Consider the following 57,671-nt stretch of genomic DNA (forward strand, 5'->3'; position numbering starts at 1 on the left):
TCAGCACCCGTATGCAAGCTACGAGTGCCACCTTGGCGCACTTGCCACGTGCCCGAAGTGCTTCGTAGCGTGCTTTAAATTCTGTGTTGTGACGGATGATGATCCAGCTCGACATGTACAGCACTCGCCTTACATGGGCCCGACCACCCCATATCTGGCGGTGCCCTCGATGGCTACCACTATCGTTGTTGTAAGGCGCTACGCCCACCAGAGCAGCGATCTGACGGCGGTCCAACTGCCCCAGTTCAGGCAGTGAGGCGAGCAGATTTGCGGCGGTTACTCGACCGATTCCGGTCACTGCCAATAACTGACGCGCCCTGGTATCGTCCAGTTGCACCATCGCCTGATCAATTTCTTCGTCGAGGCGTTTGATCAGCACTTTCAGCTGCTCTATATGCTCATCGAAGTGGGCCATCACTGTTGCCGAGCGACATTGCTGGCGACGCCGCTTGTCGTCATCACGGCTCTGCACAAATTGGGCGCGCTGCTTCACCAACTCGCGCAGCTCTTCGCGTTCCGGGCTGATCGGTTGGCTTTGAGGAACGCTGAGGTGTGCAGCGAAGTCCGCAAGGACTTCGGCGTCGATCTTGTCGGTTTTGGCTTTTTTACCCATGGCATCGGCGAATTTCCGGGCACGGGCTGGGTTGATGCAGATGGTTTCCAGTCCTGCTGAGGCCAGGGCGATCAACACATCTTTCTCGTAGCCGCCTGTCGCTTCGATCAGCACTCGGCTGATATTGAAGTCCTTCAGACGCTCAAGCAACGCCTCGAAGCCTGCGGAGTTGTTGGCCACTTCGAAGCGGATTTTCTGAGGTTTGATGCAGATTTCCAAAGTGGCTTTGGCAGTGTCGATTCCAACAGAAGACAACATGGCTGAACCCTCTTACACTCAGTTGTGAGAGCGCTCTGGCTTGGCCCACGCTTGTGATTCGAGAGGCGCTCAATCAACTGTTCGGGCTCGGGCCAGAGTGGAGAGGTGAATGGCAGCTTTGCTCCCACACGTGCTTTAAGCACTACCGGCGTACAGCTTGCCATTCACCGCTCTCACTTCTGATTCTATTCCTTCCTCAAGACACAAGCCGGCGTTGCCGGCGATGGGCTCAGGCCTTCGCCCGCCGCGCCTTGAAGAACTCGGACAGAATCGTCCCGCACTCCTCTGCCAGCACGCCCCCCTCGAATAGCACCCGGTGATTCAGAAAGCCCTGGCTAAAGAACTGCCCCTGGCTCTGCACCACGCCCGCCTTGGGCTCCAGCGCGCCGTACACCACCCGGTTGATCCGCGAATGAACGATCAGCCCGGCGCACATGCTGCACGGCTCCAGCGTCACGTACAGGGTACTGCCCGGCAGCCGGTAGTTGCTCGCTGCCTGGGCGGCGGCACGGATGGCGACCATCTCGGCATGGGCGCTGGGATCGCTGCCGCTGATCGGACAGTTGAAGCCACGGCCAATCACCTGGCCATGCTGGACCAGCACCGCGCCGACCGGCACTTCGCCCATGGCCGCGCCTTGCGCCGCCAGCTCAAGCGCCAGGCGCATGAATTCCTGATCGCGGCTGCGATCGATGATTTGCGGTTGGCGCATCACGCCACCTCGATCGCGGCCATCAGGCCGGTTTCCATATGGTCGATCACGTGGCAGTGGAACATCCAGGTCCCCGGGTTATCGGCCACCAGCGCCACCCGCGCGCGCTCGTTCTTGCCCAGCAGGTAGGTGTCGGTGAAATAGGGCTCGACCTTGCGCTTGTTCGAGCCGATCACCTTGAAACTCATGCCGTGCAGGTGAATCGGGTGCTGATACTGGGTCATGTTCTTCAGCTCAAAGATGTAGCTCTTGCCCTTTTGCAGCGTGGCGATCGGCCGGTCGGCGCAGGTCTTGTCGGTGATGTCCCAGGCCTTGCCGTTGATCTGCCAGAGACTCGGTGGCTTGCCGTTGTCGGTGTTGACCGAGACCGAACCGACCCACTCGAAATTGAAGTTGAGCTTCTCGGCGTTGGCCAGGTCCGGTTCGGCAATCGGGTTGGCCGGCAGCGCCGGTGGCCAGTCGCCCGGAGCTTCGCTGCTGGCCACCGAACGCAGGGTGCCCAGGCGCACCGGGCCATCGCGCAGCGACAACTCTTCACCGGCCGGCGGCATCTTGATCGCCAGGCAGATACGCATGCCCGGGCCCAACCAGTAGTCCTTGCCCAGCGGGCGCGGAGTGATGGGATTGCCGTCCAGCGCATAAACCCGGGCCTCGAAGTTGCCTTTGAGGTTGATACGGTAGGTCAGGGTGTTGTCGAGGTTGAGCAGGCGCACCCGCACGATCTGCCCGGCAGGCATGTCGACCACGGCATTGGCCTGGCCATTGATGGTGATCAGCCGGCCAGCGGTGCCACCTCGGGCAGCCTCGCGCGGGATGCTGAAGGGCAGGTAAGTGCCCTGCTCGTCCACATGCCAGTTCTTCAGGCTCAGGGTGCGCTCGTGCTTGAAGCCGGTGGGTTCACGTTCCTCGACGATCAGCGGACCGACCAGGCCGCGGCCGAGCTCTTCGGAACTGTTGACGTGCGGGTGGTACCAGTAGCTGCCGGCATCCGGCACGCGGAACTTGTAGTCGAAGTACTCCCCCGGCAACACCGGCAGCTGCGAGACATAGGGTACGCCGTCCATCTCCAGCGGCAGACGGATGCCATGCCAGTGAATGGTGGTGGCCACCGGCAGGTGGTTGATGAAGCGTACCCGCAGCCATTCGCCCTGGCGCACCCGCAGCTCGGTGCCCGGCGCCGACGGGCCGAAGGCCCAGGCCTCGGTCTTGAATCCGGAGACCAGCTCGACATCCAGCGGCGCGGCGATCAGTTCGTAGTCATGCCCGGCGTTCGGATCGGTACGCCCCAGCCAGTACCGGGACGCGCCACCGGCGCCCAGGCCAATCGCCACCAGGCCGGTCAGGCCACCGAGTATTTGTCGCCGGGTAAAGGACATGCAGCAGGTACCTCGTAATGCCAGGAACAACATGCCGGTACCGGGCTGAAAAGCGCCAAGGGACCGGCGATGAAGGGCGAATACGATACACCTGCAATTGAGAAAGATTAAGTGAAGAGTTGCCGCAGGGCCTAGCTTCCAGGCCTTATCACGCCTGGCGGGGCAGTAATGGCGTCACGAAACGCAACGGGCTGATCCTGCGTCTGCAGTGCCAGGCGCAAGTCCCCCTGTACGATACCGTCGGGGTTGCCCATGCTCGGCAAATAGTATTCACCTGCATCCAGGGTGATACCGGTCGCCTGTCCCGGCCCGGCATCGACCAGACGCAAGCCCGGCACCCCTTGCAGCTCCGCCAGACCCGGCACGCGCTTGTAAAAATTGCTGTGGGTGTTGCCGACCAAGGCCACCCATTTGCCTGCGCCAGTCTCGGCTTGCCCGGCGGAAACAATTCGGCTGGCATAGTAGTTCATGACCTTCTGCCGTAACGGATTGCCCGGGTGCTCGACCTCAAGGCCCTCCAGTTGATAGCTCGCGACACAATCCACAGCCTGTACCCTGATATCGTTGGCCCGGGCTTTTCTAACCAGTTCCAGGAAGCTGTACCGCCCGGTGGTATCGGTGCGCTGCCCGACATCCAGCCGCTCCAGATAGCGCCGCAATTGCGCACTCATGCGCCCGCTGCGATGGAACAGGTCCAGGTCCGCTTGGTGCAGATCCGTCATCAGGTGCTCGAGATAAAGCGTGCGTACGCCTTTGGCATACATCGGCGTGAGGTTTTCCAGCAGCCAACGCTTGCTGGCGATCGAGTCGTGCGATTCGCCAATGACCACGCCGGCGTGCTCGTCGAACAATTCGATGAATGCCCGCTGCGGGCTGATCGAGGCCGCTGGCGGGTGAATCCTGAACCTGGGCAGGGTTATCCGGGTGAAGAAAGTCTCGGCATCGGTGCGCAATTGCTGCCGAATCTGCTCCAGGCTATCGCGCACTTCCATCAGCGGCGACTCCGGGTCGTAGTAATCACCGCCGATCGCCCGCCGATTACTTGCACTGACCAGTTCCAGCACCGCAGGCCGGGCCGGTTCGGGGACTTCATAGCGCCCTGGTACAGCCTCGAAGGGCGAATAATCCACCATTGCGGCCGCCGGCTCGGGCGTCAGCCCTCCCAGGCACTGGCCGCCCCCGCGCAAACAGGCGGACTCGAGCACGATCCACTGCCCCTGCTCGTCCAGGCGCACGGGTATTACGCCATTGAAGGCAAACGGATTGTCTTCAGGAACAATCAACCAGGTACGCAAGGCCTGGTCATAGCGAACCCGGTAGGGTACGCCCTTGAGCTCGATGTACTGGGCACCATCAGCCAAAGTACTGACACCTTGCACAAGGCCGCTGGTAGCTGCTGGTTCATCGATGATCTCATTGCCTTCAAGCTGACCCAGCTCTTGCGCCGCACCACGCCCCAGCGGCAACAGAAACGGCAGGTTGAGCAGCAGGTCGACCCCGGCAAGGATGGCCCCGAGCAAGCCCGCCCGACGTTCTTCGGGGTTGTCGCCATCGACCGCCTGCTCGACGTTCAATGCAAGGCTCGCAGTACCTACAGCCACCGCCAGCAGTGCCAACGGCCAGCCGGCAGGCGCCACGGCACCGAGCAGGCGCGAGGCCACGCCCAGGTAGCCCACCCACAACTGCGCACGCAGCTCGGCATTGGTGCGCAAGGCGGCATCGGTTTCAGCCTCCATGTGCCGCTTGGCGTTGTCGCGCATCCAGGTGAAAACCTCCCCTGTGATCGGCGCACGCTGAACCTGGCGGGCAAATGCCTGGAGGCTACCCTTCGCCCAACTGTCGAATTGATCGCGCTGCCTTTGCTGCGGATCACCGGAGAAATGCACCAACAGCTGTTCGCTGCTGGCAGGCGCCTGCAGCCAGCCGAACAACCACCCGGCCACCTCTTGCTGGCGGCTGAACCCTTGAAAGGACGGCGTCGCACCGGGCAAATAGAGCACATGCTGACCGCCCGCCCCCTGCAACCAGATCACATCAGTTGACAGCTGCCCGGCCAGGCTCAGTGTCGCGATATGAATCCCGGCGGCGGGCGGCTTCGCCTGGTCAAAATGCCGCAATTGCGGCATGACACTGCTGTCGAAACCGACGGCATCGAACACCAGTTGCAACTGCTGTTCGTTCAGTTGCCCGCTCAAGCCCGCCTGCAGGGCTTCGGACAGGTAGTTGAGCTTGCTCAGTGTGCGAACGTCAGCGCCGTGATCGCTCCAGAATGCCGTCCTGCGTCGCAGGAAAGCCGCGCCGAAGTCCAGTTGCCACAGGGCATTGAGCACCTTCTGTGGATCCAGGCGTACTTCGTTGGTTTCATCGAACCGTCGTGCTCCGGGTCCCTCGGTGTAGAAACCGCCGTACAGGAGCAGTAGATCGGCGTTGTCCTGATCACTGACGCGAAAGCGGCGCATCACCAGCTCAGTCAGGGTCATGGATTGAACGGGCGTGCCGTAATGCTCCCAACCTGTAAAGGTTCTGCTGCTACTGGCCGCTCCAGAGAAACGGTGCCAGTAGATGCGATCCGGATCTGCGATCAGGTTACCCTCGGTGCGCAGCAAGCTATTTGCAGCCTCACGAGCCTCGTTGTGCAGATCGGGAAAGGCTTGCACAACCCGCAGGGCAATGGCTGACAGGTCGTTGTGCAATAACACGGACAACGGTGTTTCATTCATGACGCTAGCCTCCGGTACAAGGGAGACCCACTGTGCGAGACAGCGTTGAACCGCGGCATTAGATAGTTATCGCGACAAAAAAAGCGCCATGCCCCGAGGGGACATGGCGCTTTCTCAAGCAACCGGCGGGATCATTCCCACTCGATGGTCGCTGGCGGCTTGCTCGACACGTCGTAGGTGACGCGGGAGATGCCTTCGATCTCGTTGATGATCCGGCCGCTGACGGTTTCCAGCAGCTCGTAAGGCAGGTGTGCCCAACGCGCGGTCATGAAGTCGATGGTCTCTACCGCACGCAGGGCCACGACCCAGGCGTAACGACGGCCGTCACCAACCACGCCCACCGATTTCACCGGCTGGAACACCACGAAGGCCTGGCTGACCTTGTGGTACCAGTCGGCCTTGCGCAGTTCTTCGATGAAGATGTGGTCGGCGCGACGCAGCAGGTCGGCGTATTCCTTCTTCACTTCACCCAAGATGCGCACACCCAGGCCCGGGCCCGGGAACGGGTGACGGTAGACCATGTCGTACGGCAGGCCCAGCTCCAGGCCAAGACGACGAACCTCATCCTTGAACAGCTCACGCAGCGGCTCGACCAGCTTGAGGTTCATCTCTTCCGGCAGGCCACCAACGTTGTGGTGCGACTTGATCACGTGGGCCTTGCCGCTCTTGGCGCCAGCCGACTCGATCACGTCCGGGTAGATGGTGCCCTGGGCCAGGTACTTGATGTTGTGCAGCTTGGTGGACTCGGCATCGAATACGTCGATGAAGGTGCGACCGATGATCTTGCGCTTCTTCTCAGGGTCAGCTTCGCCGGCCAGGTTGCTCAGGAACTGCTCTTCGGCATTGGCGCGGATTACCTTGACGCCCATGTTCTCGGCGAACATGGCCATCACTTGCTCGCCTTCGTGCAGGCGCAGCAGGCCGTTGTCGACGAACACGCAGGTCAGCTGGTCGCCGATGGCCTTGTGCAGCAGCGCAGCTACTACCGAGGAGTCAACGCCGCCGGACAGGCCGAGCAGGACGTTGTCGCTGCCAACCTGGGCGCGAATCTGGGCGATGGCGTCTTCAGCGATGTGCGACGGGGTCCACAGCGCTTCGCAGCCGCAGATGTCGAGGATGAAGCGCGAGAGGATGCGACCGCCCTGCTTGGTGTGGGTCACTTCCGGGTGGAACTGCACGCCGTAGTAGCCGCGGGTGTCGTCGGCCATGCCGGCGATCGGGCAGCTCGGGGTGCTGGCCAGGATATGGAATTCTTCCGGGATGCGGGTGACCTTGTCACCGTGGCTCATCCACACGTCCAGGCCGAGGACGCCGTCGGCATCGACGTGGTCTTCGATGCCGTCGAGCAGGCGGCTCTTGCCGACTACGTCGACGCGGGCGTAACCGAACTCACGCAGCTCGGAGCCTTCAACCTTGCCGCCCAGCTGTTCGGCCATGGTCTGCATGCCGTAGCAGATACCGAATACCGGTACGCCCAGGTCCCAGACGGCCTGTGGCGCGCGCGGGCTGTCGGCTTCGTGCACGGACTCGGGACCGCCGGCGAGGATGATGCCGCGCGGGGCGAATTCGCGAATCGCTTCATCGTCCATGTCGAACGGGTGCAGTTCGCAATACACGCCGATTTCGCGCACACGGCGGGCGATCAGCTGGGTGTACTGGGAACCGAAGTCGAGGATCAGGATGCGGTGAGCGTGAATGTCGAGGGCCATGACTCAATCTCGTCAGTGGAAATCGGAAACGACGCGGGGCTGTCGATAACAGCCCCGCTAGCAAGTGTTGCCTGAAGCATCAACCTACGCGGTAGTTTGGCGCTTCTTTGGTGATTTGAACGTCATGCACGTGGGACTCGGCCATGCCGGCACCGGTGATGCGCACGAATTCAGGCTTGGTGCGCATCTCTTCGATGTTGGCGCTGCCGGTGTAACCCATCGAGGAACGCAGGCCGCCCATCAGCTGGTGGATGATCGCGGTCAGGGTGCCCTTGTACGGCACGCGGCCTTCGATACCTTCCGGTACCAGCTTCTCGGCACCGGCCGAGGAGTCCTGGAAGTAACGGTCCGAAGAACCCTGGGCCTGGGACATGGCGCCCAGCGAGCCCATGCCGCGGTAAGCCTTGTAGGAACGACCCTGGAACAGCTCGATCTCGCCCGGGGCCTCTTCGGTACCGGCGAACATCGAACCCATCATCACCGCAGAAGCACCAGCAACGATGGCCTTGGACAGGTCACCGGAGAAGCGGATGCCGCCGTCGGCGATCAGCGGGATGCCCGTGCCTTCGAGGGCGGCGGCGACGTTGGCGATGGCGCTGATCTGCGGCACACCGACACCGGCGACGATACGGGTGGTGCAGATCGAGCCTGGGCCGATACCGACCTTGACCGCGTCAGCGCCGGCTTCGGCCAGGGCCTTGGCGGCAGCGCCGGTGGCGATGTTGCCGCCGATGACCTGAACCTGCGGGAAGTGCTCTTTGACCCAGCGAACGCGATCGATCACGCCCTTGGAGTGACCGTGAGCAGTGTCGACCACCACCACGTCAACGCCCGCGGCAACCAGCGCCGCAACGCGGTCACCGGTGTCTTTGCCGGTACCGACCGCAGCACCGACACGCAGGCGACCCTGGTCGTCCTTGCTGGCCAGCGGGTAGGCCTTGGCTTTTTCGATGTCGTTGACGGTCATCATACCCTTGAGGGCGAATTTTTCGTCGACGATCAGCACGCGCTCGATGCGGTGCTTGTGCAGCAGCTCGCGGGCTTCGTTCTTGTCGGCGCCTTCGCTGACAGTGACCAGACGCTCTTTGGGCGTCATCACTTCACGTACGGTGGCATCCAGACGGTTTTCGAAGCGCACATCGCGGGAGGTGACGATACCGACCAGGTCGCCATCGTGGAGCACCGGTACACCGGAGATGTTGTGCAGGCGGGTCAGCTCGAACAGGTCACGTACCGTGGCGTCAGCCTCGATGGTGATCGGGTCCTTGACCACGCCAGCCTCGAACTTCTTGACCTTGCGCACTTCGGCAGCTTGCTGCTCGATGGTCATGTTCTTGTGGATGATGCCGATGCCGCCTTCCTGGGCCATGGCAATGGCCAGACGGGCTTCGGTCACGGTATCCATGGCGGCGGAAACCAACGGAATGTTCAGCTCGATGCCACGGGTCAAACGGGTCTTGAGACTGACTTCATTGGGTAGCACCTCTGAATAACCAGGCACTAGGAGAATGTCGTCGAAGGTCAGGGCTTCTTGGCTGATACGCAGCATCGCGGGGGCTCCCGGGCGGGAAAAATGGAAGCGCGCCATTATACTCATCCCGTGCCCTTCGCTCAATGCCAAGATGGGCCTTCGGTCAGTTACCTTCGCGGGTTACCTGCACGACGGCCACCGGTTGGTCCAGCCAATCGGCGAAGTTATCCAGAAAAGCCTGCGTGAACCCCGCCGCACTCCAGTTATTGAAGATGAAGCCGAGGTTGGAAAACGCGCAGGGCTGGAGGAACAGAAAACCGTTGATGTCATCTTCATGGCCGCACAACGGGCAAACGAAGTTTTCTGTGCGCCCGGGCATCCAGTCCTCCAGGCTTTCGAATAGCGCCACGCCGACTTCCTTGCGGCATTCAGCGCAGCCGGCTTCTTCAAGAAAGCCCTCGGTCGGGGTATAGATACAGCGCTTGGTAATGACCTCAAGGCCATTGACCGGCAGGTCGTACGGCAGCAGTTCCGGCCGTTCGACCACCTTGCGCGCGCCTTCGGCGATGGCATAGGCCATGCGGTTGCCGGTGCTGCCACAGGTGCTCAGTTGCTCCTCGATGACCTTCTCGCGCACCAGCCAGCGCAGGATTGCCCGGGCACGGGGCTCATGCACGGGGACGGTGGAAATCTTCGGGACAATAATGCTCTGGGTCGTCATGACAGCGGCCAAACAGGTTCAAAGGTGCCAGTTTACCTCACTCAGGTAGCGGCCGATCAGGGCAATGCCGCTGGCCAGCACCAACCAGGTGACCAGGCGTACGAAGGTGTCGCGTGACATGTTCAGGGTCAGGCGCCGGCCCAGGTACAGCCCGACGGCCATCATCGGCAACAAGCACAGCGCCAGCAGCAACAGCGGCAGGTCGGCATACACGCCGGCGATCAGGAACAGGCTCAGGCGCACCACGGTGCTGCAGCTGATCAACGCGCTCTGGGTGGCCCGCGCCTGCTCCTTGGAGGGCAGGCGGGCATTGAGGTAGAGGGCATATAGAAAGCCGCCGCTGCCGAACAAGGCACCGAACAGGCCGCCCACCGTTCCCATCGGCACCGACCAGGCAGCCGACAGCTGCGCCGGCTTGACCTTCACCGCCAGGCTGTACAGGGCATAAGCGCTGATAAACAACCCCATCAACAACAGCAACAGGTCGGACTTGAGGTTGAGCAAAAACACCACGCCCAGGGTACAACCCAGCGCCATGCACGGCAGCAGGCGCATCAGCTCCGGGCGCGCCACCGCTTTGCGCGCAGGCAGCCAGTTGCCGAAGGCGGCGACAAAATCCAGCAACACCAGCAAGGGGATGATCCGCGACAGCGGCATGAAGTTGATCAGCACGGGGCCGGCCACCAGTGCGGTGCCGAAGCCGGCGATGCCGAAGACGATATAGGCGGCGCCGATGCCCAGCAGGATCGGCAGCCAGTCGAGGGTGGTAAAAGGCAATTGGGCAAGCAGGGTCGAGAACATGGCGGTCTTCACCAGTGGATGTAGGGAAACTTTAGTCAGCAGCAAGCCATGCCGACTAATATGCAATTACCTTATTAGCCATCTTGAAACGGCATAGCACCGATGATTTCCACCCGTCAGTTGCGTTACTTCGTCGAAATTGCCGAAAGCGGCAGCTTCAGTGCGGCCGCCGAACGCCTGTTCATCGCCCAGTCGGCCCTGAGCCGGCAGGTCAAGGAGCTGGAGTCACACCTCGACACCCTGCTGTTCGAGCGCACTGCACGCCAGCCGCGACTTACCGCAGCGGGCCAGGCATTTTTGCCGCGAGCGCGGACCTTGCTGGTGGACCTGGAAAAAGCCGAACGCCTGGCCCGTGAGGTTGGCCAGGGCGTGCGTGGCAGCCTGCGCCTCAGTCATTCCAGCACGGTGCCGCTGACCGGCCAATTGCTGGCGCGCCTCAGCGGCTATCTGAATGACAACCCGGGCGTATCCATGGAAATCGCCCAGCAGTCGTCCGAGGCGCAGCTTGAAGAACTGACCGCGGGTCGCCTGGAGCTCGGCCTGCTGCGCTTGCCGGTGCTGCGTCAGCATGAAGGGCTTTGTGTCCGGCCATTGTTCGAAGAACCCCTGTTGCTGGCGGTCGCCGAGGGTCATCCATTGGCTGAAGAAAGCAGCGTTTGCCTGGCGCAGCTGCGTGACGAGCCTTTTATCTCCATCCCCCATCGCCAGCGTGGCGGCCTGAGCTACCTGTCTGCCGAATTGTGCATGGGTGCAGGGTTCTTTCCGCAATCGGCGCGCGTGGTGTCGCGCAAGACCACTCAGCTGCAGTTGATCCAGGCAGGTTTTGGGGTGGCGTTGTTGCCGCAATGCATGGAGGAGATTGCCCCGGCTTCGCTGCGCTTCATTGCCCTGGCCGATGAGGGTTGCCGCAGTACGGTGGCGCTGGCCTATCGGCGCGATGCCGGGGCTTTGGTTGAGCAGTTCATCCTGCATATGGGGGCTGCTGCGCAGCCCATCGCCGGCAACAATGGGCCGGAATACACAGCTCCTGTGGGAGCTGGCCTTGCCAGCGATGAAGACACCGCCGAGCCACTGCCACCCCGGCTCCACAATCCTTTATGATGCAGCCCATGATCAAAGACCCCTTCGAAAGACTCGGCCTGGACCGCGAAGTCCTGACCGTCAGCCAACTCAACGGCCGCGCCCGGGTGCTGCTGGAAGACGTGTTCCGCAATGTCTGGGTCGAAGGCGAGATCTCCAACCTCGCCCGCCCGGCCTCCGGCCATGTCTACTTCACCCTCAAGGACAGCGGCGCCCAGGTGCGCTGCGCGCTGTTCCGCCAGAACGCCGCGCGGGTCCGCCAGGCCCTGCGCGATGGCCTGGCGGTCAAGGTGCGCGGCAAGGTCTCGCTGTTCGAGGGCCGTGGCGACTATCAATTGATCCTCGACACCGTCGAGCCGGCCGGCGACGGTGCCCTGCGCCTGGCCTTCGAAGCGCTGAAGGAAAAGCTCGGCGCAGAAGGCCTGTTCAGTACTGAAGCCAAGCTCGCCCTGCCCGCTCACCCGCAGCGCATCGGCATCGTCAGCTCGCCCACCGGCGCGGTGATTCGCGACATCATCAGCGTGTTCCGCCGCCGAGCACCGCAGGTCGAGCTGACCCTGATCCCCACCGCCGTACAAGGCCGCGAAGCCATCAAGCAGATCGTCCGCGCCCTGCAACTGGCCGACAGCCGCGGCTTCGACGCGCTGATCCTGGCCCGGGGCGGCGGCTCGCTGGAAGACCTCTGGTGCTTCAACGAAGAAGCCGTGGCCCGCGCCATCGCCGCCTGCAAGACGCCGATCGTCAGCGCCGTCGGCCATGAAACCGATGTCTCGATCAGTGACTTCGTCGCTGACGTGCGCGCCCCGACGCCGTCTGCCGCCGCCGAGCTGCTGGCCCCGGACAGCAGCGACCTGCAACGGCGTATCGACAGCCTCAAGCGCCGCCTGTTGCTGCGCATTCAAAGCCGCCTGATGCACGACCGCCTGCGCCTGGACAGCCTGACCCGGCGCCTGCGCCACCCGGGCGAACGCCTGCGCCAACAGGCCCAGCGCCTGGACGATCTGGACATGCGCCTGCGCCGCGCCTTCGAGCAGCGTCTGAACCAGCGCCGCGAACGCCTCGCGCGCCTGGACACGCGCTTGGCCGCGCAACACCCCGGACGCACCCTGGCCCTGCTCAAGCAACGCCTGGACAGCCTCGCCGAACGCCTGCCGCGGGCCATGCGCGACACGCTCAAGGACCGCCGCCAGCGCCTGCAAGCCCAGGTCCAGACCCTGCACGTGGTCAGCCCCCTGGCGACCCTGGGCCGTGGCTACAGCATCCTCCTCGACGAGCGCGGCCAGGCCATCCGCAATGCCGCCCAGACCCACAACGGCCAACGCCTGACTGCCCGCCTGGGCGAAGGCGAACTGCAGGTACGGGTCGAAGACAATCACCTGACTCCGGTCACGCTTTCTTTACTGGATTGAATCATGCCCCGTCTGTTTGCCCCGCTGTTGCTGCTGTGCCTGATGTTCGCCAGCAGTGCCCAGGCCAGCTACATCACCCGCCAACTGAACAAGCCGGTGCCCGGCGGTGTGGCGGTCATCGACCTTGGCCCGGCCGCCGCGGCACCGAGCGCGCGCTTTGATGGCAAGCCGGTGCTGGTGGTCAAGGAGCAGGACCGCTGGCTGGCCATCGTTGGCCTGCCGCTGACGCAAAAGCCCGGTACCGCACAGCTCACCGAGGGCACGCGCACCCTGAACTTTACCGTCGGCAGCAAAAAGTACCCGGAGCAGCGCATCACCCTGAAGAACAAGCGCCAGGTCAACCCCGACCCGGCCGACCTCAAGCGCATCGATGCCGAGCTTGCCGAGCAGATCAAGGCCTACCGCAGCTTCAGTCCCAACCTGCCGAGCAACCTGATCCTCGACAAGCCGGTCAGCGGCCCGCTGTCGAGCAAGTTCGGCGTGCGCCGTTTCTTCAATGGCGAAGAACGCAATCCGCACGCAGGCCTGGATTTTGCGGTACCCGCCGGCACGCCAATCAAGACCCCGGCCAACGGCAAGGTCATCCTTGTCGGCAACTACTTCTTCAATGGCAACACGGTGTTCGTCGACCATGGCCAGGGCTTTATCAGCATGTTCTGCCACATGTCGAAGATCGACGTAAAACCCGGCCAGCAGCTTAGCCGCGGCGCCGTGGTTGGCCGGGTAGGTTCGACCGGCCGTGCCACAGGCCCGCACATGCACTGGAACGTCAGCCTCAATGATGCGCGGGTCGATCCGGCCATTTTCATCGGTGCCTTCCAGCCCTGAGGGCTGAGTTGCGCTATTAAAAAAGACCGCGCAACTGGCGCGGTCTTTTCATTCATGAAGCGCCATAAAATCTCGACAATTATCGTTTTTTAAGCATTTATCTCAATTTTTTCGCAAGGCTTGCCATCTTTAACCCCACTGGTTAGGGTTGAAGCCATGAAAACCTTTCAGACCCTCATCCTGCTTCGTCAACATCGCAGCCTCTGCCTGGTCAGTGCACGACTACCAAGCTGAATCGCGTCGCCTCGCCTTTTCATCTCGTTTTCGTTCGGCGGGCCCCTTTCAAGGCCGCACATTCAAGGATTGCTTTCATGACCATGCTCAAAGACCCTTCGAAAAAATACAGCGCCTTCGCGACCGTCAACTTGCCTGACCGCACCTGGCCTTCGAAGACCATCACCGAAGCGCCGATCTGGTGCAGTTCGGACCTGCGCGATGGCAACCAGTCGTTGATCGAGCCAATGGATGCGGCGAAGAAGCTGCGCTTCTGGAAGACCCTGGTCAGCGTTGGCGTGAAAGAAATCGAAGCCTCGTTCCCGTCCGCTTCGCAAACCGACTTCGACTTCGTCCGTACCCTGATCGAAGACGGCCATATTCCGGACGACACCACCATCCAGGTGCTGACCCAGGCCCGTGAAGATTTGATCGCTCGTACGTTCGAATCCCTGCGCGGCGCGAAAAAGGCCATCGTCCACCTGTACAACGCCACCAGCCCGTCGTTCCGCCGCATTGTCTTCAACCAGGACAAGCAAGGCGTGAAAGACATCGCGGTGAACGCGGCGAAATTGTTCGTCAAATACGCCGCCCAGCAGCCGCAAACCCAGTGGACCTTCCAATACTCGCCAGAGACCTTCAGCGCCACCGAACTGGAATTCGCCAAGGAAGTCTGCGATGCGGTGATCGAGGTGTGGAACCCTAGCCCTGAGCACAAGATCATCCTCAACCTGCCGGCTACCGTCGAAGTCTCGACGCCGAACATCTACGCCGACCAGATCGAGTGGTTCGGCCGTAACGTCAACCGCCGCGACAGCGTGATCATCAGCCTGCACACCCACAACGACCGCGGCACTGGCGTAGCCGCTACCGAACTGGGCCTGATGGCCGGCGCCGACCGTGTCGAAGGCTGCCTGTTCGGCAACGGCGAGCGTACCGGCAACGTCGACCTGGTGACCCTGGCGTTGAACCTTTACACCCAGGGCATCGACCCTGAGCTGGATTTCTCCGACATCGACGGCGTGCGCAAGGTGGTCGAGGAGTGCAACCAGATTCCGGTGCACCCGCGTCATCCGTACGTTGGCGACCTGGTTCACACCGCGTTCTCCGGCTCGCACCAGGACGCCATCCGCAAAGGCTTCACCCAGCAGAAGGATGACGCCAAGTGGGAAGTGCCGTACCTGCCGATCGACCCGGCCGACATCGGCCGCAGCTACGAGGCGGTGATCCGCGTCAACAGCCAGTCGGGCAAGGGTGGCATCACCTACCTGCTCGAACAGGAATACGGCATCAGCCTGCCACGGCGCATGCAGATCGAGTTCAGCCAGGTGGTACAGGGTGAAACCGACCGCCTGGGCCTGGAGATGACTGCCCAGCAGATCCACTCGCTGTTGCACCGCGAGTACCTGCAGGCCAACTCGCCGTACGCGATGGTCAGCCATCGCCTGCAGGAAGAGAACGGCCACAGTGCGGTGGAAGTGGAAGTCGCCGGTGAAGGCGAGACCACCCTGCATTGGCGCGGCAAGGGCAACGGTGCCCTCGAGGCCCTGGTGGCCGGCTTGCCGATCGCCGTGGAAATCATGGACTACAACGAGCACGCCATCGGCGCGGGTACCAACGCCAAGGCTGCGGCCTACATCGAACTGCGTGTCGCCGGTGGTCGTCCGGTGCATGGCGTGGGTATCGATGAGAACTTCACCACTGCCAGCTTCAAGGCATTGTTCAGCGCCCTGAACCGTTCGTTGAGCCAGCAGGCTGCCAAGGCGGCCTGAGCCATACGCTGAGCTGCAACCGAGTGCCCGCCTCCATCCGGAGGCGGGCACTTTCGTTTGCGCCCGAGAAAAATCGTCGGTCAGCTTGACGGCAACCCCCGGTATACTCCCTTCCTCGCTTTACCCTGCGCTGCGCGCACATCATGAAAGGACACTCGATGAGCAACTACCTCGAGCGGGCACTGAGCGGCCTGCGCACCATCGGCATCAACCTCCTGCGCCCTGTCCAGGACGCCCCCGTGCTGATGCTGCTCGACCGCGTGGCGCAGTACGACAGCAGCAAGGTCACCTCGATCGCTGCGGTCCTGCAGCAATCCACCGCTTTCAACAGCATGGTCCGCGAGCAGATCGAGGGCATGGACATCTCCACCCGCTTCATGGACATCACCCAGAGCTTCACCTCGATCCGCGAAGACGCCGCGGCCATGGCCGGCTGGATGGACGACGGGCGCCTGGACAGCATGGAAAAACTCAAGCTGGCCTGGATGAACGTGCGCCGTGGCTCGATCCCCAGCCGCTTCAACGACATTCGCGACAACTACCTGCAGGTGTGTAAGTCGGCCAACGACCAGATCAGTCGCGAGACGGTGATCCTTGAGTCCTACATGGACTTTCGCATGGCCATGAAGGCTGCAGAGGTCGAAGCCCAGCAGGTGCTGGCCATTGCCGGCCAGGCCCTGGAACAGCGCACGGCCGAACTGAATGAGGCAAACCAGCAAGTCGCCGCCGCCGAATCGGCCGAGCCGGCCGAACGTGCCGCGCTGGAACTGCGCCGCGACGAAGCCGTGCGTGCCCTGCAGGACGAAGACAAGCGCTACCAGATCGTCAAGGACATCGCCGATGACCTCAAGGTCGGCTACAACACTGCCGAGATGGTCTTCGCCCGCATCAACCAGGTACACGTGATCAAGGAGCGCCAGTACCAGCGCATGGTCTCGTTCTTCTCGACCAACGAAGTGGTGCTTACCGGCCTTGCCGTGTCATTCACCGCCAACAGCGGCCTGGCCGAGGCGACCCATACCCTCAATGCCACCACCGATGGCATCAGCAAGGGCCTCGAAGCTCTCGGCAGTACCGGCAACCAGCAGCTCGAAGCTGCGGTCAAGGCCAGCTACGGCTCGACCATCAAGGTCGATTCGGTACGCGCGCTGGCCGACGCCACGCTGTCGTTCCAGACCGACATGAACAGCCTCACCGAAACCTACCGGGCCGAGTCGAGCAACGCTTCGCGCGACATCGCTGCCGCGGTCGAGGATGCCAAGCGTAAATTCGCCGCGCTGCTCAGCAAGGCGGCCTGATGACCAGCATCCCACTCTCCGAACAGCTCGGAGCGATGGCGTTCGTCGACGAATTGCGCCACCAGCAGATGCAGCTCCAGGAACACCTGAACCTGCCCAAGCGCCGCGCCGAAGTCGCGGCGCGTATTCGTGACTACTACCAGAGCCACAACATCGCCTTCGACGAGGCGCTGATCGACCAGGGCGTGCGCGAGTTCTTCGCCCGCCGGCTGATGTTCGAAGCCCCGCCGCTGAGCTGGCGGGAAAAGCTGCTGAGCAAGGCATCGATGGCGCGCGGCCAGCTCTACAAGCTGTTCCTGGCAATCATTGCCGCGGCGCTGATCACCCAGTGCACACGCATTGCCCACGACAGCGGCATTACGGTCGAGATCGAAAACAGTGCCCGTGACCTGCGCTGGCATGATGAAGACGTGCGCACCGAGATCCAGCTCAATCACAAGCAGCTCGAGCAGTGGCAGCAAAAGGCTTTGGCCCAGCCCGATGTCGCCGTCAGCCGCATTCTCGATCAGGTCCGGCAAACATTGCCGCCGCTGGATCAGACCTTTGCCAGCGATGTGCCGCAGTTCGTGCGCAAGACCAACCGCGACAGCGTCAAGACCCTGGTCACGCAGCGTGAGGCGCAGATCAAACTGGCCCGCCAGGCCATCTCCTCGGCCCGCTCTGGCTTCGCCACGGTAGAAGGTATCTACCAGCAGCGCGATAAACTGGCCAGGCTCCTGGCGATGCCGGCCTATACCGAAGGCCTCAAGCCGTTCCCCAATCTCAAGGAACTTGCCAGTTCGGCTGACCAGCAACTGCTGCAAGTCAAGGATACTGACACGCTCAAAGCGGCCGGCTTCCAGGTCGGCAAACTGGATTATGAGATCGATCGAGTCTCCTATTGGCTCGAACAGATCACCCTGCGCGATCAGTTGCAGCAGCGCCTGCAGGCGATGCCGCTGGCCGCCGGTGACCGAGCGCAACTACAAGCGCTGCTCGCCCAAGCCAACAACAGCCTGCACAACGAGGACGTCAGCCAGACCGGCGATCAGCTCAAACACCTCAAGCGGATGCTCGACTTCGCCGCCGTGCCGCTGACCCTGCAGATCGTCGACCGCACCGGGATCAAGTCCGGGGTCGAGCGTTGCTACGACCCCGCCGGCTGCAACCGCGGCGAGGACACCGACAAGGGCAAGAGCTGGTTCCTGGTGGTCGAGGCCACTGACGCCGGCGGCATCAGCGCTGAAGTACCGGTCACCAGCTCCGAAACCGGCAAACAACGCTGGAGCCGCCTGTTCGCCGTGCGCGTCAGCCAGGCCGAATACCTCAAGGTCAAAGTGGACAAGCTCGATGATGGCCATATCGATGACCGCATGATGGGCAGCAAGGCTGCCAACTCGCTGACCCTGCGCTTCAACCAGCGCACCACGGGCAACCCTGACATGATCATGGACTGGTGAACACATGACCCCTTCTACCCTCACCGGCACCGTGGCGCAGAACGCCCGCAGCAGCGAGGCCTTGCTGCGCAGCGCCGAGCAACTGCTGTCGGCCCTGAGCGATCAGGAAGCGCGCCTGGAACAGGACATCCTCACCCGGCTGAGCAACATCGCCACGCTAAAGCTCGAACATCGACCGGCCCTGGACCAGGACACCCTGCTGCAACTGCAGGCACGCCAGGATGCCGAAGCGCAACTGCGCGCCGAACTTGCCCGGGTCGAAACCGATATTGCCGTGTCGCTGGCCGACCAGCACGCCGTGCGCAGTCGCATTGAGAGCATCGACCGCCAGGTCAAGGATCAACTGGTGCTTGAGCCTGACTGGTGCGAGCTGGGCGAGCAGTTGCGGGCCGCGCAAGAGGCCAACGGCGAAGCGCTTACCGGCTATCAGGAGATCCGCCAGGAGTGCGTCGACAAGCTGCCTTCGTACAGCGCCAACCCGATCTACTACCACTTGCTCAAGCGCGATTACGGCACTGACCAGTACCGCTACAACTTCCTGCACCGCTGGCTCGACAACAAGCTGGCCAAGCGCGTCAACTTTGTCGGTAACCGCAACAACGAGCTGATGCTGCGGGCCATGCAGACCCGCAACGAAGAGCTGCAAGGCGAACGCCTGAGCCTGATTGCCGGGCTGCAGGACGCTATCGACCAGCGTCTGGCCCAGGCGCGTACAGCGGCAGGGATGGACCCGCTGACCCGCGAAGACGTCACCCTGAACAAGCACATCGTCGCCGCCAAGGCCCGGGCCAACGAGCAACACCAGCAATTGGCCAATTTTGCCGGTAAACAGGACCCGCATTACCTGCGGATCCGTCAGAACATCACCGAACGCCTGCAGGCACAGACCATCGAACAACTGCTGGTCGAAGTACAAAAGACCCCGGACAACAACGACGACAAGATCGCCGCCCAGCTCAAGGAGCTGTACCCGCGCCTGCGTGACGTACAGGACCGCCTGCCCGAGCTGCGCGACCAGCATGACCGTGCCCTGCGCGACTATGAGCGGGCCAAGGAGCTGGAGCGGGCGCTGCGCACCGACTATTACCGTGACAGCGACTACAACTACTACACCACCTTGAGCATCGAGCGCCTGCTGGCCGACTACATGACCCGCGACCTCAGCCTGCACGCGCTGGAAACCGTGCTACAAAGTGGCCGACGCCTGGTGCCGCGCAGTTCTTCGTCCAGCAGCTCTTCGTCGTTCAGCTGGTCGAGCTCCGGTTCCAGTAGTTCAAGCTCAAGTTCGAGTTCCAGCGATTTCTCCACCTCCAGCAGCAGCGGTGGTGGCAGCTTCAGCACTTCGGACAGTTTCTGAGCAGGCAAAAAAAAAGGTGCGCCGACCAAGCGCACCTCAAAGCCGTGTAGCACACAACGAATTCGGTTTCAGTCCAGCAGTGCCAGGGCCTCGGCACTGCAGGCCTGGATACGGGCCCAGTCGCGGCTCTTGATCCAGCTGCTGTCGAGCATCCAGGTACCGCCCACACACATCACATTGGCAAGGGCCATGTAGTCCTTCACATTGCCCGGGTTGACCCCGCCGGTGGGGCAGAAGCGCACGTCGCCGAACGGGCCGCCATAGGCCTTGATCGCCGCCACGCCGCCGCTGATCTCAGCCGGAAACAGCTTGAAGCGCCGGTAGCCCAGGGCATAGCCCATCATGATTTCCGACGGTGTGCTGATACCTGGCAGCAGCGGGATGTCGCTGTCGACGCCGGCCTCAAGCAAGTCCTGGGTAATGCCCGGGGTGACCACGAACTGCGCGCCAGCCGCCTGCACGGCAGCAAACATGTTGCGGTCGAGTACGGTGCCAGCCCCGATGCACAGCTCCGGGCGCTGCTCGCGCAGCACCTGGATGGCCTTGAGGCCGTGGGACGAGCGCAAGGTCACTTCCAGGGTCTTGATACCACCGGCTGCCAGGGCATCGGCCAGAGGCAGGATGTCTTCTTCGCGGGCGATGGTGATCACCGGCAGAATGCGCGCCTGGGTGCAGATCTGATCGATCCGGGCAATCTTGTCGGCCATGGAAGCTCCCGGCTGTTTCAGTTCATGCGTGGTCATAACGGCGGATCCTTGGCTCATGGGCACCAGTAAATATCCAGAGGGTCTTGTAAGAAGGCACGAATCGGCATCTCGGCCTGGTCATCGCCGGCCAGCGCGGCGCGCAGGGTAGCGAGTTTGCCCGGGCCTTGCACCGACAAGGCGGTAAATCCGGCGCGGGCCAGCAGCGCCCGGGTCATGCTCAGCCGTTGATGCGGCACGCTCGGCGCCAGCATCGGCAGGCAGCGACGGGGGCTGTTCGGGTCGAGACCTTCGGCAAGGTTCGGGCTGTTGGGGAACAGCGAGGCGGTATGGCCGTCATCGCCCATGCCCAGTACCAGTACGTCGATACCCGGCAGTTCGGCCAGGGCCTGATCGGCTTCCTGCGCAGCGGCCTCAAGACTGCCTGCGGCGCGATAGAGGCAGAGGAAACGCGCCTTGGCAGCAGGACCGGTCAACAAATGGCGCTTGAGCAGGCCGGCATTGCTGTCGGCATGCTCGACCGGCACCCAGCGTTCATCGGCCAGGGTCACCAGCACCTTCGACCAGTCCAGCGGCTGCTTGAGCAGCGCGGCAAAAAACGCCACCGGGCTGCGGCCGCCCGACACCACCAGGGTGGCCTGGCCCTTGGCGGCAATGGCCGCATTCAGGCGCCCTGCCACATCCTTGGCCAGCCCTTCAGCCAGCAGCGCGGGTGTATTGAAATCACGTGCCGTGACCTTCGCCGGCAGTTGCAGTTCAGATATCGCCATACCAGGACCTCCCATCGCGGGTAATCAGTGCAATCGAGCTCATCGGCCCCCAGGAACCGGCGGCATAGGGCTTGGGCGCGTCGCCCGACTGTTTCCAGCCGGCGATCAGCTGATCGCACCACTTCCACGCGTATTCGATTTCATCCTTGCGCACAAACAGGTTCTGATTGCCGCGCATCACTTCCAGCAACAACCGCTCGTAGGCATCGGGGATCCGCGCACTACGCCAGGTGTCGGAAAAATTCAGCTGCAAGGGCCCGCTGCGCAGCTGCATGCCTTTGTCCAGACCCTGCTCCTTGGTCATTACCCGCAAGGAGATACCTTCGTCCGGCTGCAGGCGGATGATCAGCTTGTTGCCGATCTGCAAACGCTGTTCCGGGGCGAAGATGTAGTGCGGGGTTTCCTTGAAGTGGATGACAATCTGCGACAGTTTTTGCGGCATGCGCTTGCCGGTGCGCAGGTAGAACGGCACCCCGGCCCAGCGCCAGTTGCGGATATCGGCACGCAGGGCGACGAAGGTTTCGGTGTCGCTCTGGGCGTTGGCGTTGTCTTCTTCCAGGTAACCGGGCACCGGCTTGCCTTCGCTGTAGCCGGCAATGTACTGGCCGCGCACCACCTGGGTGCTCAGGCCCTCGCCCTTGATCGGCGCCAGGGCTTTGAGCACCTTGACCTTCTCGTCACGGATGCTGTCGGCCGAGAGGTCGCTGGGCGGGTCCATGGCAATCAGGCAGAGCAACTGCAACAGGTGATTCTGGATCATGTCGCGCAGTTGCCCGGCCTTGTCGAAATAGCCCCAGCGCCCTTCGATGCCGACCTTCTCGGCGACGGTGATTTCCACGTGGGAGATCGAGTTCTGGTTCCACTGGGTTTCGAACAGGCTGTTGGCAAAGCGCAGGGCAATGAGGTTCTGCACCGTCTCCTTGCCCAGGTAGTGGTCGATACGATAAACGCGGTTTTCCGGAAAATACTGGGCCACGGCGTCGTTGACCCGCCGTGAGGATTCCAGGTCATGGCCGATGGGTTTTTCCAGCACCACCCGGGTACGGGCGCTGAGGCCGGCTTTGTCGAGGTTCTCGCAAATGCCGCCATACACCGCCGCCGGGGTGGCGAAATAGGCGATCAGCTGGCTGTCGCTGCCGACCTGTTCGGCCAGGGCCTGGTAGTCCTCGGCCTTGAGGAAATCCACGTGCAGGTAGGTCAGGCGCGCCAGAAAGCGCTGCAGCACCGGCGCCTCGATCTGCCCGGCAGGCACGAACTCCTGCAGGTGCGCCTCGATCGACGCCAGGTGCTCATCGACACTGCCCGGCTCGCGGGCCAGGGCCAGCACCCGGGTGTCGGCGTGCAACAAGCCGGCCCGGTCGAGCTGGTAGAGCGCCGGAAACAGCTTGCGCAAGGCCAGGTCGCCAAGGGCGCCAAACAGGGCAAAGGTGCAGGGTTCAACGCTGATCGAAGCCATGATGTTGGTTCTTTTATCAAGTTGACGTAGAAATACCGTTTTCAATCGCAGTTTTCAAGGAATAATGTAGTAAAAACCACAACATTTTACCCAGTGGACAGATTCAAGTGGTGTGCCAACCATGCCATCAGTACGATAGGCCACCGTGTCAAAAGCCCGCTGCTGTCGCCAGCCGGCTGTCTCAACGACCCAAGGAAAACACCCATGGACCGCGTGCGAAACCTCCTGGAGCAGATCCAGGGCCGCCTCGAAGAGCTGAACAAGGCTGAGCGCAAAGTCGCCGAAGTCATCCTGCTCAACCCCCAGCAAGCCACTCGTTTCAGCATTGCCGCCCTGGCCCAGGCTGCCAAGGTCAGCGAGCCGACGGTAAACCGCTTCTGCCGCTCGTTCGGCGTCAGCGGCTACCCCGAGCTCAAGCTGCAACTGGCGCAGAGCCTGGCCAGCGGCGCTGCCTACGTCAGCCGGGCAGTGGAGGCCGACGATGATCCGGCGTCCTACACCCAGAAGATCTTCGGCAGCGCCATTGCCTCGCTGGACAGTGCCTGCCAGCAACTGGATCCGCAGCTGATCAGCCGCGCCGTCGACATGCTGATCCAGGCCCGGCAGATCCACTTCTTCGGCCTCGGCGCCTCGGCCCCGGTAGCGCTGGATGCACAGCACAAGTTCTTCCGCTTCAACCTGGCGGTGTCGGCCCATGCCGATGTGCTGATGCAGCGCATGCTGGCCTCGGTGGCCCACACCGGCGAGCTGTTCGTGATCATCTCCTACACCGGGCGCACCCGCGAGCTGGTCGAAGTCGCACGCCTGGCCCGGGAAAACGGCGCCTCGGTGCTCGGCCTGACCGCCGCCGACTCGCCGCTGGCCAAGGCCAGCAGCCTGAGCCTGAACATCCCGCTGCCGGAAGACACCGACATCTATATGCCGATGACTTCGCGGATCATCCAGCTGACCGTGCTCGACGTGCTGGCCACCGGCATGACCCTGCGCCGCGGCGTCGACTTCCAGCCGCACCTGCGCAAGATCAAGGAAAGCCTCAACGCCAGCCGTTACCCGATCGACGACGAACTCAACTGAGCAAGTGCGCCTGCAGACGCAGGTGCGCTTGCTCACCCGGCGCCAGGCTCAGGCTGTCACTGCTGCCACTGGCCGCCTCGACACAGACGAAGCCCAGGGTTTCGCTGCCACTGACACCCATCAATGGCCGACTGCCGGGGTGCCAGACCACGGTGTCTTCGCTGTCACCGGTGTCGATGCACAACTGGCGCTGCCAGGCCGGGTCGTGCAACTGCAGGGTCGCCGCATTGGGGAACACCCGCTGGCACCCGCCGTGGACCTTCAAGGCGCCCTTCTGGCGACAGGCCTGACGGTTCAAACGGTCGTAACCCTCAATGTTTTCTAGCCCAGATAGCGCTATCTCAGAAACGTCACTAATACGCCAGTAAGCCAGCAGAGCATGACTCAACTGACAAGGCTGGCTGTCCTGATGCTCGGTACTGAGTTGCAGCTCCATGCGTTTGCCCAGCTTGGCCACCAGGTCGACCTGCCAATCGCACAGTTGCAGGCGCCACTTGAGGGTCACGCCCTCTTCGGTTTCGCTGCTGTCGATCAGCTTCCAGTCGAGCAGGCGCGCCCAACCGTGGGCCGGCCACATGTCTTCGCTGGGGTGACGGCCGTACCAGGGCCAGCACACCGGCACACCGCCACGGATCGCGCCGACTTGTGGCCACTGCGCCGCACACCACAGCCACGGGCGCTCGCCCTGTGGTTGGAAGTGCAACAATTGCGCGCCCTGACGGCTGAAGACTGCCTGGCATTGCGGGTGATCGATGATCAGCACATCGCGCTGCTGGTAACGCTCCCACTCGAAGGTCGGCCGCGGCCTCTGCGAGGTGAAGAAACGTTGTAGCGGGTGCTCTGGCATGGCGGGGAACTCTTGTTATTCAGTGGGAACGCTATCGCTGGCAAGCCAGCTCCCACAGGATCAGCGCAATCCATGTGGGAGCTGGCTTGCCAGCGATCGACCGCACAGCGGTCGCAATATGCGTAAATTTACAACATATCGCCTCAGAACGACGACTGAATCTTCAACCCGGCGACCAGCGCGTTATCCACCTCGTCCACCCCGCCCGGGCTCTTGATGTACTGCAGGTTCGGCCGCACGGTCAGCCAGTTGGTGACATGGAAGCCGTAGTACAGCTCGGCGTTGTACTCGGTCTTCTGGATCGGCACGAAGCCGGCATCGTTGTAATCCTCTATGCCGCTCTGCTGATTGAGCAACTGCGCACGGTCCTTGACGTCGTCATTGACGTGAATCCGCGCCACACCAAAGCCGATGTCATCCTTGGGCCGGCCATCGAAGGCGCCCTTGTAGACCATACCTACCTGCTGGTAGTTGTCCACCACGTTGGTAGCCTTGTCGTGCACGGTGAAGTTGGCGAACAGGCTCAGGCCGCGGTTGGCATCACCGTTGTGCGTAGTGACCTGCTGCTGGGCCACCACCCACCAGCCATGTTTGCTCGAATGCGACTTGAAGGCGGCGCCGGTCAATGCCTGGGGCTGGCCGTTGACGTCGTCATAGACGTCATCGGCCTTGGCCGTGCTGTAGTAGTAACCCAGACGGTACTCGCCTGGCAGGCCATTGACCTGCGGCGACCAGACCAGCTCCACCGGCAGGATCATACCCTTGGTGCCGCTGCCGCTGAGCTTGAAGCCGTTGCCGGTTTCAAGGTTGGACGGGTTCTGTTCATACACGCCGACCTGGGCGAAGAACTCCGGGGTGATGTTGTATTTGACCCGCATGGCCCACTGGCTGACCGGCCAGTTGTACCAGATACCACCCACCCAGTTGCCCACTTGCGAGCCGCAGAACGCCAGGTTCTGGAAGTCGCAGGGGAAGCTGTTGAAGTCCTCGCCTTCGCCAAAGCGCCCGACCTTGACGTCCAGCGCGCCATCGAAATACTTCTGCTTGACCCACATCTGGGTCAGGCGCCAGGTCTGGCCGCGCCCCCAGACTTCCTGCACCGAACTGAACTGCCCGGCACGCGGGTCGCTGATGCGGTCGTTGGACAAGTTGCGGCCGCTACGCTCGGTGATCGCCAGCTTGAACTCGGCATCCTGCCAGCCGAAGATCTTCTCCAGGTCCAGGTGCGCGCCGAGGGCGAACTGGTCGCTGTAGCGCGCGGTCTTGTCGTCGTTGTAGCCACCGTTGAGGTTACCCGCCACCTCACCGACGTAGTCGAGGGTGAAGTCGTAGCCTTTCTCCAGCAGCTCGGTGCGGGTACCGCCCCAGTCGCCGCTCATCCATTTCGACTCCGGGGCAAAGGCGCCAGCCGCCTGCGCCCCGCAACTGACGCCCAGGGCCGCCAGCAGGGTCAACGGCGCCAGAGGCTTGATACGCTTGAAGTGATCCATCCCTTGTTTCCTCGTTTTATTGTTCTCGATGGGTGTCTACGTTCTATAACGAATTCAGCGGCCCTTGAATTGGGCGACATTGTCCTTGCTCGCCGGCGCTGGCGCGGCGACACCCAGGCGCTCGCCGGTGGCGGCATCGAACAGCAGCACCCGTGCCGGATCGAACTGCAGGTTCAGGGTGTCGCCGACCTGGGTCGGCACATCCGGGGCCAGTCGGCAGCAGACCTTGGTCTGGTTGAGGGTGACGAACACCAGCAGGTCCGGCCCGGTGGGCTCGGTGATCTGCACTTCGGCACGAATACTCGGCAAACCATTGGCCTGGGCCGGGGCCAGGGCGATCTGTTCCGGGCGCATGCCGAGGATCACTTCACGGTCCTCCAGGCCCGCCACATTGAAGCCCAAGGGTAGCTCGCAGCGGGCCTGGCCACTGTCGAGCAGGGCCAGCAGGCGGCCGTCCTTGCGCTGCAGGCGCAGGGGAATGAAGTTCATCGGAGGCGAGCCGATGAAGCTGGCCACGAACAGGTTGGCCGGATCGTTGTAGATCTGCTGCGGGGTGCCGAATTGCTGGATCAGCCCGTCCTTCATCACCGCCACCTTGTCGCCCAGGGTCATGGCCTCGATCTGATCGTGGGTCACGTACACCGTGGTGGTCTTCAGGCGCTGGTGCATCAGCTTGATTTCGGTGCGCATCTCCACCCGCAGCTTGGCGTCGAGGTTGGACAGCGGCTCGTCGAACAGGTAGATCTTCGGCCGCCGCGCCAGCGCCCGGCCCATGGCCACGCGTTGCTGCTGGCCACCGGACAGCTGGCCAGGCTTGCGCGTCAGCAGGTGCTCGATCTGCAGCAGCTTGGCCACTCGCGCCACCTCTTCGTCGATGGCGGCGGCAGGCATCTTGCGCATTTTCAGGCCGAAGGCGATGTTGTCGCGCACATTCATGGTCGGGTACAGCGCGTACGACTGGAACACCATGGCGATGTCGCGATCCTTGGGGCTCATGCCGCTGATGTCGGCATCGTCCACCAGGATCGCCCCGCCGCTGATCTGTTCGAGGCCGGCGATGCAGTTCATCAGGGTCGATTTACCGCACCCGGACGGGCCGACCAGAATCAGGAATTCGCCGGAGTCGATCGACAGTTCGATGTTCTTCAGGGTGTCCGGCAGACCGCTGCCGTAGCTCTTGTTGACGTTGCGCAGTTCAAGCGTTGCCATTGTTGTTTACCCCTTGACCGCGCCGGCCGTGAGCCCGCGCAGGAAATACTTGCCAGCCAGCACATAGACCAACAGGGTCGGTAACCCGGCGATCATCGCCGCCGCCATGTCGACGTTGTATTCCTTGACCCCGGTGCTGGTGTTGACCAGGTTGTTCAGGGCCACGGTGATCGGTTGCGCATCGCCGCTGGCGAACACCACGCCGAAGAGAAAGTCGTTCCAGATCTGGGTGAACTGCCAGATCAGGCAGACCATGATGATCGGCACCGACATCGGCAGCAGGATGCGCCCGAAGATGGTGAAAAAACCCGCGCCATCGAGCCGCGCCGCCCGCACCAGAGCCTCCGGCACGCTGCAGTAGTAGTTGCGGAAAAACAGCGTGGTGAAGGCCAGGCCGTAGACGATATGCACCAGCACCAGGCCGCTGGTGGTGCTGGCCAGGCCAAGCTTGCCGAGGGTGAACGAGGCCGGCAGCAGCACGGTCTGGAACGGCAGGAAGCAGCCGAACAAGAGCAGGCCGAAGAACAGCTGCGACCCCCTGAAACGCCACATCGACAGCACATAGCCGTTGAGCGCACCGAGCAGGGTCGAGATCACCACCGCCGGCACGGTGATCTTCACCGAGTTCCAGAAGTAGCCGCCGACCGTGTCCCAGGCCTTGATCCAGCCGATGCCGGTGATCACCTCGGGCCAGCTCAGCAGGTTGCCGGTACGGATGTCTTCCGGCGACTTGAAGCTGGTCAGCAGCATCACGATCAGCGGGATCAGGTACAACGCACAGGCCAGGATCAGGGTCGAGTAGATGGCCAGGCGGCTGAAGCTCAACGAGCGGGGAGCGAGGGACCTAGTCATGGCGTTTGTTCCTCAGTTCCGAATACAGGTACGGCACCAGGATCGACAGGATCGCGCCGAGCATCAGGATCGCGCTGGCCGAGCCCATGCCCATCTGCCCACGGCTGAAGGTGAAGGAATACATGAACATCGCCGGCAGGTCAGAGGCATAGCCCGGGCCGCCCGCAGTCATGGCCGCGACCAGGTCGAAGCTCTTGATCGCGATGTGCGCAAGGATCATCAGTGCGCTGAAAAACACCGGGCGCAAACTTGGCAAGACGATGCGCAGGTAGATGCTCGGCAGGCTGGCGCCATCGACTTGCGCGGCACGGATGATCGACTGATCGACGCCGCGCAGGCCGGCCAGGAACAGCGCCATGACAAAGCCCGAGGCCTGCCACACGGCGGCGATCACCAGGCAGTAGACAACCCGGTCGGGGTCCACCAGCCAGTCCAGGCGAAAACCTTCCCAGCCCCAGTCGCGAAGCATCTTGTCCAGGCCCAGGCCGGGGTTGAGCAGCCACTTCCAGGCGGTGCCGGTGACGATCATCGACAGCGCCATGGGGTACAGGTAAATAGTGCGAATGAACCCTTCGCGGCGGATGCGCTGGTCGAGCAAAATCGCCAGCAGCACGCCGATCACCAGGCTGATGGCGATGAACATGCCGCCGAACAGCAGCAGGTTCTTGCTCGCCACCCACCAGCGGTCGTTCTCCATCAGCCGTGCATATTGCGCCAGGCCCACCCACTTGTAGCTGGGCATGAAGCTTGAGTTGGTGAAGGACAGGACGAAGGTCCAGAGGATGTAGCCGTAAAAACCCACCAGGACGATCAACATGCTCGGCGCCAGTACCAGTTTCGGTAACCAGCGCTGCAGGGCGTCCAGGGGTGAGGCCTTGTTGATTGTGGCAACAGTGCTCATCAGAAAGTCTCGGTTGAAGGGCGGCGCTGCGCACCGCATCGCTGGCAAGCCAGCTCCCACAATGGACTGCATGCACCGACCCTGTGGGAGCTGGCTTGCCAGCGATGAAGCCCCGCAGAGTCGTTGCCTACACCATCACTTGGCCGACTTGATCGCCGAATTCAGCTGCTTGACCGCCGTTGCCGGATCGGCTTTCGGGTCGTTGAAGAAGTTGGTGACGACATCGAAGATCGCCCCCTGCACCGCCAGCGAGGTCGCCATGTTGTGGGCCATGCTCGGTTGCAGGCCGTCACCCTTCTCCGCTTCCTTGAAGTCCACCGCCGACTTCTGCGTGCAGGCGTCGAACTGGCTCATGTCCATGTCCTGGCGCACCGGCAAGGAGCCCTTGTTCTGGTTGAACACGGTCTGGAACCGCGGTTCCAGGGCGACCTTGGCCAAGTCGTTCTGGGCCTTGATGTCGTTCTCGTTCTTGAGCTTGAACATCGCCAGCGAATCGATGTTGTAGGCGAAACTGCCCTGGGTGCCGGGGAAGGCCACGCACTGGTAGTCCTTGCCTGCCACTTTGCCGGCGGCGGTCCATTCGCTCTTGGCCCAGTCGCCCATGATCTGCATGCCGGCCTTGCCATTGATGACTTCGGCGGCAGCAATGTTCCAGTCGCGCCCGGCGCGGTTGGGATCCATGTAAGTGCCCAGGCGCTTGAGGGTTTCGAACACCTTGACCATCTGCGCGCCAGTCAGGGTGTCTTCATCCAGTTCGACGAAGGCTTTGTGATAGCCCTGGGGCCCGAGGATGCTCAGCACCAGGTCTTCGAAAACGGTGCTGTCCTGCCACGGCTGGCCGCCATGGGCGAGCGGGATGAAACCGGCCGCCTTGAGCTTGTCGGCGGCGGCGAACAGTTCATCGAGGGTGGTCGGCACCTTGGCCCCGGCCTTGTCGAACACCTGCGGGTTGATCCACAGCCAGTTGACCCGGTGGATGTTCACCGGCACCGCTACATAGTGGCCGTCGTACTGCATGATCTGGGCGACTTTCTTTGGCAGCAGGGCGTCCCAGTTGTTGGCTCTGGAGACATCGTCGAGTTCGGTGAGCAGGCCCAGCGCACCCCACTCCTGGATGTCCGGCCCCTTGATCTGGGCGGCGCCTGGCGGGTTACCGGCCACTGCGCGGCTCTTCAGTACGGTCATGGCCGCTGCGCCACCGCCACCGGCGACGGCGTTGTCCTTCCAGGTGAAACCGTCTTTCTCGACTTGTTCCTTGAGGGTTTTCACCGCCGCGGCTTCGCCTCCGGAGGTCCACCAGTGAGTGACTTCGACCATGCCGTTAGCGGCAGCAACAGCACTCAGGGGCAACAAGGAGGCGAGGGAAATGACAGCGGCGAGGCGATTGATCGCATTCATCGAGAGGAACCTTTTCTTGTTGTTATGCAGGTGCAAGTCGTGGTGCTTGCGCTTGCATTGGAGTCTAACCAACGGCACCCGGGCCGGAGGTAACGAAGGGATGCGCGAATGTCACCAGCTGGTGACATTCGCCCAGGCAGAATTTCAGTCAACGCTGCGCGGCAGGCTCAAGGTCACCCGCAAGCCGCCCTCACGCAGGTTGCGCAGGCTCACCTCGCCGCCGTGGCTGTGGGCGATATTGCGCGCGATACCCAGGCCCAGGCCGTAGCCCTGCTGCTGTCCGGCCAGGCGAAAATGCGGCTCGAACACCTGCTCCTGACGTTGCTCGGGCACGCCCGGGCCCTCGTCATCGACCTGCAAGACAAAGCCAATGTCACTGTCGAGGATGCGCAGGTGGGCGCGCTCGCCGTATTTCAGAGCGTTGTCGATCAAGTTGCCAATGCAGCGCTTGAGCGCCAGTGGCTTGCCGGGATAAGGCGCCTGGGCGCGACCTTCGAGGGTGATCTGGCCACTGCCCAGGTACGGTTCGACCAGGCATTCGAGCACCTGGTTGAGGTCGATACGCTCGATGTTCTCGTGGATGTCGGTGTCCTTCACACATTGCAGCGCGCCCTTGACCAGCATCTCCAGCTCGTCCAGGTCGCGGCCGAACTTGGCCTGCAACTGCTCGTCATCAAGCAACTCGACACGCAGGCGCAAGCGCGTGATCGGCGTGCGCAGGTCGTGGGAGATGGCGCTGAACAACTGGCTGCGTTCGGTCAGGTAGCGGCTGATGCGCTCGCGCATGGCGTTGAAGGCCCGGCCCACCTCCTCCACTTCACTGCCACCGCCTTCGGTCACCGGCTCGACGTCGGCCCCCAGCGACATCTCCCGTGCGGCCAGGGCCAGGCGCTTGAGCGGGCGGCTCTGCCAGTGCACCAGCAGACCGATGAACAGCAGCAGGAACGAACTGGTCAGCACGATGAACCACAACTGCTGGCTGGGCAGGCCCTGCTCTTCGAGGCTGGTGTAGGGCTCGGGCAGCAGCGAGGCGATGTACAGCCACTCGCCTTCAGCGAGGCGAATCTGGGTCACCAGCACCGGCGGGTTGATCGGCTCCAGGGTCAGCGCATAGTGGGCCCAGGAACGCGGCAGCTCATCGAGCTTCAGGCCGCTGTTGAAGATCCGCAAATCCTGCGGGCTGACAAACTGGATGGAAATTTCCAGCTGCGCGCCGAGGCGCTGGTGCAGCACATCAGCGACGGCGTCGATCACCGCCTCCTTGCGCGGCGTGGCCGGCAGCACCTGCATGCCCAGCGGTTTGTCGTTGAGCGAAACGACGAAGCGGGTACCGCCCATGCTACGCAACTGGTCGAGCACCATCGGCCGGTAAGCCACCGGCAGGGAGCGAAAATAACTGACGCTGGCACTCATCGAATGGGCCAGGCTGCGCGCGCTGGCGACCAGGCCTTCCATCTGGCTGGCACGCAATTGCGACAACCAGATCACACTCGACAGCCCCTGGGCCAGCAACACCACCAGCAAGGTCAACAGCAGCATGCGCCCCAGCAGCGAGCGTGGCAGCGGCAGGCGCCAGCGCCCTTCAGTGCGCGGGCGCAACGCTGGCCGCCAGCAGGTAGCCACTGCCGCGTACGGTACGGATCAACCGTGGCGGTTTTTCGGTGTCGCGCAGGCGTTGGCGCAGGCGGCTGACCGCCATGTCGACAATGCGGTCCAGCGGCATCGGCTCACGGCCACGGGTGGCGTTGCCGATGGTGTCGCGGTCGAGGATCTGTTGCGGGTGATCGAGGAACAGCTTGAGCAAGGCGAAGTCGGCACCGGAGAGAATCACCTCTTCACCATCGCGGTGGAACAAGCGGTGGCTGATGGTATCCAGGCGCCAGTCATCGAAGGCCAGCACATCACAGCCACTGCGCTCCTGGCCAAAACCGGCACGGCGCAGCAGCGCCTTGATCCGCGCCTGCAGTTCGCGCGGGCTGAAGGGTTTGCCCAGGTAATCATCGGCGCCCAGTTCCAGGCCGATGACCCGGTCGGCTTCGTCGGAGCTGGCGGTGAGCATGATGATCGGCACCTGGGCCAGGCGCGGATGCTGGCGCACCCAGCGACACAGGCTGAAACCGTCTTCGTCGGGCAACATCACGTCGAGGATCACCAGGTCGCAGTCGCTGGCGTCCAGGGCCTGGCGAAAGCCGCGCCCGTCGGCCACCGCCTGGACGCTGAAACCGGCGCGGCTCAGGTAGGTCTGCAGCAGTTCACGAATGTCCTGGTCGTCGTCGACCATCAATATCGACTTGCTCACGCATCACTCCTTGTTGAACAGGGTGAGTGCTTCGCGGGGCAAGCCCGCGCCTACACCTCAGCCGGCTTGTTGCAGCGCCACGCCGGCCCCGAGCAAGCCGGAGAATTCGGCGGTCACCAACCATACCGGGAGATCCTTGAAGTAGCCACTCATGCAGCCCTTGTCGGCAAAGCTGGCGCCAAAGCCGCTGCGCAGGAACAGCTCGGCAAAGCGTGGAACGATGCCGCCGACGATAAACACCCCGCCACGCCCGCCGAGGGTCAGGACGTTGTTGCCCGCCACCCGGCCCAGGAAGCGGCAGAACTGCTCGATCACCGCCAGGGCAACGGGCTCACCGGCCAGCGCCGCGTCGGTGATCGCCGCCGGACTTTGCAGCGGCGCAGGCTGACCATCCAGGGCACAGATGGCCTGGTACAAGCGCAGCAGGCCGCCGCCGCTGAGGACGGTTTCGGCGCTGACATGGCCGATTTCGCTTTCGATCTGCTGGCGGATCTGCGCTTCGCGGGCATTGCCCACCGGCAGGTCGACATGCCCGCCCTCGCCCGGCAAAGCCATCCAGCGGTCCTCACCCAGGTTGAGCAAGGTGCCGACGCCAAGGCCGGTGCCCGGGCCGATCACCAGCGCCGGGCGGCTGGCATCAGGCGTGCCTGCGCAGACGGTACGGTACTCGTCCGCCTGCAAGCGGGTCATGCCCAGGGCCATGGCGGTGAAGTCGTTGATCAGCAGCAACTGCTCGACCTGCAAGGTTTTGCAGAACGCCTGGCGGCTGAGCCGCCAGTGGTTGTTGGTAAAGCGAAACTCATCACCGTCGACCGGCCCGGCCACCGCCAGGCACACCGCGCCCAGCTCGCCGCGGGCCAGGCCCTGGTCAGCCAGGTAAGCGCCAATGGCCTGTTCCGGGCTGGTGTAGTCCGCCGTGGCAAAGACCTGCACCGCGTGCATGCGGTTGTCTTCCCAGAGGGCGAAGCGTGCATTGGTGCCGCCGATATCGCCGACCAGTGCGCGCTTCATTTGAGTGTCTCCAGGGCCGAGGTGAAGGCGCTGGCGCCTTTCTCTGCCGGGCTCAGGGCGGTACGCAGGAAGCCGAACAGCTCGCGGCCGCAACCCAGGTCGTTGCCGGTCGGTGGTGCGGGCAGTTCTCGATCGGCCAGCTCGGCTGCACTGAGTTTCACCGTCAGGGTACCCGCCACGCCGTCGACCCGGACGATATCGCCATCGCGCAGGCGCGCCAGCGGGCCGCCATCGAAGGCTTCGGGGCAGACATGAATGGCCGCGGGGATTTTCCCTGAAGCACCGGACATACGCCCGTCGGTTACCAGTGCGACCTTGAAGCCACGGTCCTGCAACACGCCAAGGAACGGGGTCATCTTGTGCAGCTCGGGCATGCCGTTGCAGCGCGGCCCCTGGAAGCGCATTACCGCAACGAAATCACGCTCCAGCTCGCCGGCCTGGAAGGCATCGGCCAGCGCCTGCTGGTCATGGAACACCAGTGCCGGGGCTTCGACCACCTGATGCTCGGGGGCTACTGCGGACACCTTCATCACCCCGCGACCGAGGTTGCCTTCCATGACCCGCAGACCGCCTTCGGGCGAGAACGCCCGTGCCACTGGGCGCAGGATCGCCTCATCAAGGCTGGCCTTCGGGCCTTCGCGCCAGACCAGTTTGCCGGCCTCAAGGAACGGCTCCTGGGTGTAGCGACGCAGGCCATGGCCGGCGACGGTGTTGACGTCTTCGTGGAGCAAACCGGCATCGAGCAGTTCGCGAATCAGGAAGGCCATGCCGCCGGCAGCCTGGAAGTGGTTGATGTCGGCCTTGCCGTTCGGATAGACGTGGGACAGGGTCGGCACCACTTCCGAGAGCTCGGCCATGTCCTGCCAGGTCAGCTGGATGCCGGCGGCCTGGGCAATCGCCGGCATGTGCAGGGTGTGGTTGGTCGAGCCGCCGGTGGCGTGCAGGGCAACGATGGAGTTGACCAGGGATTTCTCGTCGACAATCTCACCCAGCGGCATGAAGGTGCCACTGGCCTTGGTCATGCGCGTGACCTGCTGCGCAGCCTCGACAGTCAGGGCATCGCGCAGCGGCGTATACGGGTTGACGAAAGAGGCGCCCGGCAGGTGCAGGCCCATCACTTCCATCAGCAGCTGGTTGGTATTGGCAGTGCCGTAGAAGGTGCAAGTACCGGGGCTGTGGTAGGACTTCATCTCCGACTCCAGCAGCTCTTCGCGACTGGCCTTGCCTTCGGCGTAACGCTGGCGCACATCGGCTTTCTCCTTGTTGGAGATGCCCGACGGCATCGGCCCACCCGGCACGAACAGCGTTGGCAGATGGCCGAAGCGCAACGCGCCCATCAGCAGGCCGGGGACGATCTTGTCGCAGATGCCGAGCATCAGCGCCGCATCGAACATGTTGTGTGACAGGGCGATGGCGGTGGACATGGCGATCACTTCGCGGCTGGCGATGCCCAGTTCCATACCGGGTTCACCCTGGGTGACGCCGTCGCACATGGCCGGCACACCGCCGGCGAACTGGCCGACCGAGCCGATTTCGCGCAGCGCCTGCTTGATCTGTTCGGGGTAATGCTCGTAGGGCTGGTGCGCCGAGAGCATGTCGTTGTAGGCGGAGACGATGGCGACGTTGGCCGCGTTCATCATCCGCAGGCTTTGCTTGTCCTGGCTGCCGCAGCCGGCGACACCGTGAGCGAAGTTGGCGCACTGCAGCTTGGCACGCATCGGCCCGTCGCTGGCGGCCCCGCGAATCAGCTCAAGGTAGCGTTCACGGGTGGGGCGACTGCGGGCGATCAGCCGTTGGGTGACCTCAAGAATGCGCGGATGCATGTACTGGACTCCAGGCTATCGGTGGTTGCGACCTCTGCGGCGGTTTCCCTTATCAACGATCGCGGCCTAGGCTCAATGGCAGGGGCGATGCGTTGCGGGAGGAACGGCTTGGCCGATCGCTCGTTGTAGATTGAATAAAATATTGCCAGCAAAAAGGCTTGTTTTCTATTTTTTTACGAATAATCTTGTAATTCCAACAACAAAATCAGATGCAGTGAAGCAAAACTTCAATTGCCACGGGCTTCACCCGGTCTCCCAGAGGTAGCTCCATGACCCTTCGTATCGCAATCAATGGCTTTGGCCGCATCGGCCGCAACATCCTTCGCGCACTCTATACCCAAGGCTACCGTCAGGATCTGCAGGTCGTCGCCATCAACGACCTGGGCGACAGCGCGATCAATGCCCATCTGCTCAAATACGACAGCGTCCACGGCAGCTTCGCTGCCACGGTTGAATCCGATCACGAGAGCATTACCGTCAACGGCGACCGCATCGCCGTCAGCGCCATCCGCAACCCGGCGGAGCTGCCATGGAAAGCCGAAGCCATCGATGTGGTGTTCGAGTGCACCGGTTTGTTCACCGAGCGCGCCAAGGCCGCCGCCCATCTTACTGCCGGGGCCGGCAAAGTCATTATCTCGGCGCCGGCCAAGGGGGCTGATGCCACCGTGGTGTACGGGGTCAACCATGACATCCTGCGCCCCTCGCACCAGATCATCTCCAGCGCTTCGTGCACCACCAACTGCCTGGCGCCGCTGGCCCAGGTGCTGCACCGCGAGTTCGGCATCGAGCAGGGGCTGATGACCACCATTCATGCCTACACCAACGACCAGAACCTTACCGACGTCTACCACAGCGACCCGTTCCGCGCCCGTTCGGCGACCCAGTCGATGATCCCGAGCAAGACCGGCGCCGCCGAAGCCGTGGGCCTGGTGCTGCCGGAACTGGCCGGCAAGCTCACCGGCATGGCCGTGCGGGTGCCGGTGATCAACGTGTCGCTGGTCGACCTCACCGTCAACCTTGAGCGCGAGGCCACGGCCGAGGCCGTCAACGCGCTGTTCAAGGAAGCCAGCCGGCATTCCAAGGTGCTCGGCTACAACAGCCTGCCGCTGGTGTCCTGCGACTTCAACCACAACCCGTTGTCGTCGATTTTCGATGCCAACCATACCCGGGCCAACGGGCGCATGCTCAAGGTGATGGCCTGGTACGACAACGAATGGGGCTTCTCCAACCGCATGCTGGATAACTGCCTGGCGCTGCACAACGCCCGCTAGGACCATCCCTTGCAGGAGCGGAGGCAGTACTTGACCAACGCGCTGATGATAAGCATTATCATTCGCCACGCCATGGTCGGGTACCGCTGTGAGTCAGTCCCAGTTCAACGCCGTTTTCCTCGCGCAGCGGGTCAGCCTGCTGCGTACGCTGCAGCGCATGGTGGATAACCCCAGTACTGCCGAAGACCTGTTGCAGGAGACCTACCTGCGGGTGACCCGCGCCCTGGGCGAACGGCCCATCGAGCACCTCGAGCCTTTCGTGTTCCAGACCGCGCGCAACCTCGCCCTCGATCACTTGCGCGCACGCCGGGCGCAGTCGCGCAACCTGGTCGACGATGTGCCCGAGCAAGTCCTGCACAACGTCGCTGCGCCCAGCAGCAGTGCCGAAGACGCCGCCCACGCCGAACAACTGCTCAAGCGCCTGAGCGTCAGCCTCGCGCAATTGACCGAACGCCAACAGCGCATCTTCATCCTCAGCCGCCTGCATGGCGCCAGCTACCTGGAAATCGCCGAACAACTGAAAGTGTCGGCAAGCACGGTTCAGAAGGAACTGAAACTGATCATGGCCATCTGTGTAGGGGTAGCCGACCGGCTGAAGTAAACAGCCCGTCGTGGATCGCAGCTAAAACCTTGCCATCCCCATGGATACCCCGGATCATTCGCAAAAAAGCGCCAGCCCCGCCAAGGACCCACCCGTGACCGACAGTCCCTCTCCTCGCCCCTCGCCGCCTGGCCAAGCCGCCAGTGACCGGGCCATGGACCAGGCCCTGGACTGGCTGATTCGCCTGCAATGTGCGTCAGAGCAAGACACCCAGGCCTTCGAAGCCTGGCTCGAGGCAGACCCGGCCAATGCCCGCGCCTATGTCGAGGCCGAGGCGGTCTGGAACGGCGCGCCCCTGCGCCAGGCCGCCGGGCAACTGCATCAGGTACAGCGCCGCAGCCTGCGCTCACGTATCCGCCCACACTGGAAACCCCTCGCTACGGCCGCTGTGCTGCTGGTGGGGATTTTCACCGTAGGCAACCTGCCGGTGCGCCTGCAGGCCGATCATCTGACCGTAGTGGGTGAACGCCAGCGGGTACAGCTGGACGACGGTTCCAAGGTCTTGCTCAACACCAATTCGGCGTTTGCCAGCGACCTGCGCGACAACCGCCAAGTGGCCCGGCTGCTGCAGGGCGAGGCCTACTTCGAGGTTCCCGGCGGCGCCCAGCCACCGCTGGAACTGCAGGCCGGCCCGCTGCGTGCCAGTGTGCGCGATACCGATTTTGCCGTGCGCTACCTCAACGGCGAAGCCCAGGTTCGGGTGCAACGCGGCGACGTCGACCTGCAGGCCAGCAGCGACCAGCGCATTCGCCTGTCGGCGGGTGACAGCATCAGCGTCGGGCCCAATGGCTTCGGCCAGCGCGGACGCCTGGATGCGCAAAAGGACCTGGCCTGGGTCCAGGGCCGCCTGGTGTTCGAGAACTGTCCGCTGAGCCAGGTGCTGGCCGAACTGCGCCGCTACTACCCCGGCTGGATCATCAACGGCAACGAGCAGCTGGCAAACGTCGCGGTCACCGGCAACTACCGCCTCGACCAGCCCCTGGAAACCTTGCGTGCCCTGGCCCACATCACCTCGGCACAGTTGCACGAGTACCCGGCGCTGGTGATTCTCAACTGAGGCAAAAGTTTTTTTACGCGATCCCTGAAGCTGTTACGTCTCGTTATAGCCAATGCAACTGATTCTTATTTTTGAATCAGCCAGCACCTATAACATTCGCGCGACAGGGAGCGCTTTCGATGTCCACTGGTTTCACTCGTCGATCTTCAGCCACTTCACGTACCCCCGGCCTGCAGCGTTGCACGCTCTCCCTGTTGACCCTGGCCATGCTCGCCAGCGGCGCCTGCAGCCTGCCGGCGTTGGCCGCGGAACCGGCCCAGGCCAGTGCCCCGCGCATGGGCGACTACCGCTTCGCCATCAACCAGCAGCCGCTGGTGTCGGCGCTCAACGCCTTTACCGCGGTGACCGGCTGGCAAGTGGGCTTCTCTGCGGAACTTGCCGAGGGCGTCGCCTCGCCGGGCGTGCATGGCTCGCTGAAACCGGAAGCGGCCCTGCAGCGCCTGCTGGCCGGCACCGGCCTGAGCTACCGCACGCTCAACAGCGGCAACGTGGTGATCGAACGCAGCGCCAGCAAGGCCATCGCCCTGCAGCAAATCACCGTCAGCGCCACCCGTAGCGCCCAGGACATCAGCCAGGTGCCGAGCACCGTCAGCGTACAGACCCGCGAGCAGCTCGATCGCCAGAACGTCAACAACATCAAGGAACTGGTGCGTTACGAGCCTGGCGTTTCGGTCAGCGGCACCGGCCAGCGCAGCGGCCTGAACGGCTACAACATCCGCGGTATCGACGGTGAGCGGGTGCTGACCCAGATCGACGGCGTGTCGATCCCCGACAGTTTCTTCTTCGGCCCCTACGCCCAGACCCAGCGCAACTACGTCGACCCTGAGATCGTCAAGCGCGTGGAGATCCTCCGTGGTCCGGCTTCGGTGCTGTACGGCAGCAACGCCATTGGCGGCGCGGTCAGCTACTTCACCCTCGACCCCGACGACATCATCAAGCCTGGCCAGGACGTCGGCGCACGCCTGAAGACCGGCTACAGCTCGGCAGACGAAAGCTGGCTGAACTCGGCCACCGTCGCCGGCCGCCAGGGCGAGTTCGACGGCCTGCTGCACCTGAGCCAGCGCAACGGCCATGAAACCGAGTCCTACAGCAGCCACGGCGGCACCGGCCTGGCACGCACCGCCGCCAACCCGGAAGACGTGCGCACCACCAACATCCTCGCCAAGGCCGGCTGGAACTACGCCGACGACGCGCGCCTGGCCTTCACTTACGAAAACTACAAGGACGACCGTGACCTGAAGCTCAAGAGCGCCGTGGGCGGGCCGTTCATTCCGGGCTTCGGCGCGATGAACGCGTACCGCGACCGCACCGGCAACGATACCGTGACCCGCGAGCGTTTCGGCATCAACCACGAATTCGCCCTGGGCAGCGTGCTGGCCGACAACATGAAGTGGAGCCTGAACTACCAGATCGGCAAGACCGACCAGCGCACCGAAGAGCTCTATTTCGCCTCGGGTCGCCAGGTGTTCCGTGACCGCCAGACCACCTACAAGGACCGCCAGTGGGTGTTCGACGCACAACTGGACAAAGCCTTCAGCGTCGGCGCCACCGAGCACTTGCTGACCTACGGCACCACCCTCAAGCACCAGAAGGTCACCGGCTCGCGCAGCGGCACCGGCACCTGCCTGAATGTCGGTGGCAGCTGCCGCTTCATCGGCCAGGTCAGCACCAGTGACAGCCAGGCGCTGGTCAGTGACTTCCCCGATCCGACCGTCAACACCTACAGCCTGTTCGCCCAGGACGAGATCCGCTGGAACCAGTGGACCTTCCTGCCGGGCGTGCGCTACGACTACACCAAGCTCACCCCGCACATGACCGACGAGTTCCTGCGTGGCGTCGGCGCCAACCCCACCGACCCGGTCGACGACGACGCCAAGAAATGGCATCGGGTCTCGCCCAAGTTCGGCCTGACCTACGCCTTCAACGACAACTACACCTGGTACGGCCAGTACGCCGAAGGCTTCCGTACGCCGACCGCCAAAGCGTTGTACGGCCGCTTCGAGAACCCGGGCCTGGGCTACAGCGTGCGCGGCAACTCCAACCTCGAGCCGGAAAAGAGCAAGAGCTACGAGACCGGCCTGCGTGGCAACTTCGAGGCCGGTGACTTCGCCGTCGCGGTGTTCTACAACAAGTACCGCGACTTCATCAACGAAGACGCGGTGCAGGGCAGCAACCTCGGCCAGACCTTCGAAGCCAACAACATCAAGCACGCCACCATCAAGGGTGCCGAGTTCAAGGGCCGCCTGAACCTCGACGCCTTCGGCGCACCGCACGGCCTGTATACCCAGGGCTCGCTGGCCTACCTCTATGGCCGCAACGACGACACCGGCCAGCCGCTCAACAGCGTCAACCCGCTGACCGCGGTGATGGGCCTGGGTTACGAGCAGGAGCAATACGGCGCGCTGCTGAGCTGGACCCTGGTCAAACGCAAGAACCGCGTCGACGACACCACCTTCTTCGCCCCCGACGGCACCAGCAAGCAGTTCCGCACCCCGGGCTACGGTGTGCTCGACCTGACCGGTTTCTACAAGGTCACCGACGACATCACGGTCAACGCCGGCCTCTACAACCTGACCGACAAGAAGTACTGGCAGTGGGATGACGTGCGCGGCTACGACGGCCTCGGTGAAGCGGCGGTAACCGCCCCCGCCAACCTCGACCGCCTGACCATGCCGGGCCGCAATTTCGCCATCAACCTGGTCTGGGATATCTGAACCGCAGCGCGGGGCAAGCCCGCTCCTACAGATTTTGCAGGAGCGGGCTTGCCCCGTGAAAAGCCTTTGAGGTGAGGTTTTTTTACTGTCACGCGTCTTCTCATTCGTCTAGTCATCAGGCACGCCCATTTCGCAAGGAATCACCATGACCGCCGCTACCACCACCGAACGCGCCAGCCTGCGTTCGCAGCGTTTGAACCAGCTGACCCACGCCCCGCACACCGAACTCGACGCCCTGGTCAAATCCCACGCGCCGTTCGAAACCCGCGAGAGCTTCGCCCGCTTCGTGGTTGCCCAGTACCTGTTCCAGTCCGAGCTCAAGGCGCTGTACACCGACCCGGCACTGATCGCCATCGTCCCGGACCTGGCCGCACGCTGCCGCGCCGAACAGGCCGGCCTGGACCTGGCGGACTTGAACACCGAGATCCCGGCCGACTTTGCCGGCGCCCTGCAGCGCCCAAGCCTGGGTGAAGCCATGGGCTGGATCTTCGTTTCCGAAGGTTCCAAGCTCGGCGCTGCGTTCCTGATCAAGCGTGCCGTCGGCCTGGGCCTGTCGGACAGCTTCGGTGCCCGTCACCTGGGCGAACCGGCCGGTGGCCGCGCCGAAGGCTGGAAGCAGTTCACCCGCATCCTCGACGGCCTGGAACTGAGCGCCGAAGAAGAAGCCAAGGCCGAGCAAGGCGCCGTGGCCGCCTTCGAGCGTTTCACCGAGCTGCTCAAACACGCCTACGCAACTGCGCCTAAAGCCGAACTGGCCTGATGCGCCGTACCCGGTTACCCTCGTGGTAACCGGGCCTTGCCCGTGCACACCGACAAGCCCATGACCCGCCCAGCCGCTTCAAAACTCTCGCGCCTGCTCTTCGGCCTGCTGGCCTACGTCAGCCTGGGCATCGGCCTGGTGGCCATCGTTATTCCCGGCCTGCCCACCACCGAATTCATCCTCCTCGCCGCCTGGGCCGCCACCCGCAGCTCGCCGCGCCTGAGTGCCTGGCTGGAAAACCATCGCCTGTTTGGCCCGATCCTGAGCAACTGGCGCAACGGCAAGGTAATCCAGCGCCGGGCCAAGGTCAGCGCCACTGTCAGCATGCTGCTGTGCGCCGGCGTGATGCTGGTGTTTCTGGAGCATCGCTGGCCGGTATTTCTCGCCATCGCCGGCATGACACTGGGCAACCTGTGGATCTGGTCGCGGCCAGAAACCGCGCCCTTGAGCCTCGTCGACCGTTCATCGGCGCGCACTCATGGCTAAGGCTATAAAGCCGATGAACTGTTATCGCTAAAAGGATGTAGCGAACCGAGCCCGCCCAGTGGCTCGGTCCTCTACCGGCCTGCCTTTTAGCGAGTACGTCCATGTTCGACACGCTCTCGATCCGCCTGAAAATCGTCCTGCTCTCCGGCCTCTGCCTGCTTGGCGTGGTCGCACTCGTCGTCGGTATCAACCTGTATCAATCGCACCAGAGCGATGAACTGGTCGGCGACGCCAGCACCACCATGCTCACCCGCAACGTCCAGGCCCTGCTACAGGCCCGCGCCGGCGAAAAGGCCGAGATGCTGCGGCGTACTTTCAGCGACAGCCAGACCGTCATCACCGCCCTCGCCGACCAGGTCCAGGACCTGCAGCAATTGGCCCGCGATCGCGGCCTGAGCGCTGGCGACCTGCGTGAAGCGATCAACCAGAGCCTGGCCACCAGCTTCAAGCGCAACCCCGACGTACTGGGCGTGTGGCTGGCATTCGAGCCCGAAGGCCTGGACGGTGGCGACAGCGCGTTTGCCAACGATGCCAAGCGCCTGAGCAACGAGAGCGGCCGCTTCGCCAGCTACTGGAGCCGCGCCCAGGGCCAGGCCTTGAATACGGTGATCAGCGACGCCGACCTGAACAAGACCGAAATCAACCTCAGCGGCACGCCGTACAACGTCTGGTACACCTGCTCGCGCAACAGCGCCCGCGCCTGCCTGCTCGAGCCCTACTCCGACACCGTCGGCGGCAAGCAGATGCTGATGACCAGCATCACCATGCCCTTGCTGCACAACGGCAAGGTGATCGCCGTGGCTGGCGTTGATATTTCCCTCGATGCCCTTCAGGCCGCTGCCGCCAAAGCCCAGCAGGAGCTGTTCAATGGCGCCGGGCGCTTGATGATCGTCGCCCCCAGCGGCCTGCTGGCGGCCAACAGCAACGATGCCGGCAAGGTCGGCAAGAGCATCGACCAGGACGGCCAGCCGGCGCTGCAAAAGCTGGCCGCCAATCAGCCGCTGATCCTTGAGCAAGGCGAGACCATCCGCGCCGTGAACCCGGTGCAACCGATTGCCGACAGCAAGCCCTGGGGCATTCTGATCGACCTGCCCAAGCAGGTACTGCTGGCCGACGCCACCAGCCTCCAGGCCACCCTCGAAGACGCCCGCACCAGTGGCACCCTCAAGGTGGTGCTGTTCGCCACCCTGGCCGGTCTCGGCGGCCTGTTGCTGATGTGGCTGACCGCTACCGGTGTGACCCGCCCGCTGAACAGCGTGGCCAGCATGCTCGAAGACATCGCCAGCGGCGACGGCGACCTCACCCAGCGCCTGCGCTATGCGCGCAAGGACGAACTCGGCCGGCTGACCGGCGGCTTCAACCGTTTCCTCGACAAGCTGCAGCCGACCATCGCCCAGATCAAGCAGAGCATCACCCAGGCCCGGGCCACTGCCGACCAGTCCTCGGCGATTGCCCAGCGCACCAGCGAAGGCATGCAGGTGCAGTTTCGCGAGATCGACCAGGTGGCCACCGCCTCCAACGAGATGAGCGCCACCGCCCACGACGTCGCCAACAGCGCTGCCAGTGCCGCCGACGCCGCCCGCGGAGCCGACCGCTCGGCCAAGGACGGCATGGCGATCATCGAGCGCAGCACCCGCGACATTACCGTGCTCGCCGAACAGGTCAGCAAGGCCGTGAGCGAAGTGGAAACCCTGGCGCAGAACAGCGAGCAGATCGGCTCGGTGCTTGAAGTGATCCGCAGCATCGCCGAGCAGACCAACCTGCTGGCCCTCAACGCCGCCATCGAAGCGGCCCGCGCCGGCGAAAGCGGCCGTGGTTTTGCCGTGGTGGCCGACGAAGTACGCAACCTGGCGCGCCGTACCCAGGACTCGGTCGAAGAGATCCGCCTGGTGATCGAACGCATCCAGAGCAACACCCGCGAGGTGGTGGCGACCATGCATTCGAGTCACGGCAAAGCCCAGGAAAACGCCGGGCAGATCCACCAGGCGGTGCAGGCGCTGGACAAGATCAGCGAGGCGGTAACGGTGATCAGCGACATGAACCTGCAGATCGCCAGTGCCGCCGAGCAGCAAAGCGCGGTGGCCGAAGAGGTCAACCGCAACGTCTCGGCGATCCGTGGCGTGACCGAGACCCTGACCGGCCAGGCCGCCGAATCGGCCCAGGTGAGCAGCCAGCTCAATACCCTGTCGTCGCAGCAGATGGCCCTGATGGATCAGTTCAGGGTTTGACCTGGCGCCGCTGATGGTCTGCAATGGCCCTTCTGCTGGAGGGCCATTGATGACCGCGCTACTCGACACCCTTGTCGCCGAACTGCAGCTGCCAACGGCACTGCGCAATACCCTGCGCTTTCGCGGCAACGGCGCCCTGCCTTCGACTTTCGCCGTCACCGCGCTTGCCAGCAGCAGCGTTGCCGCCTGTGGCCTGGCAATCGCCGAACTGCTGCAGCGCCAGCTTGAGCAACAGCCTGCCGTTGAAGTTGACCGCCGCCTGAGCTCGTTCTGGTTCGCCACCAGCCTGCGCCCGCAAGGCTGGAGCACACCGCCCTTGTGGGACCCGATTGCCGGTGACTACCGCGCCGAGGATGGCTGGATTCGCCTGCATACCAACGCAGCTCATCATCGCGCCGCCGCCGAGAAGGTAGTGGGCCGTGCGGCTGACCGCGCACAAATGGCCGACCTGGTTGCGCGCTGGCGCGCAAGCGAGCTGGAAAGCGCGATAGTCACCGCTGGCGGTTGCGCCGCGCACATGCGCAGTTGGTCCGAATGGTCGGCCCACCCTCAGGGCCTGGCAGTGAATGCCGAGCCGTTGATTCACCGCCAACTGGCTCCAGCCTTTACAAGCAGACGCTGGAGCGGTAACGCCGTCCGACCTCTGGCCGGGGTCAAGGTGCTGGACCTGACCCGCATCCTCGCCGGCCCCACAGCCAGCCGCCTGCTGGCTGGCTTCGGCGCTGAGGTACTGCGGATCGACCCGCCAGGCTGGGAGGAACCGGCGGTGGTTGCCGAGGTGACCCTGGGTAAACGCTGTGCGCGCCTGGACTTGCACGATGGGGATGATCGACGGGTGTTTGAACGCCTGCTCAGTGAAGCCGATATTCTCCTGCATGGTTACCGCGCCGACGCCCTCGAACGACTGGGGTATGCCAGCGAACAGCGCCGCCAGCTCAACCCCGGACTGATCGATGTGAGCCTCAACGCCTACGGCTGGAGCGGCCCCTGGCAACAGCGCCGGGGCTTCGACAGCCTGGTGCAGATGAGCTGCGGCATCGCTTGCGAAGGCATGCGCTGGCAACAGGCCGACAAGCCCGTGCCGCTGCCGGTGCAGGCATTGGACCATGGCACCGGGTACCTGATGGCGGCTGCGGCGATCAAGGCCTACAGCGAACGCCTGGGCAGCGGATGCGGGGCAACCCTGCGCCTGTCGCTGGCGCGCACGGCAAAGCTGTTGATCGATCAGGGGACGCTGGCAGCGGATGTGCCGTTGCAGGCTGAGACGGCAGCGGACCTGAACCCGCAGCTGGAGCAGACGCCCTGGGGGCTGGCGCAGCGGCTGAAGGCGCCGCTGCTGGTCGAAGGGGCGCCGTTGGTTTGGCAGCGAGGGGCTTGTGAGCTGGGTTCTGCTGCTGCCTGTTGGTGAATGTGAGGGCCTCTCGCTGGCAAAGCCAGCGCCCACAGAGTTTGCTGTACACCGATCTACTGTGGGAGCCGGCCTTGCCGGCGATGGGCTGCGCCGCAGCCCTGATTAAAGGCTCAACACCCCACTGTACAACCCATAAGCCGCCAACCCCGCGCCCACCAGAACGGCGGCAAAGATCAGCTTCTCCCAGGTGGTAAACAGCGCCTGCCCCTGCTCATGCTTGGCCCGGGCAAACAGGATCACCCCCGGCGCGTACAACAGCGCCGACAACAACAGGTACTTGAGCCCCCCGGCGTACAGCAGCCAGATCGCATACACCAGGGCGGTGCCGGCAATCACCAGGTCCTTGCGCCGCGCTCCCGGATGCCCTTCATACGATTCCCCACGTACCGCCAACAGCACTGCATAGGCCGCCGACCACAGGTATGGCACCAAAATCATCGACGACGCCAGGTAGATCAGGCTGGTGTAGGTCCCGGCGGAAAACAGCGTGATCAGCAAGAACAGCTGAATCATCACGTTGGTCAGCCACAAGGCATTGGCCGGCACGTGGTTGGCGTTTTCCCGGGCCAGAAAGCGCGGCATGGTCTGGTCGCGGGCCGTGGCAAAGAGAATCTCGGCGCACAGCAAGGCCCATGACAGCAAAGCCCCCAACAGCGACACCGCCAGGCCGATGCTGATCAGCAAGGCACCCCAGGGCCCGACGATATGCTCGAGCACCGAAGCCAGCGACGGATTCTGCAAGGCGGCCAGTTCCGGCTGGGTCATCACCCCGAGCGACAGCACGTTGACCAGCACCAGCAGGGCCAGCACGCCAATAAAGCCGATCACCGTGGCCTTGCCGACGTCCGAACGCTTCGCCGCCCGTCCGGAGTAGACACTCGCACCCTCGATGCCGATAAACACGAACACGGTCACCAGCATCATGTTGCGCACCTGGTCGAGCACTCCACCGAATTTCGGGTTGCTCAAGCCCCAGATGTCACGGGTAAAGATGTCGGCGCGAAAGGCTACGGCAGCGATGACGATGAACATCACCAGCGGCACGATCTTGGCCACGGTGGTCACCTGGTTGATGAACGCCGCCTCCTTGATCCCGCGCAACACCAGAAAATGCACCGCCCACAACAGCAACGAGGCGCAGGCGATGGCGATCGGCGTGTTGCCCTCGCCAAACACCGGAAAGTAGAAACCCAGGGTGCTGAACAGCAGCACGAAGTAGCCGACGTTGCCCAGCCAGGCGCTGATCCAGTAGCCCCAGGCCGAAGAAAAGCCCATGTACTCGCCAAACCCGGCCTTGGCATAGGCATACACCCCGGAGTCCAGCTCCGGCTTGCGGTTGGCCAGGGTCTGGAACACGAAGGCCAGGGCCAGCATGCCCACCGCTGTGATCCCCCAGCCGATCAGTACCGCGCCGACGTCGGCACGTGCGGCCATGTTTTGCGGCAGCGAAAAAATCCCACCGCCGATCATCGAGCCGACCACCAAGGCGATCAACGCACCCAGGCGCAATTTCTGTCCAGGTTCGGACATGCAGATCCCCTTCTGTCTCGTGTTTGTAACGCCAGAGGTACACCCTGAGTTAAATATATGCAGAGTGTAAGCGTTCATATGTATTAAACCACTAAGCTTCCGCTGCTCATAACTTGTGCGTCTATGCCTGACGAACTAAATAGGGAGTTTTGTGCACTATTTCCGCTTGTTCAAGCCAATAAGATATTTTCTCAGGAAAAATTTGCGATTCCCCCAAAACGGACTAGCTTCAATGCTCACAGCCCCGCAAGAGCGATTGCTCTAAAAGGCCATGGAGGTGCCAGTGGACAAGGCTTGCAGCACTGCGATCGGCATACTCCGGGAGGCTGTTTCAGTCACTGATCTCAATGGAATGTCCTCATGAACTGACCTGAATCAGCTAATGACTTCGCCGCTGGATTTATTCTAGCGTCATCTCTTCTCCTGGTACGGAGTTATTCAATGTCAGACGCTCCCGGAAAACTACGACTTGGTGCGCTGGTTGCACTTGTTGTCGGCTCGATGATCGGCGGCGGGATCTTTTCGTTGCCGCAAAACATGGCCGCAAGTGCCGATGTAGGCGCTGTTCTGATCGGCTGGGGCATCACCGCCATCGGCATGCTGACCCTGGCTTTCGTGTTCCAGACCCTGGCCAATCGCAAGCCTGACCTGGACGGCGGGGTGTACGCCTACGCCAAGGCCGGTTTCGGCGATTACATGGGCTTTTCTTCGGCCTGGGGCTACTGGATCAGCGCCTGGCTCGGCAACGTCGGCTACTTCGTGTTGCTGTTCAGTACCCTCGGCTACTTCTTCCCGATCTTTGGCGAGGGCAACACCCCGGCAGCGGTCATTGGCGCCTCGGTGCTGCTCTGGGCCGTGCATTTCCTCGTGCTGCGCGGGATCAAGGAAGCGGCGTTCATCAACCTGGTCACCACCGTGGCCAAGGTCGTGCCGCTGGCGTTGTTCGTGCTGATCGCCGTGTTCGCCTTCAAGCTGGACATCTTCACCGCTGACATCTGGGGTTCGATGAACCCGGACCTGGGCAGCGTGATGAACCAGGTGCGCAACATGATGCTGGTCACCGTGTGGGTGTTCATCGGCATCGAGGGCGCGAGCATCTTCTCGGCCCGGGCAGAAAAACGCTCGGACGTGGGTAAGGCCACGGTCATCGGCTTCATTACCGTGCTGCTGTTCCTGGTGCTGGTCAACGTGCTGTCGCTGGGCATCATGACCCAGCCTGAACTGGCCAAGCTGCAGAACCCGTCGATGGCCGCCGTGCTTGAGCACGTGGTCGGTCACTGGGGCGCGGTGCTGATCAGCGTCGGCCTGATCATCTCGCTGCTCGGTGCCCTGCTGTCGTGGGTGCTGCTGTGCGCCGAGATCATGTTCGCCGCCGCCAAAGACCACACCATGCCGGAGTTCCTGCGCCGCGAGAACGCCAACCACGTGCCGGCCAACGCCCTGTGGCTGACCAACGCCATGGTGCAGATCTTCCTGGTCATCACCCTGTTCTCGGCCAGTACCTACCTGTCGCTGATCTACCTCGCCACTTCGATGATCCTGGTGCCTTACCTGTGGTCGGCGGCCTACGCCTTCCTGCTGGCGCTGCGCAGCGAAACCTACGAACAGGCCCTGGCCGAACGCAAGAAAGACCTGGTCATCGGTGCCATCGCCCTGCTCTACGCGGTCTGGCTGCTGTATGCCGGCGGCGTCAAATACCTGCTGCTTTCGGCCCTGCTCTATGCCCCTGGCGTGATCCTGTTCGCCAAGGCCAAGCGCGAGGTCGGCCAACCGATTTTTACCAACGTGGAGAAGCTGATCTTCGCCGCCGTGGTCCTTGGCGCCCTGGTGGCTGCCTACGGCCTGTACGACGGCTTCCTGACTCTGTAACCACCCGTTTTCGCAACTTGGAGGAAATGAACCATGTCCACGGATAAAGTTAAGTACGGCGTACATTCCGAAGCCGGCAAACTGCGCAAAGTGATGGTCTGCTCCCCTGGCCTGGCGCACCAGCGCCTGACGCCGAGCAACTGCGACGACCTGCTGTTCGATGACGTCATCTGGGTCAACCAGGCCAAGCGCGACCACTTCGACTTCGTCACCAAAATGCGTGAACGCGGCATCGAAGTGCTGGAAATGCACAACCTGCTGACCGAGACCGTGCAGAACCCCGAAGCACTGAAATGGATCCTCGACCGCAAGATCACCCCGGACACCGTCGGTGTCGGCCTGACCAACGAAGTGCGCAGCTGGCTCGAAGGCCTGGAGCCACGCAAACTGGCCGAGTTCCTGATCGGCGGCGTGGCCGGTGAAGACCTGCCCGACAGTGAAGGCGCCAGCGTCATCAAGATGTACCGCGACTACCTGGGCCACTCCAGCTTCCTGCTCGACCCACTGCCCAACACCCAGTTCACCCGCGACACCACTTGCTGGATCTACGGCGGCGTGACCCTCAACCCGATGTACTGGCCGGCGCGACGCCAGGAAACCCTGCTGACCACCGCGATCTACAAGTTCCACCCCGAGTTCAGCGGTGCCGACTTTGAAGTCTGGTATGGCGACCCGGATCATGACCACGGCAAGGCCACCCTCGAAGGCGGCGACGTCATGCCGATCGGCAATGGCGTGGTCCTGATCGGCATGGGCGAGCGCACCTCGCGCCAGGCCATCGGTCAACTGGCGCAATCGCTGTTTGCCAAAGGTGCGGTCGAGAAGGTCGTAGTGGCCGGCTTGCCGAAATCCCGCGCCGCGATGCACCTGGACACCGTGTTCAGCTTCTGCGACCGCGACCTGGTCACGGTCTTCCCGGAAGTGGTCAAGGAAATCGTCCCGTTCGTCATTCGTCCGGACAGCAGCAAGCCGTACGGCATGGACGTGCGCCGCGAGAACAAGACCTTCCTCGACGTGGTCGCCGAATCCCTCAACCTCAAGCAGCTGCGCGTGGTGGAAACCGGCGGCAACAGCTTCGCCGCCGAACGCGAGCAATGGGATGACGGCAACAACGTGGTGGCGCTGGAGCCCGGCGTAGTCATCGGCTACGACCGCAACACCTACACCAACACCCTGCTGCGCAAGGCCGGTGTCGAAGTCATCACCATCAGCGCCGGCGAACTGGGCCGTGGCCGCGGCGGCGGTCACTGCATGACCTGCCCGATCGTGCGCGACCCTATCGACTACTAAAACGACCATCAACCGCCTGCACCCACGGGTGCAGGCAGGCCGATCACCGCTTTCCGTTCACCAGAACAGGAGAATCATCATGGCGTTCAACATCCACAACCGTAACCTGCTGAGCCTGGAACACCACACCCCTCGCGAGTTGCGCTACCTGCTGGACCTGTCCCGTGACCTGAAACGTGCCAAGTACACCGGCACCGAGCAGCAGCACCTCAAAGGCAACAACATTGCGCTGATCTTCGAGAAAACCTCGACCCGCACCCGTTGCGCCTTCGAAGTGGCTGCCTACGACCAGGGCGCCAACGTCACTTACATCGACCCGAACTCTTCGCAGATCGGCCACAAGGAAAGCATGAAGGACACCGCCCGCGTACTCGGGCGCATGTATGACGCCATCGAGTACCGTGGCTTCAAGCAGGAAATCGTCGAAGAGCTGGCCAAGTTCGCCGGTGTGCCGGTGTTCAACGGCCTGACCGACGAATATCACCCGACCCAGATGATCGCCGACGTGCTGACCATGCGTGAACACGCCGACAAGCCGATCCACGACATCAGCTACGCCTACCTGGGCGATGCCCGCAACAATATGGGCAACTCGCTGCTGCTGGTCGGCGCCAAACTTGGCATGGACGTGCGCATCTGCGCGCCGAAAGCCCTGTGGCCGCACGACGACCTGGTCGCCCGTTGCAAAAAATATGCGGAAGAAAGCGGCGCACGCATCACCCTCACCGAAGACCCGAAAGCGGCGGTCAAGGGCGTCGACTTCATCCACACCGACGTCTGGGTTTCGATGGGCGAGCCGGTTGAAGCCTGGGGCGAACGCATCCAGCAACTGCTGCCGTACCAGGTCAACGCCGAGCTGATGAAAGCCACTGGCAACCCGCGGACCAAGTTCATGCACTGCCTGCCAGCGTTCCACAACTCCGACACCAAGGTCGGCAAACAGATCGCCGAGCAGTACCCGCACCTGGCCAACGGTATCGAAGTGACCGACGACGTGTTCGAGTCGCCAGCCTGTATCGCCTTCGAGCAAGCGGAAAACCGCATGCACACCATCAAGGCGATCCTGGTGTCGACCCTGGCTGACCTGTAATCCATTCAGGGAGCGAATCTTCGCTCCTGTGGGAGCCGGCCTTGCCGGCGATGGTATCGGCGCAGTACCCGTTACTGCGCGGTGCCTGAATCGCTGGCAAAGCCAGCTCCCACAAGAGCTTCGCTGCCAACGCTAAAAGGACATCATCATGCGTATCGTTGTTGCATTGGGCGGCAACGCCCTGCTGCGCCGTGGCGAACCCATGACTGCAGACAATCAGCGCGCCAATATCCGCATCGCCGCCGAGCAGATCGCCAAGATTCACCCAGGCAATGAACTGGTCATCGCCCACGGCAATGGTCCGCAAGTCGGCCTGTTGTCGTTGCAGGCGCAATCCTACAAGCCGGACGAAGCCTACCCGCTGGACGTGCTCGGGGCCGAAACCGAAGGCATGATCGGCTACATCATCGAACAGGAGCTGGGCAACCTGCTGGACTTCGAAGTGCCGTTCGCCACCCTCCTGACCCAGGTCGAAGTGGACGCCAATGACCCGGCCTTCAAGGACCCGACCAAGTTCATCGGCCCGGTCTACAGCAAGGAAGACGCCGAGCGCCTGGCCAAGGAGAAAGGCTGGGTGGTCAAGGCCGACGGCGACAAGTACCGCCGTGTGGTCGCCAGCCCGAAACCCAAGCGCATCTTCGAGATTCGCCCGATCAAATGGCTGCTGGAAAAGAGCAGCATCGTCATCTGCGCCGGTGGCGGCGGCATCCCGACCATGTATGACGCCGACCGCAAGCTCAAGGGCATCGAAGCGGTGATCGACAAAGACCTGTGCTCGGCGCTGCTGGCCGAACAGCTCGAAGCCGACCTGCTGGTGATCGCCACCGACGTCAACGCGGCGTTCATCGACTATGGCAAGCCGAGCCAGAAGGCGATTGCCCAGGCGCACCCGGACGAGCTCGAACGCCTCGGCTTTGCCGCCGGCTCCATGGGCCCGAAAGTCCAGGCCGCTTGCGACTTCGCCCGCCATACCGGCAAAGTGGCGGTTATCGGTTCGCTGGCCGACATCGAAGATATCGTCAAGGGTACGGCCGGTACCCGGGTGAGCACCTCGAAGCCTGGAATCAGCTACCGTTGAATGCAGTGGGCGGGCTTGCGGGCCCGCCGTTTTCACCTTTGCGGAGGATTCCATCATGGCCCAGTTCAAATCCGGTCACGTGCATATCGAGCGCACTGCGCTGAACAAGGCTGATCACAGTTACGACCTGAATATCGAGTACGCAGTAGTCCGGGAAGCCAACAAACACGGCATTGATTTCCACATGCATGGAAGCATCGAAGGCAAGACCGTGGAGGAAAAGTTCTTCCTGAGCAAAGAAGAGGTATTGCCGAGCTTCCTGAGTGTCGCCACGCGCAGGGCGCAAAGCTACATGCCGTCGCCCAAGAAATTCGAGAGCCTGGGCTCAACGCACAAGATCTACGACCTGATGTTCGAGGACATTCGCGAGAAGCTGGATGTGAAGTCGGGGGATTCGGTCAATCCCGAGCACTTCGAGTAGCCCTACCGGCCTCATCGCGGGGCAAGCCCGCTCCCACCCAGGTAGGAGCGGGCTTGCCCCGCGATTGCGCTGAACAGCATACTGGCCGCCTTCGGCAGCCTTGAACCCCTCACCCATGCGCATCCACGTCAGTTTCATCGACCGCGTCGGCATCACCCAGGAAGTGCTGGCCCTGCTCGGCGCCCGCAACCTCAACCTGGACGCCGTGGAGATGGTGCCGCCGAACGTCTACATCGACGCCCCGACCCTCAGCCCCCACGTGCTCGAAGAGCTGCACGACGCGCTGTTCAACGTGCATGGCGTGCAAACCGTACAAGTGGTCGACATCCTCCCCGGCCAGCGCCGTCACCTGCAGCTCGATGCCCTGCTCGCGGCCATGAGCGATCCGGTACTGGCCTTGGACAGCGCCGGCCATGTACTGCTGGCCAACCCGGCGCTGGTGGCGCTGTGCGGCCAGGAGCCATCCGACCGTTCGGTGGCCGACCTGTTTGGCGATCCTGGCCTGCTTGAAGCCCTGATCGAACAGGGCTTCCACCTGCCCCTGCGCGAAGTGACTCTCAACGGCCAGACGCTGCTGCTCGATGCCACGCCGATCACCAACGCCGGTGCACTGCTGACCTTGTATCAGCCCAATCGCATCGGCGAACGGCTGTCGGCGCTGCACCATGATCACGCCGAGGGCTTCGATGCACTGCTGGGTGATTCACCGCCGATCCGCACCCTCAAGGCCCGCGCCCTGCGCGTGGCGGCCCTGGATGCACCGCTGCTGATCCACGGTGAAACCGGTACCGGCAAGGAGCTGGTGGCCCGCGCCTGTCACGCCATCAGCAGCCGTCACAGCGCACCCTTCCTGGCGCTCAACTGCGCGGCGCTGCCGGAGAACCTGGCCGAAAGCGAGCTGTTCGGCTACGCCCCCGGCGCCTTTACCGGCGCACAACGCGGCGGCAAGCCGGGGCTGATGGAACTGGCCAACCAGGGTACGGTGTTCCTCGACGAGATCGGCGAAATGTCGCCGTACCTGCAGGCCAAGCTCCTGCGTTTTCTCAACGACGGCAGCTTTCGCCGGGTCGGTGGCGACCGTGAGGTGAAGGTCAATGTGCGGATCCTCAGCGCCACCCACCGCGACCTGGAAAAGATGGTCGCCGAAGGCACCTTTCGCGAAGACCTGTTCTACCGCCTGAACGTGCTCAACCTGCAGGTGCCGCCGCTGCGCGAGCGCGGCCAGGACATCCTTCTGCTGGCACGCTACTTCATGCAGCAGGCCTGCACCCAGATCCAGCGCCCGCTGTGCCGCCTGGCCCCGGCCACTTACCCGGCGCTGCTGGGCAACCGCTGGCCGGGCAACGTGCGTCAGCTGCAGAACGTGATCTTCCGCGCCGCCGCCATCAGCGAAAGCAGCCTGGTGGACATCGGTGACCTGGACATCGCCGGCACCTCGGTGGCCCGTGGGCATGGCGCTGAAGTCGATAGCCTGGAACAGGCCGTGGAAGACTTCGAACGCAACCTGCTGACCAAGCTCTACAGCAGCTACCCCTCGACCCGCCAGCTGGCCAGCCGCCTGCAAACCTCGCACACCGCCATTGCCCATCGCCTGCGCAAATACGGCATCCCGACCAAGCCCTGACCAGACGTACTGAAATCGATACAGCGTAACGATATCAATACAGCACAGTTTCAGGGCCATGGCGCAAGGTTCTGATCCACTTGCGCTTTTTTTCCCGGCTTCGGGTGTAGCGATTTCGCTACAGTTGTAGATCTCCTATTACTCGGAAAATTTATAACATATTGTTTTATAACGATATTTTATAGATGGCCGCATTATTGCTATGGCATTACTCATCCCTGGGCTCACCTGAGCCACGCCCACAGCCGTCCCCTGCGGCCCTTGAGGAGTTTCCATGAGCGAGTTGCGATTCACCGAAGATCACGAATGGCTGCGTACCGAAACTGACGGCAGCGTCACCGTCGGGATTACCGCCTTCGCCCAGAACGCCCTGGGCGATGTGGTCTACGTGCAACTGCCGGAGCTGCAAAGCTACGACAAAGGTGCCGAAGCTTCGACCGTCGAATCGGTCAAGGCTGCCAGTGGCGTATACATGCCGCTGACTGGCGAAGTGGTTGCGGTCAACGACCAACTCAACGATAGCCCCGAGCTGGTCAACGAAGACCCGCTGGGTGAAGGCTGGTTCTTCCGTTTCATCCCGGCCGACGCCGGCGCCGTCGCGCAACTGCTCGACCAGGACGCCTACGACCGCCTGATCAAAGCCAACGCTGACGTCTGAGGAACCGCCATGACCATCAACCTCGGCACCGCCAACGAATTCATCGCTCGCCACATCGGCCCACGCCAGCGCGACGAGCAGCACATGCTCGCCACCCTCGGCTTCGACTCGCTGGAAGCCATGAGCGCCGCCGTCATCCCCGACAGCATCAAGGGCACCAGCGTCCTGGAGCTGGGCGCAGGGCAAAGCGAAGCCGAGGCCCTGGCCTCGCTCAAGGCTATCGCCGGCAACAACCAGCTGTTCAAGAGCTTCATCGGCCAGGGTTACTACAACTGCCATACCCCGGCGCCGATCCTGCGCAACCTGCTGGAAAATCCGGCCTGGTACACCGCCTACACCCCGTACCAACCAGAGATTTCCCAGGGCCGCCTGGAAGCGCTGCTGAATTTCCAGACTCTGATCAGCGACCTCACCGGCCTGCCGATCGCCAACGCATCCTTGCTCGACGAAGCCACCGCTGCCGCCGAAGCCATGACCTTCTGCAAACGCCTGAGCAAGAACAAGGGCAGCCACGCCTTCTTCGCTTCCGTGCATTGCCACCCGCAGACGCTCGACGTGCTGCGTACCCGGGCCGAACCGCTGGGTATCGACGTCATCGTCGGCGACGAGCGTGAACTGGGCGATGTCAGCGCCTTCTTCGGTGCCCTGCTGCAATACCCGGCCAGCAGCGGTGAAGTCTTCGACTACCGTGAGCTGGTCGAGCGCTTCCACGCCGCCAATGCCCTGGTTGCCGTGGCTGCCGACCTGCTGGCCCTGACCCTGCTGACCCCACCGGGCGAATTCGGCGCCGACGTGGCCATCGGCAGCGCCCAGCGCTTCGGCGTGCCGCTGGGTTTCGGTGGCCCGCACGCGGCCTACTTCTCTACCCGCGACGCATTCAAGCGCGACATGCCGGGCCGCCTGGTCGGCGTCTCGATCGACCGCTTCGGCAAGACCGCCCTGCGCCTGGCCATGCAGACCCGCGAGCAGCACATCCGCCGCGAGAAAGCCACCAGCAACATCTGCACCGCCCAGGTGCTGCTGGCCAACATCGCCAGCATGTACGCCGTGTACCACGGCCCCCAGGGCCTGAAGCAGATCGCCGAACGCACCCATGCGCTGACCGCGATCCTCAAGGCCGGCCTGCAGCAGCTGGGTGTGAATGTCGAGATTGAACACTTCTTCGACACCCTGACCCTGGCCACTGGCAGCGCCACCGCCGCCCTGCACGACCAGGCCCGCGCCCAGCGCCTGAACCTGCGCCAGATTGACGCCCAGCGCCTGGGCCTGTCGCTGGATGAAACCAGCACCCAGGCAGACGTGGAAGCGCTGTGGCAACTGTTCGCCGACGGCAAGGCCACTCCGGACTTCGCCGCCCTCGCTGCCAGCGTTCAAGCGCAATTGCCTCGCGCCCTGCTGCGCCAGTCGGCGATCCTCGAGCACCCGGTGTTCAACCGCTACCACAGTGAAACCGAGCTGATGCGCTACCTGCGCCGCCTGGCCGACAAGGACCTGGCCCTGGACCGCACCATGATCCCGCTGGGCTCGTGCACCATGAAGCTCAACGCCGCCAGCGAAATGATCCCGGTGACCTGGGCCGAATTCGGCAACCTGCACCCGTTCGCCCCGGCAGAACAGAGCCAGGGTTACCAGCAACTGACCAGCGAACTGGAAGCCATGCTCTGCGCCGCCACCGGCTATGACGCCGTGTCGCTGCAGCCCAACGCCGGCTCCCAGGGCGAGTACGCAGGCCTGCTGGCGATCCGCGCCTACCACCAGAGCCGTGGTGAAGCACGCCGCGACATCTGCCTGATCCCGTCCTCGGCCCACGGCACCAACCCCGCCACCGCCCACATGGCCGGCATGCGCGTGGTGGTCACCGCCTGTGACGCCCGCGGCAACGTCGACATCGACGACCTGCGTGCCAAGGCCATCGAGCACCGCGAACACCTCGCCGCGCTGATGATCACCTACCCCTCGACCCACGGCGTGT

Annotated in this window: 45 protein-coding genes and 2 pseudogenes (1 of these 47 running past the window's edge); 25 read left to right on the forward strand and 22 right to left on the reverse strand. The window is 63.1% G+C overall.

The window, feature by feature from the left end:
• From CCOS864_RS22810 to CCOS864_RS22845, 8 genes are all read right to left on the reverse strand, one after another.
• Positions 1-871: IS110 family transposase (locus CCOS864_RS22810; RefSeq protein WP_148708572.1), on the reverse strand; the 871-nt coding region annotated here is incomplete at its 3' end.
• 229 nt (positions 872-1,100) lie between these two features.
• A complete protein-coding gene (tadA, locus tag CCOS864_RS22815; protein ID WP_115088523.1) occupies positions 1,101-1,583 on the reverse strand; it encodes a tRNA adenosine(34) deaminase TadA in 483 nt (160 codons plus the stop codon).
• Positions 1,583-2,959 carry a multicopper oxidase family protein gene (locus CCOS864_RS22820; RefSeq protein ID WP_115088524.1) on the reverse strand — a complete coding sequence of 459 codons (1,377 nt, stop codon included), beginning with the start codon at positions 2,957-2,959 and terminating at the stop codon, positions 1,583-1,585. The genes tadA and CCOS864_RS22820 overlap by 1 nt, the downstream gene beginning before the upstream one ends.
• A gap of 131 nt (positions 2,960-3,090) precedes the next feature.
• Entirely contained in the window at positions 3,091-5,679 is a 2,589-nt protein-coding gene (locus CCOS864_RS22825; RefSeq protein ID WP_115088525.1) for a membrane-targeted effector domain-containing toxin, read from the reverse strand.
• Positions 5,680-5,810: 131 nt separating this feature from the next.
• On the reverse strand, positions 5,811-7,388 hold the full coding sequence (gene guaA, locus CCOS864_RS22830) for a glutamine-hydrolyzing GMP synthase (protein ID WP_115088526.1): 1,578 nt from the start codon (positions 7,386-7,388) through the stop codon (positions 5,811-5,813).
• A gap of 79 nt (positions 7,389-7,467) precedes the next feature.
• Positions 7,468-8,937, reverse strand: a complete 1,470-nt coding sequence (gene guaB / locus CCOS864_RS22835; protein ID WP_115088527.1) for an IMP dehydrogenase — start codon at positions 8,935-8,937, stop codon at positions 7,468-7,470.
• An 85-nt stretch (positions 8,938-9,022) separates the two neighbouring features.
• Complete coding sequence (locus tag CCOS864_RS22840; RefSeq protein ID WP_115088528.1) at positions 9,023-9,580, reverse strand: sugar ABC transporter ATPase; 558 nt, start codon at positions 9,578-9,580, stop codon at positions 9,023-9,025.
• A gap of 18 nt (positions 9,581-9,598) precedes the next feature.
• A complete protein-coding gene (locus tag CCOS864_RS22845) occupies positions 9,599-10,381 on the reverse strand; it encodes a sulfite exporter TauE/SafE family protein (protein ID WP_115088529.1) in 783 nt (260 codons plus the stop codon).
• Positions 10,382-10,483: 102 nt separating this feature from the next.
• Here CCOS864_RS22845 and CCOS864_RS22850 point away from each other — a divergent pair.
• The 7 genes and pseudogenes from CCOS864_RS22850 to CCOS864_RS22880 form a co-directional block, all read left to right on the forward strand.
• Positions 10,484-11,356: pseudogene (locus tag CCOS864_RS22850) on the forward strand (LysR family transcriptional regulator); the annotation flags it as partial.
• Between the two features lie 134 nt (positions 11,357-11,490).
• Entirely contained in the window at positions 11,491-12,870 is a 1,380-nt protein-coding gene (gene xseA / locus CCOS864_RS22855; RefSeq protein WP_115088530.1) for an exodeoxyribonuclease VII large subunit, read from the forward strand.
• Positions 12,871-12,873: 3 nt separating this feature from the next.
• A complete protein-coding gene (locus CCOS864_RS22860; protein WP_115088531.1) occupies positions 12,874-13,698 on the forward strand; it encodes a peptidoglycan DD-metalloendopeptidase family protein in 825 nt (274 codons plus the stop codon).
• Between the two features lie 311 nt (positions 13,699-14,009).
• Complete coding sequence (gene leuA / locus CCOS864_RS22865; RefSeq protein WP_115088532.1) at positions 14,010-15,683, forward strand: 2-isopropylmalate synthase; 1,674 nt, start codon at positions 14,010-14,012, stop codon at positions 15,681-15,683.
• Between the two features lie 158 nt (positions 15,684-15,841).
• A complete protein-coding gene (locus CCOS864_RS22870; RefSeq protein WP_115088533.1) occupies positions 15,842-16,981 on the forward strand; it encodes a merozoite surface protein 3b in 1,140 nt (379 codons plus the stop codon).
• Positions 16,981-18,420, forward strand: a complete 1,440-nt coding sequence (locus tag CCOS864_RS22875) for a DUF6384 family protein (RefSeq protein WP_115088534.1) — start codon at positions 16,981-16,983, stop codon at positions 18,418-18,420. Before CCOS864_RS22870 ends, CCOS864_RS22875 begins: the two co-directional genes overlap by 1 nt.
• 4 nt (positions 18,421-18,424) lie before the next feature.
• Positions 18,425-19,777 (forward strand): coiled-coil domain-containing protein, encoded by a 1,353-nt coding sequence (locus CCOS864_RS22880; RefSeq protein WP_115088535.1) that lies wholly within the window; start codon positions 18,425-18,427, stop codon positions 19,775-19,777.
• 68 nt (positions 19,778-19,845) lie between these two features.
• Here CCOS864_RS22880 and CCOS864_RS22885 read toward each other — a convergent pair whose 3' ends face one another.
• Genes CCOS864_RS22885 through zwf form a run of 3 tightly spaced genes read right to left on the reverse strand, consistent with a single transcriptional unit; the run spans position 19,846 to position 22,707 of the window.
• Positions 19,846-20,520, reverse strand: a complete 675-nt coding sequence (locus tag CCOS864_RS22885) for a bifunctional 4-hydroxy-2-oxoglutarate aldolase/2-dehydro-3-deoxy-phosphogluconate aldolase (protein ID WP_115088536.1) — start codon at positions 20,518-20,520, stop codon at positions 19,846-19,848.
• A 17-nt stretch (positions 20,521-20,537) separates the two neighbouring features.
• Positions 20,538-21,251, reverse strand: a complete 714-nt coding sequence (gene pgl, locus CCOS864_RS22890; protein ID WP_115088537.1) for a 6-phosphogluconolactonase — start codon at positions 21,249-21,251, stop codon at positions 20,538-20,540.
• The gene (gene zwf, locus CCOS864_RS22895; protein WP_115088538.1) at positions 21,238-22,707 is read right to left on the reverse strand and encodes a glucose-6-phosphate dehydrogenase; all 1,470 of its coding nucleotides are present in this window, start codon (positions 22,705-22,707) and stop codon (positions 21,238-21,240) included. Before zwf ends, pgl begins: the two co-directional genes overlap by 14 nt.
• 213 nt (positions 22,708-22,920) lie before the next feature.
• Here zwf and hexR point away from each other — a divergent pair, with 213 nt between their 5' ends.
• Positions 22,921-23,781, forward strand: a complete 861-nt coding sequence (gene hexR, locus CCOS864_RS22900; protein ID WP_174242320.1) for a DNA-binding transcriptional regulator HexR — start codon at positions 22,921-22,923, stop codon at positions 23,779-23,781.
• Here the strand turns inward: hexR and CCOS864_RS22905 are convergent.
• The 10 genes from CCOS864_RS22905 to edd form a co-directional block, all read right to left on the reverse strand.
• Entirely contained in the window at positions 23,774-24,628 is an 855-nt protein-coding gene (locus tag CCOS864_RS22905) for a D-hexose-6-phosphate mutarotase (RefSeq protein ID WP_115088539.1), read from the reverse strand. The two genes, hexR and CCOS864_RS22905, sit on opposite strands and share 8 nt — an antisense overlap.
• A 143-nt stretch (positions 24,629-24,771) precedes the next feature.
• A complete protein-coding gene (locus CCOS864_RS22910) occupies positions 24,772-26,118 on the reverse strand; it encodes a carbohydrate porin (protein ID WP_115088540.1) in 1,347 nt (448 codons plus the stop codon).
• Between the two features lie 54 nt (positions 26,119-26,172).
• Complete coding sequence (locus CCOS864_RS22915; RefSeq protein WP_115088541.1) at positions 26,173-27,327, reverse strand: ABC transporter ATP-binding protein; 1,155 nt, start codon at positions 27,325-27,327, stop codon at positions 26,173-26,175.
• Positions 27,328-27,333: 6 nt separating this feature from the next.
• Positions 27,334-28,179 carry a carbohydrate ABC transporter permease gene (locus CCOS864_RS22920; RefSeq protein WP_115088542.1) on the reverse strand — a complete coding sequence of 282 codons (846 nt, stop codon included), beginning with the start codon at positions 28,177-28,179 and terminating at the stop codon, positions 27,334-27,336.
• Positions 28,172-29,080 carry a carbohydrate ABC transporter permease gene (locus CCOS864_RS22925; RefSeq protein ID WP_115088543.1) on the reverse strand — a complete coding sequence of 303 codons (909 nt, stop codon included), beginning with the start codon at positions 29,078-29,080 and terminating at the stop codon, positions 28,172-28,174. The genes CCOS864_RS22920 and CCOS864_RS22925 overlap by 8 nt, the downstream gene beginning before the upstream one ends.
• A gap of 135 nt (positions 29,081-29,215) precedes the next feature.
• Positions 29,216-30,478, reverse strand: coding sequence for an ABC transporter substrate-binding protein (locus CCOS864_RS22930; RefSeq protein WP_115088544.1), 1,263 nt, complete (start codon positions 30,476-30,478; stop codon positions 29,216-29,218).
• A gap of 144 nt (positions 30,479-30,622) precedes the next feature.
• On the reverse strand, positions 30,623-32,017 hold the full coding sequence (locus CCOS864_RS22935) for an ATP-binding protein (protein WP_275670891.1): 1,395 nt from the start codon (positions 32,015-32,017) through the stop codon (positions 30,623-30,625).
• 43 nt (positions 32,018-32,060) lie between these two features.
• Complete coding sequence (locus CCOS864_RS22940; protein ID WP_115088878.1) at positions 32,061-32,759, reverse strand: response regulator; 699 nt, start codon at positions 32,757-32,759, stop codon at positions 32,061-32,063.
• 75 nt (positions 32,760-32,834) lie between these two features.
• Entirely contained in the window at positions 32,835-33,788 is a 954-nt protein-coding gene (locus tag CCOS864_RS22945) for a glucokinase (RefSeq protein ID WP_115088546.1), read from the reverse strand.
• Positions 33,785-35,611: a phosphogluconate dehydratase gene (gene edd, locus CCOS864_RS22950; protein ID WP_115088547.1), complete on the reverse strand. Its 1,827-nt coding sequence runs from the start codon at positions 35,609-35,611 to the stop codon at positions 33,785-33,787. Before edd ends, CCOS864_RS22945 begins: the two co-directional genes overlap by 4 nt.
• A gap of 269 nt (positions 35,612-35,880) precedes the next feature.
• Here edd and gap point away from each other — a divergent pair, with 269 nt between their 5' ends.
• The 9 genes and pseudogenes from gap (at position 35,881) to CCOS864_RS22990 (ending at position 46,136) form a co-directional block, all read left to right on the forward strand.
• A complete protein-coding gene (gene gap, locus CCOS864_RS22955) occupies positions 35,881-36,882 on the forward strand; it encodes a type I glyceraldehyde-3-phosphate dehydrogenase (protein ID WP_115088548.1) in 1,002 nt (333 codons plus the stop codon).
• Between the two features lie 88 nt (positions 36,883-36,970).
• Positions 36,971-37,483, forward strand: coding sequence for an RNA polymerase sigma factor (locus CCOS864_RS22960; protein WP_115088549.1), 513 nt, complete (start codon positions 36,971-36,973; stop codon positions 37,481-37,483).
• A 94-nt stretch (positions 37,484-37,577) separates the two neighbouring features.
• Positions 37,578-38,540, forward strand: a complete 963-nt coding sequence (locus CCOS864_RS22965; RefSeq protein ID WP_115088880.1) for a FecR family protein — start codon at positions 37,578-37,580, stop codon at positions 38,538-38,540.
• A 119-nt stretch (positions 38,541-38,659) separates the two neighbouring features.
• Positions 38,660-41,254 (forward strand): TonB-dependent receptor, encoded by a 2,595-nt coding sequence (locus tag CCOS864_RS22970; RefSeq protein ID WP_115088550.1) that lies wholly within the window; start codon positions 38,660-38,662, stop codon positions 41,252-41,254.
• A 145-nt stretch (positions 41,255-41,399) separates the two neighbouring features.
• A complete protein-coding gene (locus CCOS864_RS22975; RefSeq protein WP_115088551.1) occupies positions 41,400-42,014 on the forward strand; it encodes a biliverdin-producing heme oxygenase in 615 nt (204 codons plus the stop codon).
• Positions 42,015-42,074: 60 nt separating this feature from the next.
• Complete coding sequence (locus CCOS864_RS22980; protein ID WP_115088882.1) at positions 42,075-42,500, forward strand: YbaN family protein; 426 nt, start codon at positions 42,075-42,077, stop codon at positions 42,498-42,500.
• 299 nt (positions 42,501-42,799) lie between these two features.
• Positions 42,800-43,870: pseudogene (locus CCOS864_RS28810) on the forward strand (PDC sensor domain-containing protein); the annotation flags it as partial.
• 102 nt (positions 43,871-43,972) lie between these two features.
• Positions 43,973-44,728 carry a methyl-accepting chemotaxis protein gene (locus tag CCOS864_RS28815; protein ID WP_415842535.1) on the forward strand — a complete coding sequence of 252 codons (756 nt, stop codon included), beginning with the start codon at positions 43,973-43,975 and terminating at the stop codon, positions 44,726-44,728.
• 49 nt (positions 44,729-44,777) lie between these two features.
• Positions 44,778-46,136: a CoA transferase gene (locus CCOS864_RS22990; protein ID WP_115088553.1), complete on the forward strand. Its 1,359-nt coding sequence runs from the start codon at positions 44,778-44,780 to the stop codon at positions 46,134-46,136.
• Positions 46,137-46,241: 105 nt separating this feature from the next.
• Here the strand turns inward: CCOS864_RS22990 and arcD (CCOS864_RS22995) are convergent, their stop codons facing one another.
• A complete protein-coding gene (gene arcD, locus CCOS864_RS22995) occupies positions 46,242-47,669 on the reverse strand; it encodes an arginine-ornithine antiporter (protein ID WP_115088554.1) in 1,428 nt (475 codons plus the stop codon).
• A 441-nt stretch (positions 47,670-48,110) separates the two neighbouring features.
• On the opposite strand from arcD (CCOS864_RS22995), the gene arcD (CCOS864_RS23000) reads away from it, so the two are divergent.
• The 8 genes from arcD (CCOS864_RS23000) to gcvP all read left to right on the forward strand — a co-directional run.
• The gene (arcD, locus tag CCOS864_RS23000; RefSeq protein WP_115088555.1) at positions 48,111-49,538 is read left to right on the forward strand and encodes an arginine-ornithine antiporter; all 1,428 of its coding nucleotides are present in this window, start codon (positions 48,111-48,113) and stop codon (positions 49,536-49,538) included.
• 33 nt (positions 49,539-49,571) lie between these two features.
• Complete coding sequence (gene arcA, locus CCOS864_RS23005) at positions 49,572-50,828, forward strand: arginine deiminase (RefSeq protein WP_115088556.1); 1,257 nt, start codon at positions 49,572-49,574, stop codon at positions 50,826-50,828.
• Between the two features lie 79 nt (positions 50,829-50,907).
• Complete coding sequence (locus CCOS864_RS23010; protein WP_115088557.1) at positions 50,908-51,918, forward strand: ornithine carbamoyltransferase; 1,011 nt, start codon at positions 50,908-50,910, stop codon at positions 51,916-51,918.
• Positions 51,919-52,066: 148 nt separating this feature from the next.
• On the forward strand, positions 52,067-52,996 hold the full coding sequence (gene arcC, locus CCOS864_RS23015) for a carbamate kinase (RefSeq protein WP_045196411.1): 930 nt from the start codon (positions 52,067-52,069) through the stop codon (positions 52,994-52,996).
• 55 nt (positions 52,997-53,051) lie between these two features.
• Positions 53,052-53,417: a DUF5064 family protein gene (locus CCOS864_RS23020; RefSeq protein WP_115088558.1), complete on the forward strand. Its 366-nt coding sequence runs from the start codon at positions 53,052-53,054 to the stop codon at positions 53,415-53,417.
• A 115-nt stretch (positions 53,418-53,532) separates the two neighbouring features.
• Positions 53,533-55,041, forward strand: coding sequence for a sigma-54-dependent transcriptional regulator (locus tag CCOS864_RS23025; RefSeq protein WP_115088559.1), 1,509 nt, complete (start codon positions 53,533-53,535; stop codon positions 55,039-55,041).
• A gap of 274 nt (positions 55,042-55,315) precedes the next feature.
• Positions 55,316-55,699 carry a glycine cleavage system protein GcvH gene (gene gcvH / locus CCOS864_RS23030; RefSeq protein WP_115088560.1) on the forward strand — a complete coding sequence of 128 codons (384 nt, stop codon included), beginning with the start codon at positions 55,316-55,318 and terminating at the stop codon, positions 55,697-55,699.
• 9 nt (positions 55,700-55,708) lie between these two features.
• On the forward strand, positions 55,709-57,671 hold the 5' portion of the coding sequence (gene gcvP / locus CCOS864_RS23035) for an aminomethyl-transferring glycine dehydrogenase (RefSeq protein WP_115088561.1). It continues 893 nt past the right edge of the window; only the first 1,963 of its 2,856 coding nucleotides appear in the window; its start codon is at positions 55,709-55,711; its stop codon lies off the right edge, out of view.

The sequence above is a fragment of the Pseudomonas wadenswilerensis genome, assembly GCF_900497695.1.
In the GTDB taxonomy this organism is placed as follows: Bacteria; Pseudomonadota; Gammaproteobacteria; order Pseudomonadales; family Pseudomonadaceae; genus Aquipseudomonas; species Aquipseudomonas wadenswilerensis.

Bases quoted from the DNA above. Each gene is read 5' to 3' on its own strand.
- CCOS864_RS22825 (WP_115088525.1), bottom strand. From the start codon at position 5,679: ATGAATGAAACACCGTTGTCCGTGTTATTGCACAACGACCTGTCAGCC.
- CCOS864_RS22910 (WP_115088540.1), bottom strand. From the start codon at position 26,118: ATGGATCACTTCAAGCGTATCAAGCCTCTGGCGCCGTTGACCCTGCTG.
- zwf (WP_115088538.1), bottom strand. From the start codon at position 22,707: ATGGCTTCGATCAGCGTTGAACCCTGCACCTTTGCCCTGTTTGGCGCC.
- CCOS864_RS23025 (WP_115088559.1), top strand. From the start codon at position 53,533: ATGCGCATCCACGTCAGTTTCATCGACCGCGTCGGCATCACCCAGGAA.
- arcA (WP_115088556.1), top strand. From the start codon at position 49,572: ATGTCCACGGATAAAGTTAAGTACGGCGTACATTCCGAAGCCGGCAAA.
- CCOS864_RS22915 (WP_115088541.1), bottom strand. From the start codon at position 27,327: ATGGCAACGCTTGAACTGCGCAACGTCAACAAGAGCTACGGCAGCGGT.
- CCOS864_RS22880 (WP_115088535.1), top strand. From the start codon at position 18,425: ATGACCCCTTCTACCCTCACCGGCACCGTGGCGCAGAACGCCCGCAGC.
- guaB (WP_115088527.1), bottom strand. From the start codon at position 8,937: ATGCTGCGTATCAGCCAAGAAGCCCTGACCTTCGACGACATTCTCCTA.
- CCOS864_RS22980 (WP_115088882.1), top strand. From the start codon at position 42,075: ATGACCCGCCCAGCCGCTTCAAAACTCTCGCGCCTGCTCTTCGGCCTG.
- xseA (WP_115088530.1), top strand. From the start codon at position 11,491: ATGATCAAAGACCCCTTCGAAAGACTCGGCCTGGACCGCGAAGTCCTG.
- CCOS864_RS22990 (WP_115088553.1), top strand. From the start codon at position 44,778: ATGACCGCGCTACTCGACACCCTTGTCGCCGAACTGCAGCTGCCAACG.
- CCOS864_RS22970 (WP_115088550.1), top strand. From the start codon at position 38,660: ATGTCCACTGGTTTCACTCGTCGATCTTCAGCCACTTCACGTACCCCC.
- CCOS864_RS22870 (WP_115088533.1), top strand. From the start codon at position 15,842: ATGAGCAACTACCTCGAGCGGGCACTGAGCGGCCTGCGCACCATCGGC.
- CCOS864_RS22845 (WP_115088529.1), bottom strand. From the start codon at position 10,381: ATGTTCTCGACCCTGCTTGCCCAATTGCCTTTTACCACCCTCGACTGG.
- CCOS864_RS22875 (WP_115088534.1), top strand. From the start codon at position 16,981: ATGACCAGCATCCCACTCTCCGAACAGCTCGGAGCGATGGCGTTCGTC.
- arcD (WP_115088554.1), bottom strand. From the start codon at position 47,669: ATGTCCGAACCTGGACAGAAATTGCGCCTGGGTGCGTTGATCGCCTTG.
- arcD (WP_115088555.1), top strand. From the start codon at position 48,111: ATGTCAGACGCTCCCGGAAAACTACGACTTGGTGCGCTGGTTGCACTT.
- CCOS864_RS22975 (WP_115088551.1), top strand. From the start codon at position 41,400: ATGACCGCCGCTACCACCACCGAACGCGCCAGCCTGCGTTCGCAGCGT.
- CCOS864_RS23020 (WP_115088558.1), top strand. From the start codon at position 53,052: ATGGCCCAGTTCAAATCCGGTCACGTGCATATCGAGCGCACTGCGCTG.
- CCOS864_RS22945 (WP_115088546.1), bottom strand. From the start codon at position 33,788: ATGAAGCGCGCACTGGTCGGCGATATCGGCGGCACCAATGCACGCTTC.
- pgl (WP_115088537.1), bottom strand. From the start codon at position 21,251: ATGGCGATATCTGAACTGCAACTGCCGGCGAAGGTCACGGCACGTGAT.
- edd (WP_115088547.1), bottom strand. From the start codon at position 35,611: ATGCATCCGCGCATTCTTGAGGTCACCCAACGGCTGATCGCCCGCAGT.
- CCOS864_RS22940 (WP_115088878.1), bottom strand. From the start codon at position 32,759: ATGGTCGACGACGACCAGGACATTCGTGAACTGCTGCAGACCTACCTG.
- CCOS864_RS22820 (WP_115088524.1), bottom strand. From the start codon at position 2,959: ATGTCCTTTACCCGGCGACAAATACTCGGTGGCCTGACCGGCCTGGTG.
- gap (WP_115088548.1), top strand. From the start codon at position 35,881: ATGACCCTTCGTATCGCAATCAATGGCTTTGGCCGCATCGGCCGCAAC.
- leuA (WP_115088532.1), top strand. From the start codon at position 14,010: ATGACCATGCTCAAAGACCCTTCGAAAAAATACAGCGCCTTCGCGACC.
- CCOS864_RS22905 (WP_115088539.1), bottom strand. From the start codon at position 24,628: ATGCCAGAGCACCCGCTACAACGTTTCTTCACCTCGCAGAGGCCGCGG.
- CCOS864_RS22860 (WP_115088531.1), top strand. From the start codon at position 12,874: ATGCCCCGTCTGTTTGCCCCGCTGTTGCTGCTGTGCCTGATGTTCGCC.
- CCOS864_RS22935 (WP_275670891.1), bottom strand. From the start codon at position 32,017: ATGCTGCTGTTGACCTTGCTGGTGGTGTTGCTGGCCCAGGGGCTGTCG.
- CCOS864_RS22920 (WP_115088542.1), bottom strand. From the start codon at position 28,179: ATGACTAGGTCCCTCGCTCCCCGCTCGTTGAGCTTCAGCCGCCTGGCC.
- CCOS864_RS22930 (WP_115088544.1), bottom strand. From the start codon at position 30,478: ATGAATGCGATCAATCGCCTCGCCGCTGTCATTTCCCTCGCCTCCTTG.
- arcC (WP_045196411.1), top strand. From the start codon at position 52,067: ATGCGTATCGTTGTTGCATTGGGCGGCAACGCCCTGCTGCGCCGTGGC.
- gcvH (WP_115088560.1), top strand. From the start codon at position 55,316: ATGAGCGAGTTGCGATTCACCGAAGATCACGAATGGCTGCGTACCGAA.
- guaA (WP_115088526.1), bottom strand. From the start codon at position 7,388: ATGGCCCTCGACATTCACGCTCACCGCATCCTGATCCTCGACTTCGGT.
- CCOS864_RS22885 (WP_115088536.1), bottom strand. From the start codon at position 20,520: ATGACCACGCATGAACTGAAACAGCCGGGAGCTTCCATGGCCGACAAG.
- tadA (WP_115088523.1), bottom strand. From the start codon at position 1,583: ATGCGCCAACCGCAAATCATCGATCGCAGCCGCGATCAGGAATTCATG.
- CCOS864_RS22925 (WP_115088543.1), bottom strand. From the start codon at position 29,080: ATGAGCACTGTTGCCACAATCAACAAGGCCTCACCCCTGGACGCCCTG.
- CCOS864_RS22840 (WP_115088528.1), bottom strand. From the start codon at position 9,580: ATGACGACCCAGAGCATTATTGTCCCGAAGATTTCCACCGTCCCCGTG.
- CCOS864_RS28815 (WP_415842535.1), top strand. From the start codon at position 43,973: ATGCAGGTGCAGTTTCGCGAGATCGACCAGGTGGCCACCGCCTCCAAC.
- CCOS864_RS23010 (WP_115088557.1), top strand. From the start codon at position 50,908: ATGGCGTTCAACATCCACAACCGTAACCTGCTGAGCCTGGAACACCAC.